Source organism: Pseudomonas sp. BS3782 TE3695 (genome assembly GCF_050435305.1).
GTDB lineage: Bacteria > Pseudomonadota > Gammaproteobacteria > Pseudomonadales > Pseudomonadaceae > Aquipseudomonas.
In genome coordinates, this window is the sequence record NZ_JBNDKB010000001.1 from 6,212,729 (window position 1) to 6,270,399 (window position 57,671).

General features: G+C 58.0%; 55 protein-coding genes and 3 tRNA genes (2 of these 58 running past the window's edge). 17 read left to right on the forward strand and 41 right to left on the reverse strand.

Annotation, left to right across the window (positions count from 1 at the left end):
• The 3 genes in view from ABH909_RS28170 to ptsP are tightly spaced (at most 11 nt apart) and all read right to left on the reverse strand, a layout consistent with a single transcriptional unit that may run on beyond the window.
• Positions 1-1,218: the 5' portion of a PTS fructose-like transporter subunit IIB gene (locus tag ABH909_RS28170; RefSeq protein WP_429439464.1), read on the reverse strand. Its footprint begins 522 nt before the window's first position; only the first 1,218 of its 1,740 coding nucleotides appear in the window; it begins with the start codon at positions 1,216-1,218; the stop codon falls past the left edge of the window.
• Between the two features lie 11 nt (positions 1,219-1,229).
• Positions 1,230-2,171, reverse strand: coding sequence for a 1-phosphofructokinase (pfkB, locus tag ABH909_RS28175; protein WP_429439467.1), 942 nt, complete (start codon positions 2,169-2,171; stop codon positions 1,230-1,232).
• The gene (gene ptsP, locus ABH909_RS28180; RefSeq protein WP_429439470.1) at positions 2,171-5,032 is read right to left on the reverse strand and encodes a phosphoenolpyruvate--protein phosphotransferase; all 2,862 of its coding nucleotides are present in this window, start codon (positions 5,030-5,032) and stop codon (positions 2,171-2,173) included. Before ptsP ends, pfkB begins: the two co-directional genes overlap by 1 nt.
• A 302-nt stretch (positions 5,033-5,334) precedes the next feature.
• Here ptsP and cra point away from each other — a divergent pair, with 302 nt between their 5' ends.
• A complete protein-coding gene (gene cra, locus ABH909_RS28185) occupies positions 5,335-6,330 on the forward strand; it encodes a catabolite repressor/activator (protein WP_429439472.1) in 996 nt (331 codons plus the stop codon).
• Positions 6,331-6,333: 3 nt separating this feature from the next.
• Positions 6,334-7,110, forward strand: a complete 777-nt coding sequence (locus ABH909_RS28190; protein ID WP_429439475.1) for a TatD family hydrolase — start codon at positions 6,334-6,336, stop codon at positions 7,108-7,110.
• Between the two features lie 187 nt (positions 7,111-7,297).
• Here ABH909_RS28190 and ABH909_RS28195 read toward each other — a convergent pair whose 3' ends face one another.
• The 4 genes from ABH909_RS28195 to ABH909_RS28210 all read right to left on the reverse strand — a co-directional run bounded on the left by ABH909_RS28195 (position 7,298) and on the right by ABH909_RS28210 (position 13,300).
• A complete protein-coding gene (locus tag ABH909_RS28195) occupies positions 7,298-9,328 on the reverse strand; it encodes a methyl-accepting chemotaxis protein (RefSeq protein WP_429439478.1) in 2,031 nt (676 codons plus the stop codon).
• A gap of 306 nt (positions 9,329-9,634) precedes the next feature.
• Positions 9,635-10,471, reverse strand: a complete 837-nt coding sequence (gene ampE / locus ABH909_RS28200) for a regulatory signaling modulator protein AmpE (protein WP_429439481.1) — start codon at positions 10,469-10,471, stop codon at positions 9,635-9,637.
• 2 nt (positions 10,472-10,473) lie between these two features.
• A complete protein-coding gene (ampD, locus tag ABH909_RS28205; protein ID WP_429439484.1) occupies positions 10,474-11,028 on the reverse strand; it encodes a 1,6-anhydro-N-acetylmuramyl-L-alanine amidase AmpD in 555 nt (184 codons plus the stop codon).
• A gap of 64 nt (positions 11,029-11,092) precedes the next feature.
• Positions 11,093-13,300 carry a DUF1631 domain-containing protein gene (locus tag ABH909_RS28210; RefSeq protein ID WP_429439487.1) on the reverse strand — a complete coding sequence of 736 codons (2,208 nt, stop codon included), beginning with the start codon at positions 13,298-13,300 and terminating at the stop codon, positions 11,093-11,095.
• Between the two features lie 353 nt (positions 13,301-13,653).
• Here ABH909_RS28210 and nadC point away from each other — a divergent pair, with 353 nt between their 5' ends.
• Positions 13,654-14,502 (forward strand): carboxylating nicotinate-nucleotide diphosphorylase, encoded by an 849-nt coding sequence (gene nadC / locus ABH909_RS28215; protein ID WP_429439490.1) that lies wholly within the window; start codon positions 13,654-13,656, stop codon positions 14,500-14,502.
• Positions 14,503-14,616: 114 nt separating this feature from the next.
• Here nadC and ABH909_RS28220 read toward each other — a convergent pair whose 3' ends face one another.
• Entirely contained in the window at positions 14,617-14,922 is a 306-nt protein-coding gene (locus ABH909_RS28220; protein ID WP_429439493.1) for a DUF6388 family protein, read from the reverse strand.
• Between the two features lie 565 nt (positions 14,923-15,487).
• On the opposite strand from ABH909_RS28220, the gene ABH909_RS28225 reads away from it, so the two are divergent.
• Positions 15,488-16,894: a hypothetical protein gene (locus ABH909_RS28225; protein ID WP_429439496.1), complete on the forward strand. Its 1,407-nt coding sequence runs from the start codon at positions 15,488-15,490 to the stop codon at positions 16,892-16,894.
• Positions 16,895-17,018: 124 nt separating this feature from the next.
• On the opposite strand, the gene ABH909_RS28230 is transcribed toward ABH909_RS28225, so the two are convergent.
• Positions 17,019-17,477 carry a YfbU family protein gene (locus tag ABH909_RS28230; RefSeq protein WP_429439499.1) on the reverse strand — a complete coding sequence of 153 codons (459 nt, stop codon included), beginning with the start codon at positions 17,475-17,477 and terminating at the stop codon, positions 17,019-17,021.
• Positions 17,478-17,599: 122 nt separating this feature from the next.
• Here ABH909_RS28230 and ABH909_RS28235 point away from each other — a divergent pair, with 122 nt between their 5' ends.
• Positions 17,600-18,751: a glycosyltransferase family 61 protein gene (locus ABH909_RS28235; RefSeq protein WP_429439502.1), complete on the forward strand. Its 1,152-nt coding sequence runs from the start codon at positions 17,600-17,602 to the stop codon at positions 18,749-18,751.
• Positions 18,752-18,791: 40 nt separating this feature from the next.
• Here ABH909_RS28235 and ABH909_RS28240 read toward each other — a convergent pair whose 3' ends face one another.
• From ABH909_RS28240 to ABH909_RS28250, 3 genes are all read right to left on the reverse strand, one after another.
• Positions 18,792-21,530: a tail fiber domain-containing protein gene (locus tag ABH909_RS28240; RefSeq protein ID WP_429439504.1), complete on the reverse strand. Its 2,739-nt coding sequence runs from the start codon at positions 21,528-21,530 to the stop codon at positions 18,792-18,794.
• Positions 21,531-21,599: 69 nt separating this feature from the next.
• Complete coding sequence (locus ABH909_RS28245) at positions 21,600-21,938, reverse strand: hypothetical protein (RefSeq protein WP_429439507.1); 339 nt, start codon at positions 21,936-21,938, stop codon at positions 21,600-21,602.
• Complete coding sequence (locus ABH909_RS28250) at positions 21,923-22,426, reverse strand: major capsid protein (protein ID WP_429439510.1); 504 nt, start codon at positions 22,424-22,426, stop codon at positions 21,923-21,925. Before ABH909_RS28250 ends, ABH909_RS28245 begins: the two co-directional genes overlap by 16 nt.
• 15 nt (positions 22,427-22,441) lie before the next feature.
• Here ABH909_RS28250 and ABH909_RS28255 point away from each other — a divergent pair, with 15 nt between their 5' ends.
• The 11 genes from ABH909_RS28255 to ABH909_RS28305 all read left to right on the forward strand — a co-directional run bounded on the left by ABH909_RS28255 (position 22,442) and on the right by ABH909_RS28305 (position 26,997).
• Positions 22,442-22,891 carry a 3'-5' exonuclease gene (locus ABH909_RS28255; protein WP_429439513.1) on the forward strand — a complete coding sequence of 150 codons (450 nt, stop codon included), beginning with the start codon at positions 22,442-22,444 and terminating at the stop codon, positions 22,889-22,891.
• A 258-nt stretch (positions 22,892-23,149) separates the two neighbouring features.
• Positions 23,150-23,872 (forward strand): HNH endonuclease signature motif containing protein, encoded by a 723-nt coding sequence (locus tag ABH909_RS28260; protein WP_429439516.1) that lies wholly within the window; start codon positions 23,150-23,152, stop codon positions 23,870-23,872.
• Positions 23,853-24,092 carry a hypothetical protein gene (locus tag ABH909_RS28265; RefSeq protein ID WP_429439518.1) on the forward strand — a complete coding sequence of 80 codons (240 nt, stop codon included), beginning with the start codon at positions 23,853-23,855 and terminating at the stop codon, positions 24,090-24,092. Before ABH909_RS28260 ends, ABH909_RS28265 begins: the two co-directional genes overlap by 20 nt.
• Entirely contained in the window at positions 24,089-24,397 is a 309-nt protein-coding gene (locus tag ABH909_RS28270; RefSeq protein WP_429439521.1) for a hypothetical protein, read from the forward strand. The genes ABH909_RS28265 and ABH909_RS28270 overlap by 4 nt, the downstream gene beginning before the upstream one ends.
• The gene (locus ABH909_RS28275) at positions 24,394-24,723 is read left to right on the forward strand and encodes a hypothetical protein (protein ID WP_429439524.1); all 330 of its coding nucleotides are present in this window, start codon (positions 24,394-24,396) and stop codon (positions 24,721-24,723) included. Before ABH909_RS28270 ends, ABH909_RS28275 begins: the two co-directional genes overlap by 4 nt.
• Entirely contained in the window at positions 24,720-25,100 is a 381-nt protein-coding gene (locus ABH909_RS28280) for a hypothetical protein (RefSeq protein ID WP_429439526.1), read from the forward strand. The genes ABH909_RS28275 and ABH909_RS28280 overlap by 4 nt, the downstream gene beginning before the upstream one ends.
• Positions 25,097-25,741 (forward strand): hypothetical protein, encoded by a 645-nt coding sequence (locus ABH909_RS28285; protein WP_429439529.1) that lies wholly within the window; start codon positions 25,097-25,099, stop codon positions 25,739-25,741. Before ABH909_RS28280 ends, ABH909_RS28285 begins: the two co-directional genes overlap by 4 nt.
• Positions 25,738-25,995, forward strand: a complete 258-nt coding sequence (locus ABH909_RS28290; protein ID WP_429439531.1) for a hypothetical protein — start codon at positions 25,738-25,740, stop codon at positions 25,993-25,995. The genes ABH909_RS28285 and ABH909_RS28290 overlap by 4 nt, the downstream gene beginning before the upstream one ends.
• Entirely contained in the window at positions 25,992-26,165 is a 174-nt protein-coding gene (locus tag ABH909_RS28295) for a hypothetical protein (protein WP_429439534.1), read from the forward strand. Before ABH909_RS28290 ends, ABH909_RS28295 begins: the two co-directional genes overlap by 4 nt.
• A complete protein-coding gene (locus ABH909_RS28300; RefSeq protein WP_429439537.1) occupies positions 26,162-26,755 on the forward strand; it encodes a hypothetical protein in 594 nt (197 codons plus the stop codon). The genes ABH909_RS28295 and ABH909_RS28300 overlap by 4 nt, the downstream gene beginning before the upstream one ends.
• Positions 26,752-26,997, forward strand: a complete 246-nt coding sequence (locus tag ABH909_RS28305) for a helix-turn-helix transcriptional regulator (RefSeq protein ID WP_429439540.1) — start codon at positions 26,752-26,754, stop codon at positions 26,995-26,997. Before ABH909_RS28300 ends, ABH909_RS28305 begins: the two co-directional genes overlap by 4 nt.
• On the opposite strand, the gene ABH909_RS28310 is transcribed toward ABH909_RS28305, so the two are convergent.
• The 21 genes from ABH909_RS28310 to rlmE form a co-directional block, all read right to left on the reverse strand.
• Positions 26,967-28,196, reverse strand: coding sequence for a tyrosine-type recombinase/integrase (locus tag ABH909_RS28310; protein ID WP_429439543.1), 1,230 nt, complete (start codon positions 28,194-28,196; stop codon positions 26,967-26,969). The two genes, ABH909_RS28305 and ABH909_RS28310, sit on opposite strands and share 31 nt — an antisense overlap.
• Before the next feature lie 162 nt (positions 28,197-28,358).
• Positions 28,359-28,434 (reverse strand) — tRNA-Thr (locus tag ABH909_RS28315).
• 158 nt (positions 28,435-28,592) lie between these two features.
• A complete protein-coding gene (locus ABH909_RS28320; RefSeq protein WP_238340702.1) occupies positions 28,593-29,168 on the reverse strand; it encodes a bifunctional diaminohydroxyphosphoribosylaminopyrimidine deaminase/5-amino-6-(5-phosphoribosylamino)uracil reductase RibD in 576 nt (191 codons plus the stop codon).
• A complete protein-coding gene (gene tnpC / locus ABH909_RS28325) occupies positions 29,153-30,679 on the reverse strand; it encodes an IS66 family transposase (protein ID WP_429439546.1) in 1,527 nt (508 codons plus the stop codon). Before tnpC ends, ABH909_RS28320 begins: the two co-directional genes overlap by 16 nt.
• Positions 30,680-30,728: 49 nt before the next feature.
• Positions 30,729-31,064, reverse strand: a complete 336-nt coding sequence (tnpB, locus tag ABH909_RS28330; protein WP_135290165.1) for an IS66 family insertion sequence element accessory protein TnpB — start codon at positions 31,062-31,064, stop codon at positions 30,729-30,731.
• Positions 31,061-31,378: an IS66-like element accessory protein TnpA gene (gene tnpA / locus ABH909_RS28335; protein WP_429439550.1), complete on the reverse strand. Its 318-nt coding sequence runs from the start codon at positions 31,376-31,378 to the stop codon at positions 31,061-31,063. Before tnpA ends, tnpB begins: the two co-directional genes overlap by 4 nt.
• 233 nt (positions 31,379-31,611) lie before the next feature.
• Complete coding sequence (gene pnp / locus ABH909_RS28340) at positions 31,612-33,717, reverse strand: polyribonucleotide nucleotidyltransferase (RefSeq protein WP_008005453.1); 2,106 nt, start codon at positions 33,715-33,717, stop codon at positions 31,612-31,614.
• A gap of 195 nt (positions 33,718-33,912) precedes the next feature.
• Entirely contained in the window at positions 33,913-34,182 is a 270-nt protein-coding gene (gene rpsO / locus ABH909_RS28345) for a 30S ribosomal protein S15 (protein ID WP_003176135.1), read from the reverse strand.
• A gap of 142 nt (positions 34,183-34,324) precedes the next feature.
• The gene (gene truB, locus ABH909_RS28350) at positions 34,325-35,242 is read right to left on the reverse strand and encodes a tRNA pseudouridine(55) synthase TruB (RefSeq protein ID WP_429439554.1); all 918 of its coding nucleotides are present in this window, start codon (positions 35,240-35,242) and stop codon (positions 34,325-34,327) included.
• A 3-nt stretch (positions 35,243-35,245) separates the two neighbouring features.
• The gene (rbfA, locus tag ABH909_RS28355) at positions 35,246-35,647 is read right to left on the reverse strand and encodes a 30S ribosome-binding factor RbfA (RefSeq protein ID WP_063341585.1); all 402 of its coding nucleotides are present in this window, start codon (positions 35,645-35,647) and stop codon (positions 35,246-35,248) included.
• A gap of 159 nt (positions 35,648-35,806) precedes the next feature.
• The gene (gene infB, locus ABH909_RS28360; RefSeq protein ID WP_429439558.1) at positions 35,807-38,332 is read right to left on the reverse strand and encodes a translation initiation factor IF-2; all 2,526 of its coding nucleotides are present in this window, start codon (positions 38,330-38,332) and stop codon (positions 35,807-35,809) included.
• A 27-nt stretch (positions 38,333-38,359) separates the two neighbouring features.
• Entirely contained in the window at positions 38,360-39,841 is a 1,482-nt protein-coding gene (gene nusA, locus ABH909_RS28365; RefSeq protein WP_007900474.1) for a transcription termination factor NusA, read from the reverse strand.
• 47 nt (positions 39,842-39,888) lie between these two features.
• Positions 39,889-40,347 carry a ribosome maturation factor RimP gene (rimP, locus tag ABH909_RS28370; RefSeq protein WP_010463487.1) on the reverse strand — a complete coding sequence of 153 codons (459 nt, stop codon included), beginning with the start codon at positions 40,345-40,347 and terminating at the stop codon, positions 39,889-39,891.
• 138 nt (positions 40,348-40,485) lie between these two features.
• A tRNA-Met gene (locus ABH909_RS28375) sits at positions 40,486-40,562 on the reverse strand.
• Between the two features lie 96 nt (positions 40,563-40,658).
• Positions 40,659-40,744: transfer RNA gene (locus tag ABH909_RS28380), tRNA-Leu, on the reverse strand.
• 21 nt (positions 40,745-40,765) lie between these two features.
• On the reverse strand, positions 40,766-41,149 hold the full coding sequence (gene secG, locus ABH909_RS28385; protein ID WP_030128079.1) for a preprotein translocase subunit SecG: 384 nt from the start codon (positions 41,147-41,149) through the stop codon (positions 40,766-40,768).
• Positions 41,150-41,153: 4 nt separating this feature from the next.
• Positions 41,154-41,909, reverse strand: coding sequence for a triose-phosphate isomerase (gene tpiA / locus ABH909_RS28390; protein WP_429439561.1), 756 nt, complete (start codon positions 41,907-41,909; stop codon positions 41,154-41,156).
• A 66-nt stretch (positions 41,910-41,975) separates the two neighbouring features.
• Positions 41,976-43,313, reverse strand: coding sequence for a phosphoglucosamine mutase (gene glmM / locus ABH909_RS28395; RefSeq protein WP_429439564.1), 1,338 nt, complete (start codon positions 43,311-43,313; stop codon positions 41,976-41,978).
• Positions 43,314-43,329: 16 nt separating this feature from the next.
• Entirely contained in the window at positions 43,330-44,181 is an 852-nt protein-coding gene (gene folP, locus ABH909_RS28400; protein WP_429439566.1) for a dihydropteroate synthase, read from the reverse strand.
• Between the two features lie 8 nt (positions 44,182-44,189).
• Entirely contained in the window at positions 44,190-46,100 is a 1,911-nt protein-coding gene (ftsH, locus tag ABH909_RS28405) for an ATP-dependent zinc metalloprotease FtsH (RefSeq protein WP_429439569.1), read from the reverse strand.
• Between the two features lie 202 nt (positions 46,101-46,302).
• A complete protein-coding gene (gene rlmE, locus ABH909_RS28410) occupies positions 46,303-46,932 on the reverse strand; it encodes a 23S rRNA (uridine(2552)-2'-O)-methyltransferase RlmE (RefSeq protein ID WP_007900501.1) in 630 nt (209 codons plus the stop codon).
• Positions 46,933-47,033: 101 nt separating this feature from the next.
• Here rlmE and ABH909_RS28415 point away from each other — a divergent pair, with 101 nt between their 5' ends.
• Positions 47,034-47,342 carry a YhbY family RNA-binding protein gene (locus ABH909_RS28415; RefSeq protein WP_429439572.1) on the forward strand — a complete coding sequence of 103 codons (309 nt, stop codon included), beginning with the start codon at positions 47,034-47,036 and terminating at the stop codon, positions 47,340-47,342.
• A 9-nt stretch (positions 47,343-47,351) separates the two neighbouring features.
• Here the strand turns inward: ABH909_RS28415 and ABH909_RS28420 are convergent, their stop codons facing one another.
• The 8 genes from ABH909_RS28420 to grpE all read right to left on the reverse strand — a co-directional run.
• On the reverse strand, positions 47,352-47,756 hold the full coding sequence (locus ABH909_RS28420) for an MFS transporter (protein WP_429439575.1): 405 nt from the start codon (positions 47,754-47,756) through the stop codon (positions 47,352-47,354).
• 28 nt (positions 47,757-47,784) lie between these two features.
• On the reverse strand, positions 47,785-48,261 hold the full coding sequence (gene greA, locus ABH909_RS28425; protein ID WP_007942892.1) for a transcription elongation factor GreA: 477 nt from the start codon (positions 48,259-48,261) through the stop codon (positions 47,785-47,787).
• Entirely contained in the window at positions 48,258-51,479 is a 3,222-nt protein-coding gene (gene carB / locus ABH909_RS28430; RefSeq protein ID WP_008067204.1) for a carbamoyl-phosphate synthase large subunit, read from the reverse strand. The genes greA and carB overlap by 4 nt, the downstream gene beginning before the upstream one ends.
• Positions 51,480-51,596: 117 nt before the next feature.
• Complete coding sequence (gene carA / locus ABH909_RS28435; protein WP_429439579.1) at positions 51,597-52,733, reverse strand: glutamine-hydrolyzing carbamoyl-phosphate synthase small subunit; 1,137 nt, start codon at positions 52,731-52,733, stop codon at positions 51,597-51,599.
• A gap of 259 nt (positions 52,734-52,992) precedes the next feature.
• Entirely contained in the window at positions 52,993-53,799 is an 807-nt protein-coding gene (gene dapB / locus ABH909_RS28440) for a 4-hydroxy-tetrahydrodipicolinate reductase (RefSeq protein WP_429439582.1), read from the reverse strand.
• A gap of 9 nt (positions 53,800-53,808) precedes the next feature.
• Positions 53,809-54,933 (reverse strand): molecular chaperone DnaJ, encoded by a 1,125-nt coding sequence (dnaJ, locus tag ABH909_RS28445; protein WP_429439585.1) that lies wholly within the window; start codon positions 54,931-54,933, stop codon positions 53,809-53,811.
• 298 nt (positions 54,934-55,231) lie between these two features.
• The gene (gene dnaK, locus ABH909_RS28450) at positions 55,232-57,148 is read right to left on the reverse strand and encodes a molecular chaperone DnaK (protein ID WP_429439588.1); all 1,917 of its coding nucleotides are present in this window, start codon (positions 57,146-57,148) and stop codon (positions 55,232-55,234) included.
• Positions 57,149-57,250: 102 nt separating this feature from the next.
• Positions 57,251-57,671, reverse strand: the 3' portion of a protein-coding gene (gene grpE / locus ABH909_RS28455; protein WP_429439590.1) for a nucleotide exchange factor GrpE. 146 nt of this gene lie beyond the right edge of the window; the window shows 421 of its 567 coding nt (coding positions 147-567); the start codon falls outside the window, past its right edge — the gene reads right to left on this strand; the stop codon is at positions 57,251-57,253.

Here is a 57,671-nt window from a genome sequence, read left to right on the forward strand (position 1 = left end):
CAGAATGGCGTTGGTGGTGCCCATGCTGTCGAGGAAGTGCGTGAGCCCCGCGAGCATCCCGGCCACCGGTTTACCGACCACATAGATCATCACCAGACCGGTGAACAGGCTCGCCAGCAACGGAATGATCAGGATCGGTTTCAGCGCCTCAAGACTTTGCGGCAAACGGGCATAGCGGTTGATCGCCTGGGCTGCATAACCGGCGATGAAACCGGCAATGATCCCGCCGATGAAACCGGCGCCCAGGGTGCTCGCCAGCAAACCACCGATCATCCCCGGCGCCAGGCCTGGGCGGTCGGCGATCGAGTAGGCGATGTAGCCCGCCAGCAACGGCACCATCAGTTTGAACGCGGTGTCGCCGCCGATCTGCATCAGCGCAGCCGCCAGCGTGCCTTCCTCCTTGAACGCGGTGATACCGAACACGAAGGACAAGGCGATCATCAGACCGCCCGCCACCACCATCGGTAACATGTACGAGACACCGGTCAGCAGGTGTTTGTAGATGCCGGTCTTCTCTTGCTTGGCCGGGCCTTTGGCGCCGGTCGAAGCGCTTTCCTGCTGGCCTTCGGCCAAGGCTTTGTTCAGCGTCGCTTCGGCCTGTTTCAGGGCGATGCCGGTGCCGCAACGGTAGATTTTCTTGCCAGCGAAACGCTCAGTGGCGACGTCAATGTCTGCCGCCAACAGCACCACGTCAGCATCGGCAATCGCCTCTGCGCTGAGTGGATTGCGCGCGCCGACCGAACCCTGGGTTTCCACTTGCAAGTCGTAGCCCAGACGCTTGGCCGCTTGCTGCAAGGCTTCGGCGGCCATGAAGGTGTGGGCGACGCCGGTCGGGCACGCGGTGACAGCCACCAGGCGTGGTGCATTTTTAACCACGGCAGCCGGCTCGGCGGCGGTTTCGGGGGCGACGTAAACCTGAGCCTCTTGCACCCCGCGACGCAGCACCGCTTCGACATCTTGCAGGGCCTGGGCCGGGGTGCTCTGGAATACCCGTTTGCCGACGAACCGCGACATATCCACCGGCGCGCTGGTGACCAGCAACACCCACTCAGCGGCCTCGATGGTCGCCGCCGACAGCTGGCGTTCCGGATGGGCCGCATCAACGACTTCGACACTGGTGCTCCAGCCCTGACGCTGGGCCGCTGCATCGAGCAGACGCGCGCACAGCACACTGGTGACCATACCGTTCGGGCAGGCCGTAACAATGGCTAACTTCATGACAAACCCTCTTATTGTTCGGTCAGGGGACGCACGCGTACGCCCTGTTCAAGGTGCGCCAATTGCGCCGCGTCGCCGATACCAAAACCGATCTGGGTGACGGCCATGGCGGCAATCGCAGTAGCGGTGCGCAAGGTTTGTTCGGGCGTATCGGCACTGAGCAAACCGTGCAGCATGCCCGCCAGCAAGGAATCCCCCGCACCGACAGTGCTGACCACGCTGACCTTGGGCGGTGTGGCGTGCATGGCCGAGCCGACACTGAACCAGTTCACCCCGTCGGCACCGTCGGAAATCACCACGTGCTCAATGCCATGGGCATGCAAACGGCTCGCGGCCTCGGCTTGGGCTCCCACGGAAAACACCTCGCAAGCCAGCGCGTCAGCCAATTCTTCGGTGTTGGGTTTGATCAGCCATGGACCGGCCGCCAGACCTGCGCGCAAGGCTTCACCGCTGGTGTCGAGCGCCACTTTCAAACCGCGCTTTTTCAAGCGCTGAATCATCTCGCGCAACCACTGAGGGCTCACGCCACGGGGCAAACTACCGGCGATGACGACCACGTCATGCCCGGGAGCAATCTGGTCGAGACGATCGAGCAAGGCCTGCTGCGCCGCTTCACTGACCCTCGGCCCCGGGCCGTTGATGTCGGTGATGCGCCCATCGCTTTCCGCCAGTTTGATATTGCTGCGGGTCTCGCCAGGGACACGGACAAACGCGTCGGTAAAACCGCGTTTGGCAAACAGGGTTTCGAACGCCTGAAGGTTGTCTTCGCCGAGAAAACCGCTGACGGTCAGTTGATGCCCGAGGTCGGCCAGCACCTGCGCCACGTTCACCCCTTTGCCGGCGGCGTGGGTGTGCATTTCGTCGCTGCGATTGACCTGACCGGGTGCAAGGAGCGGCAATTGAACGGTGAGGTCCAGCGCCGGGTTAAGGGTCAGGGTTAGGATCTTGGCCATTACAGGGCCTCCACTAATGCACGGACTTCGTTCGCGCTGCCCACGGCCAAGGCCTGTTGGGCAAGGGTTTGAGTCTGGGTCAGGCTGAGTTCACGAATGCGCGCCTTGACCTCGGCAATGCTGCGCCCCGACACGCTCAACTCATCCACACCCAGGCCCACCAGCACCGGTACCGCCAGCGGATCGGCCGCCAGTTCACCGCACACGCCGACCCATTTGCCATGAGCATGAGCTGCACGCACGGTGATGTCGATCAGTTGCAGCACCGCCGGATGCAAGCCGTCAGCCTGGGCCGACAAGGTCGGATGACCACGGTCGATGGCCAGGGTGTATTGCGTCAGGTCGTTGGTGCCAACGCTGAAGAAATCCACTTCCTTGGCCAGCACCGGTGCCAGCAAAGCAGCCGACGGCACTTCGATCATGATCCCCAGTTGCAGGTCCGCAACCGGGATCTCCAGGCGCAGACGTTCAGTCATGTCCCGTGCCTGACGCCACTCATCGACGCTGCCGACCATCGGGAACATGATCCGTAATGGACGGTTGTCCGCCGCACGCAGCAAGGCGCGCAATTGCGCTTCCATGACCTGCGGGCGTTGCAGAGTCAGGCGAATGCCACGCACGCCAAGAAACGGGTTTTCTTCTTTCGCGATCGGCCAGTACGGCAGCGGTTTGTCACCACCGACGTCAAGGGTGCGCACCACCAGCGGTCGACCGGCCAGGCCATCGAGCACACGACGGTATTCGACTTCCTGAGTCGCCTCGTCCGGCGCTTGCGAGTGGGCCATGAAAATCAGCTCGGTGCGCAGCAGGCCAATCCCTTCGGCGCCCTGCTCCACCGCACTGGTGACGCCAGCGCTTTCACCGATGTTGGCGAACACTTCCACCGCGTGGCCGTCGGTGGTCAGCGCCGGTTGATGGCGTTGTTCGGCGGCGGCTTTCAGGCGCAGTTCGCGGGTGTCGCGCTCTTGGGTGGCGCGCTGCAAGGTGGCGGCATCGGCGTCCACGTGCAGGCGGCCACGTTGACCATCGATCAACAGCGGCGTGCCCGGTTTCAGCAGCAACACTGCCGCACCAGCGCCCACCAGTGCCGGAATACCCAGGGCACGCGCGACGATGGCGCTGTGGGCCGTGGCACCACCGCGAGCGGTGAGAATGCCCGCGACGCGCGTCGGATCAAGCCGTGCCACATCGGATGGGCCGACTTCGTCCATCACCAGAATGTACGGCTGCTCCGGCTCGGCCGGCGTTTCGACGCCACTCAATTGCGCCAGCACTCGACGGCCAATGTCGCGCAAGTCGGCGGCACGTTCGGCGAGCAAGGCGTCCTGCAGCGATTCCTGTTGTTTGGCGGCCGCTTCAATCACCGTCATCCACGCCGCTTCGGCGCTTTCGCCTTGCTTGAGGCGGGTGTCGACTTCGTCGGTCAGTTCCGGGTCGTCGAGCATTTCCTGGTGGGTGATGAAAATCTCGCGAATCGCTTTGGCCTTGCTGCGCTCGATCAGGCCTTCGATGTCGCCACGCACATCAGCCAACGCTTGCTTGAGACGTTCACGCTCGATGGCGGCGGACTCACCACGCAGCGGGTAATCGATGACTTGCAGTACTTGAATATGCGCCGGGCCGATGGCGATACCCGGCGCGGCCGCAATCGCCTGAATCAAACTGCCGGAGGCCGGTGCAAGCAATACTTCGGCAACGTCGGCGATCACTTCACGCTGTTGGCTCACTGCCGGCAGCGGCTCGACTTCTTCACCGAGGCCTTCTTCAATGGCCGCCAGCAAGGCGGGCAAGGCGTCGGCAGCGATGGTCGGTTCGGCGATGAATTCCAGCACCTGACCGCGACGGGCACCGAGGCTGAGCAGTTTGCTCAAACTCTTCACCGACACCGCACTGTCGTGGCCATCGACGATGCGTACGCGGATTTCGCCTTCAAAACTTTTCGCCAGTTGCGCGAGAATCTTCGCCGGGCGCGCATGCAAACCGTGAGCGTTGGCCAGGGCAATGCGTGCGCTCGGCCAATCCGCCGGCACTTCACCGCCGAGGACTTCCAGCACCGCGCGGCTGCTGGTGGCACGGCCCAGCTCATGACCACGGCCTTCGATCAGCAACGCGCAAAGGCGTTCGAGCAATGCTTGATGGGCTTCACCGAGGCTGGCCAGGCAGAACAGACCGCTCAACGGCTGACCGAGGTAGCGCATGGGTTTGTCCGGGGTAACGAACGCCAGGCCCGGACGCTTCACCGTTTGTTCGCTGTGCAGCCACCACAGGCCATCGCCCAGCGGCAGCGCGTCGACCTGCTGCAAGACGCCGGCAAAACCGTTGCTCACACAATCGGCCTGACGCAGCAAGCGGGCACCGCGCCAGACCAGTTCTTCGAAGTCATCGGCGGAAACACCGAGGCCGATCATCTGTGCGTCCAGCGCCAATTCTTGCGGCGCGCCTTGCAGCAGTTTCAACAAGGCTTCGGCGGAACTGGCGCGACGCAGGGCCTGACCCAGATCGGTTTCACCGAGGGCGCGGGTCAGCAGTTGCAGCAGGCGCAAGTGTTCATCGGATTTGGCGGCGATACCAATCGCCAGATAAACGATCTGGCCATCACCCCAATCCACGCCGTCCGGGAACTGCATCAACCGCACGCCAGTAGCGAACACCTGATCACGTGTTTGTGGCGTGCCGTGGGGAATGGCAATCCCTTGGCCGAGAAAGGTCGAGCCCTGGGCTTCCCGGGCCTGCAAGCCTGCGAGGTAGCCGTCGGCCACTAGGCCATCGGTCACGAGTCGGTCAGCGAGTAATTGCAAGGCGGTGGCTTTATCCACAGCCGACTGGCCCATGGATATTTGCTCTATGGTGAGCTCGAGCATGCTTTCTCCTTTTTGGCACCGTGTGACGCCAGGTATTGTTTTGATTGATTCAGCTTAGGCCCTTTTGGGAGCGCCTTTTCAGGGGCAGTTTTGGCGGTTTCGCGGCAGAACCGACCAAAGCGACCTGGAACGTAGAAAATACGCCTGCTGAAACGTTTAATCTAGAATGTTAGGCACGTTACTCGATAATGTCTCATCCTTGAAGTCCAATTGTCGGATGTGCTGCCACAATGATCGCCTGCCGAATCGGGTAGGATTGGCGAAAATGCCGGGCACGCTCGAATAAACAAGGAAATACCGGGTTGAAACTCAGTGATATTGCACAGTTGGCCGGCGTCTCCGTGACCACCGCCAGTTATGTCATCAACGGCAAGGCCGAACAGCAACGTATCAGCAGCGCCACCGTCGAGCGCGTGCGAGCAGTTGTCGAACAACATGGCTTCACTCCCAACCCTCAGGCCGCCGGATTGCGCAGTCGGCACACCCGCACCTTGGGCTTCATTCTGCCGGACCTGGAAAACCCCAGTTACGCGCGAATCGCCAAATTGCTGGAACAAGGCGCCCGGGCTCGCGGCTACCAGCTGCTGATCGCCAGCTCCGACGATGCGCCAGACAGCGAACGGCAATTGCTGCAACTGTTCCGCGCTCGCCGCTGTGATGCACTGATCGTCGCCAGTTGCCTGCCGGCCGGTGACGACAGTTATCGCCAGTTGCAAGCCAAAGGCATTCCGATCATCGCCATCGACCGGGTGATGGAGCCCGAGCACTTCTGCTCGGTGATCAGTGACGATCGCGAAGCCAGTCTGCAGCTTACCCGCAGCTTGCTGGACCCGTTGCCCAAGCAGATCGCCTTGATTGGTGCTCGTCCCGAATTGAGTATCAGCCAGGAACGGGCAGCAGGTTTCAAGCAAGCGCTGAACGGTTTCAAAGGCGAGGCGTTGATCGAACACGGCGAGTCGTTCAGCCGTGAGTGCGGCAAGCAATTGATGGAAGAGTTGCTTCAACGCCTGGGCCATTTGCCGGATGCGTTGGTGACCACCTCCTACGTGCTGCTTCAGGGCGTGTTCGATGCCTTGCATGACTTCCCGCTGAAAACCCGCCCGCTACGCCTGGGCACTTTCGGTGATACGCAGTTGCTGGACTTCCTGCCGCTGCCGGTCAACGCCATGTCCCAGCAGCATCAACTGATCGCCGACAAGGCGCTGCAACTGGCGCTGGCGGCCATTGAACAAGCCGATTACCAGCCCGGCGTGCAGGCCATCGCGCGAACCTTCAAGCAGCGGATTCTTCAGGACTGAGCCGTGGAACTGATCGACACCCACACTCATCTGGATTTCCCGGATTTCGACGGGGATCGTCAGGCACTGTTGGCCGAGAGTCGCGCCCTCGGCGTGCGGCGGATGGTGGTGTTGGGGGTTTATCAGGCCAATTGGCAGCGGGTCTGGGACCTGGTGCAAAGCGATCCCGATCTGTATGCGGCGTTCGGTTTGCACCCGGTGTATCTGGATGACCATCGGCCTGAGGATTTGACCGAACTCGGTGACTGGCTGACGCGTCTGGCGGGCCATCGGCAGCTATGTGCGGTGGGCGAGATCGGTCTGGATTACTTCATCGAAACCCTGGATCGCGAACGCCAGCAAGTGCTGTTCGACGCCCAACTGCAATTGGCGGCGGACTTCAATCTGCCGGCGCTGATTCATGTGCGACGCAGCCATGCGGCAGTGATTGCCACGCTCAAACGGTTTCGCTTGAAGCGCGCAGGGATCATTCATGCCTTCGCCGGTAGTCAGGAAGAGGCGCGCGAGTACATCAAGCTGGGTTTCAAACTCGGCCTGGGTGGTGCCGCGACCTGGCCGCAGGCCCTGCGCATGCACCGCGTGCTCGCCGGTTTGCCGGTTGAATCGGTGGTACTGGAAACCGACTCACCGGATATGGCGCCTGCCATGTTTCCCGGCCAACGTAATAGCCCGGCTCATTTGCCGGCGATCTGCGCGGCACTGGCTGCCATCATGGTGATCAGCCCCGAACGACTGGCTGCCGCCAGCACGGCTAACGCGTGTGAATTGTTAAACTGGTAATCCGTTGATTCACGCACTACCTGTGGGCTTTTGTGGCGAGGGGGCTTGCCCCCGTTCGGCTGCGAAGCAGTCGCAAATCCGGACAACTTGGTCTGTCTGGATGGACGCCGGGGCCGCTTCGCGACCCAACGGGGGCAAGCCCCCTCGCCACATAGACTCGCTCACACAGTAAATCAACTCTGTAGCATCAAACCCGGAACGCGCTGATCAATTGCTTGAGTTCCACCACCTGTGCCGACAACGCCCGGCTGGCATTTTCAGTCTGGTGCGCGCCGTCGGCGGTGCGCTCGCCGGCGCGGTTGATCTCGACGATGTTCTGGTCGATGTCATGAGCCACAGCGGTCTGCTGCTCAACCGCGGCGGCAATCTGCTGGTTCTGGTCGACGATCATGCCGACGGCGCCGAGGATGTTTTCCAGCGCCTGCTGGACCTTTTCCGACTGCCCCACCGTGCCGTTGGCCATCTGATGGCTGGTGCCCATCGCCTTGACCGCCGCACCGACACCGCTGTGCAGTTTGGCGATCATCTGCTCGATTTCTTCGGTCGATTGCTGGGTGCGTTTGGCCAGGGTCCGGACCTCGTCCGCCACCACCGCAAAACCCCGGCCCTGCTCGCCTGCGCGCGCGGCTTCGATGGCCGCGTTGAGCGCCAATAAGTTGGTCTGTTCGGCGATGCTTTTGATCACTTCCAGCACACGACTGATGGACTGGCTGTCGCTGGCCAGTTGATTGATCACCCGCACCGACTGATCGATCTCACTGGCCAGTGCAGCGATGCTGCCCTGCTGGGACTCCACCAGCCCGCGCCCGCTGATGGTCTCGTCGTTGACGCTGTGGGCGCTGCTGACGGCCGCCGCGGCACTGCGCGCCACCTCCAGAGACGTGGCTGACATCTGGTTCATCGCTGTGGCGACCTGCTCGATCTGCGTGCGTTGCCCCGCTACCGCCTGATTGCTCTGGGCGGACACGTTCTCGACCTGGCTGGCCTGACGCTCGACCTCACTGACGGTCTGACCAACCCGCTCGATCAGGTCATGGATTTTCTTCACGGTGGCGGTGAACACCTCGCCCAACTCGCCCAATTCATCGCGGCTGTTGGCGCTGAAGGTCACGGTCATGTCGCCGGCCGCCACTTTATCCATCACCGCGCCAAGCCGCTTGAGGGTGGTGCGGGTCGAGGCGTAGAAACCGCCATAGAGGTAAAAAATCAACACAAACACCACCGTCAGCGCCACTGCCTGCAGGATCATGTGGGTGCGGTGCTGTTCCAGCCGCTGTTGCAACTGGGTACCGAGAAACTTCAGGGTGGCTTCATTGAGTTGGTAGGTCTGGTCGATCAGGCCCGTGACCTGATCGTAAAAAGCCTGCCACGGCGCATCGAGGGTATCGGCCATCACCACCTGCTCTTCGAACAGTTCACTGGCCTTTTTCAGGGAGGCCTTGCTGCTTTCGGCCTGAGCAGCCAGGGTTTCGTGCGCCGCTTTACTGGAGCCCAGCGCGTCCTGCAATTTCAGACCGTATTCAGCCTGAAGCTTTTCGACCTGCGCCAGTAACTCATCGAAACGGGTGCTCGACGCCGAATTGAGAAAGCCCTGCCCCAACGAGTAAGAGCCCATCGCCCGGCCTTCACCGAGCGTCTGGGTGACAGCTGGCGTGACGTTGGTGATGAGTTCGCTCAGCTGGCGCATGTCGCTCTGGCTGTCGCGGCTCAGTCCGGCCTGACTGGCAATGATCTGGCTGAAAATCTGCGCGTTGCCGAGCAACTTGCCGATCAGCGCACTTTTGCTTTGCAGGGAAGTTTCCGTTTGCTGGGCTTTGAACGCGGCGATCATTTCATCGCGCTTGCCATCGAAAAAGCTGATTTGTTCCGGGTCAGTGGTCATCGCCGCCAGCCCTTGCAATCGACTCAGAACGCTTTGCTCCAGCGCACTGATAGTCGATTCGACATGACCGGCCTTGCCGGACTGGCCAAGGGTAACGTTGATCTGCACCAGGTTGTTCAGGGTTTCCAGATCCCGGCGCAGGCTCAGGCCGCTGCCCAGCAGGTCGAGGCTCTGCAGCTCGACCCGAGTGCCCTGGAATTCGCGATAGGAATCGCGCACCAGATAGAAGTTGGTCACCAGCATCGGCACGAGGAACAGCACGCTGATCAGGCTGAACTTCATGCCGAAGCTCAGGCGGTTCATCAGCGCGACGGCGGGATAGAGCAAGCTCTTCACTGTGAAGTCTCCCTTTTGAATTCTTATTTTTATGGCAGGCGCGCAGAGACAGCAGATAGCCACTATCGGCGCTATCTCTGTATAGCCTAAATCAGCGGAGGGTTTTGTAACTTAAGGTTAACGGCGGGGTGCCGCTGTTGGAGCGAATGAGCCCCCCTGTGGCGAGGGAGCTTGCTCCCGCTCGGCTGCGAAGCAGTCGTAAATCCGGACAACTCGATCTGTCTGAACGGGTGCTGGGGGCCGCTTCGCGCCCCAGCGGGAGCAAGCTCCCTCGCCACAATGACATTCACTTCAGATGTGTCGTGGTTAGGACAAAACAGTCCACAACGCAAAACCGGCATACCAAAGCACCGCTGCGCGCAACAGCAGTTCCCAGATCCGGTCGAGGCTGTTGATGCCGTCCGGCCCGACCACCGGCGCCGGAATTTCACCGGCCACCAAGCCGATTTTCTCAATCAGTTGAGCTGCGCTGATGTTCCAGTTCAGCAGCTCGTTCAACATCACCCGGCCGACCGCGACAAAGTTGCCGACCAACGCGAAGCTGGCCGCTAGCAGGCGCACCGGTACCCAATCGAACGCATGACGCAGCTGTGCCGCTCGCTCGATCACGGCCGGGTTCTGCCCGTGTTCCTCGGCCAGCGCCAGCAGTCGATAGCTCAACGCGGCAACCGGGCCCAGCAGGAAGTACCAGAAGATCACCGCGAAAAAGCTCTGATAGGCTTGCCACAGCAGATGCCCCTCAACTTGCTCCAACAGTTGCTCGCCGCTGTCGGCGCAAATATTCAGGTCACGTTTGGCCACGTGAGCGGCAGCTTGCAGGTCTTCCCGGCGCCAGGCATCACGAAACGGCCCGAGGTCGGCCAGCAAATCACCACGGCCCAGACTGTAGATCACCACCAGCAGGTGCACCGGCAACGCCAGCAAACCGTAGGCTACCGGTTCCAGCACCACCAGCAGCAAACCCAGCAGCGCCACCGGCAACAACACCAGCACCACCAGTATCAGCCACGGCCGGTTTGTCATGCGCGGGTTGGCTTCAAGCTTGTTCAGCTCGCGCACCCAACCGCCATCACGTTGAACCCGATGACGCAGGGCCGAGAATTTCTCGATCCACACCGCCAACAGCAGCACCAGAAAACTCATTGTCACTCCTTTTTTTCCAAAGCCGCGCGATAGCGTGCCCAGTCAAACGCCGGCCCCGGATCGGTCTTGCGCCCGGGTGCGATGTCGCTATGCCCGCAAATACGTTGTGCGGTAATGCACTTGAAGGCGCTTTGCAGCTGTCGGGTCAGGGCCGTCAACGCTTGATATTGGGCGTCGGTGAACGGCAGATCATCCGTGCCTTCGAGCTCGATGCCCACGGAAAAATCGTTACAGGTTTCCCGACCCTCGAAACACGAGACGCCAGCGTGCCAGGCGCGCTCCAGACAAGAGACAAACTGAGTGACAGTGCCGTCACGTTCAATCAGAAAGTGCGCAGACACCCGCAGGTCGGCGATTCCTGCAAAGTAGGGATGTTCCGTGACATCCAGACGATTCTGGAAAAATTCCTGCACCTTGCCAGTCAGAAACTGCGCTGGCGGCAGACTGATGTTGTGGATCACCAGCAGGGAAATTTCGCCTTCGGGGCGCGCATTGAAGTTGGGCGAGGGGCATATGCGCACGCCCTGACACCAACCACTCGCGGGGTCCAACTGCATACAGGTTCCTTCAACGACGACTGTGTTGGTGCCCAGTATGCCGCGATAGACCCTCGGCGCGCGATCACTTGCCGCGATTGAGACGCCGCAGGTTGCCCAGCACCGATTCCAGCGCCCGGTCGAACAACAAGGTGTCGTCCAGCGCTCGCACCGCACCACGTCGGAACTCCAGGGCCAGACCGGTGCGACTGTGCTCCAGCACTTTCATCCCGGTACGGTTGACGAAGATGTACTTGCCGGTGGCTTGAATGATCGCCGCCAGCTTGCAGCGCAGGGTGTTTTCCTCATCTTCCTGAAACTCGACCCAGCAGCCCAGGCGCAACTGATCGACTTGAAGCAAAGCGACATCGTCCTTGGGCAAACACATCGATGCGGTCTCGACCGGGCCTTCGTCAGCGTTGCGAAGCACGATTTGCTGCTGCACTTGGACCATCACCGGTGCGTCAACAGCCATGCTTTTCTGGCCCGGACGTTCGAACAGCTGCACATGCAAAGCTTCCAGCTTGCTGAAAAACTCGCCGGTGGCGAATGGATCGAATGCCGAGCTGTTCAAGCCATCGCGCAAGGACTTGAGCAACCCCGGTACCAGCGCCAACAGGCGCAGACTCGCGTCGGGCTCGTCATGGCGCTGCACGCTCCAGATCAGTTGCGCCATGGTCTGCACATCGGCATGCCATTCGGCGGACTGATCGCCGTGCTTGAGGCAGGTCAGCAACAGCACTTTGCTCCAGGCCTCCTGGACAAACGCCACCACACTATGCGGCAGCACCTTGCCCATCAACGCCTGGTTCAGTGCCTGCTCGACGCGTTGACGCGCCAGTTCGGTCCTGGCGCGGCCTTCTTCGGCGTCACGGGTGCGTTGTTCGAGTAATTCGCTGCGACGACGCTCGTCACTGGTGAAGGCGAGAAAATCCGCCAGCAATTCGGAAAAGATTGCCGGGTCATCAACAAAGTCATTCAGCAAACGCTGCACCACTTGCTCGATGCGCAGGTACAGGCTGTCACGTTCATGGTCATCGCACTCGCCCCAGCCCATGGCTGCAGCGGCAATTTCGTTGAGCAAACGCCGGGCTGGATGGCTGCTGCGGCTGAAGAAGCTCTTGTCGAGCACCGCGACTTTCAGCATCGGAATCTGCAAACGGCCGATCAGTGCCTTGAGCGAGTCAGGCAGATTGCGGTCATCGAGGATACATTCGAAGAGCATGGCGATCAGGTTGATCACGTCTTCGTCGGCCACCCCCACCACGCGCGACTTGCCACTTTTGACACTGCCCCGGGTTAGCAGTTGTTCGAGCTGGTTACGCAGGTCGAAGTCGTCTGGAGCCGCCAGTGCCGGTACGTATTGCTGCAAATGCGAGAGCAGGCGCAACAGGTCGCGGGTTGAAATGGGTTGGGTCTGGGCACTGATTTCCAGGGTCGGCGCAACGCTGCCACGTACGTGGAACAGCAATTCCTGCAAGGCGGCGAAGACTTCCTGCACGCCTTCGTCAATCTGCGTATTACCGATCCGCAGGTCTGTCTCGGCGAGGTCAGCACGAACACTCGCAGCCGCCCGATCGGTGGCACGCCGCGCCGGGGCGGGCTTGAGGTCCGGCAGCACGCCGGTGGCGATCAGCAATTGATTGGCTTCAGCGTAGAGCTGATCAGCATTGCTGAGCACATAGCGTTCGAACAGCTTGAGGATGATCAGCTTGACCTTGATCTCCATCCCCAGGTTGCGCCCGGCCTGCAAGAAATACTCGCAGAGCAGCGTCGGCCCCAGGGGGTTGTGCTGTTCGACCAGCGTCTTGCCCAGCAATGTGCTGAGTCGGGCGGTAAGCTGGTCGAGGGCGAAACCGTCGCGGTTCAGCACTTTGCCGACCATGGCCTCCACTGCCACGTTACGTTCCATGTCGTCATGGGGCATCGCTGCCCAGGCATCGAAAACCAACGCCCGGGGCAAGGCCGCTTGAGAAATTTCGTATTGCGCAAGGCTGACGAAGGCCTCGAAGAATTGTTCGAGAAAACCGCGCTCGATGCTTTTGCGCTTGAGACGCAAATCACGCATGGCCTCGAAGAAGATGTTTTGCTCGACGTTGTTTCGGGCCCGGTCGGCCATTTCGAACAAGGTGTCGTCGGCGTTATCGAACAACGCTTGCAAACCCTGCTTGAGCTGTTGAGCGGCCTTGTCGCGAACCTGAAGCAGAATCACAGGCAGGCGGGCGAGCGGCGAGTGAATCGCCTGGTCGGTAGCGGCCTTGTGCAAAGGCACTACATTCCCGTCGTTGAGCATCCAAGCCTCCTGAAACGGTGATTCTTCGGTTTGGTAAGAAGATCGAGCACGCAGACCACACAGCCGACGGCTCAATAGAGACAGTCATTCCCCGCTGTCATTCAATAATCGCGGAATCCAGTCAAAGCTATGACGTCAAATACAAGGCGGATTATCTGCAAAAGACCTTCCTTGTGCCAGCAGACTCTGCGCCTCCCAAGAGATAGACGTTAGAGAGAACCCCTTGCTTAGCACTGATTGCTCGCGGCCAATCGACCAAATGCAACTTGGGGAACGATGGAATGGCTGTTGATGCCTTGGGTTGGCTCGCACCATGGCCCTATAATCGGGCGACTTTGTTTGTGGAGCCCGTTATGCCGAATCTACGTCTCGCCGATTTGACTGCCGAAATCGAAGCCAACGTGCGCCGTGCGTTGCTCGAGGACATCGGCAGCGGCGACATCACCGCCCAACTGATCCCGGCCGAACGCCTGGCCAAAGCCACCATCATCACCCGCGATGCCGCCGTCATCAGCGGCACGGCGTGGGTCGATGCCGTGTTTCGGCAGCTGGATCCGCGGGTTGCGGTGCACTGGCAGGTAGCCGACGGCGAACGGGTGAAACCCAATCAGGTGCTATTCCATCTCGAAGGGCCGGCGCGCTCGCTGCTGACGGGTGAACGCAGTGCTCTTAATTTCCTGCAGTTGCTGTCCGGCGTGGCCACTCGTGCGCAGTACCTGGCCGATTTTGTCGCCGATACTCAAGTGAAGTTGCTCGACACCCGCAAAACCTTGCCAGGGCTGCGCCTGGCCCAGAAATATGCCGTGACCTGCGGCGGTTGCCATAACCACCGCATCGGCCTGTATGACGCCTTCCTGATCAAGGAAAACCATATCGCCGCCTGCGGTGGCATTCCTGAGGCTATCGCGGCCGCGCACAAGATCGCCCCGGGCAAACCGGTGGAGATCGAAGTGGAAAGCCTGGAGGAGCTGAAGGAAGCACTGGCGGCGGGTGCCGACATCATCATGCTCGATGAACTGAGCCTGGATGACATGCGCGAAGCCGTACGCCTGAACGCCGGCAAGGCAAAACTGGAGGCCAGCGGTGGTATCAACGAAAACACGTTGCTGCCAATTGCCGAAACCGGGGTGGATTATATTTCGATTGGTGCGATGACCAAGGATGTGAAGGCTGTGGACCTGTCGATGCGTTTAAGCCTCTGATTGATAAAACGCACAATTCAAATGTGGGAGCGGGCTTGCTCGCGAAGAGGGCGTGTCAGTCGACGCAATTGTCGCCTGACTCACCGCTTTCGCGAGCAAGCCCGCTCCCACAGGTCAGACCACCAGATTATTCATCTCGCAGTACTCTTCCCAGTCGACGCCCAAAACCTCGGCCGCCTCCTTGTGCAGCGCCAGACGCGCAGCCTCGAACTCTTCCGGGGTTGTGGTGTATTTGAGCGTCAACTCCCACGGCTGCAAGCCCTGAGCTTCCGCCTCATCCTCGAACGCCCACTGAATCTGGTCTTTCTGATCATCGGCGGGCAAGTCCTTGATCTCTTCCAGCAACTGGGGCGCGTCCAGCACGTATTTTTTCAGGGCTTCTTCGTGTCTGGCTTCTTGGGTCAATTCTTTAACGGTCATGGCGTTCTCGCTGATCTGGGGAATGGAAGATGGATCTGGATCATCAAGGATCTCTCTGACGCAGAAAAACCGTTTGAAGCCCGGTTTGTCTGGCCTTCAGAACCATTCGGGATCATCTGAAAACTGCTGGGCGATGCTCATGCAGACAACGAATATAGGACGTTTTCTCGATGAATTACACGGGTCTTTTACATCTATTGCGCGAGAAGTGGTGCCCGAGACAGGAATCGTATCAGACCTTAAAAGCGCCATATCTATTGGCGATCAATGACAGCGGTCTTTAGCGATGTACTAACCAATGTACTTTTTCCGTCTTGCTGGGATGCCTGAAGCACCTCCAGCCAGCACCACCATCAGATCATAGTCCAAGGTAGTCAGCGTCGAACAGGGCTGCTTACATTTCACCCAAAAACGAAACGCTCAATGCTCTCCAGCTTGAAAAATTCTCATCGCCCACCGAGGGGGGGTGGACGACCAAACAACCCCAAGCATGCTTAAGCGCAGCATTGATCTTCCCCTGACCGTAAAATAGACTCGCTGCCTCAACTACGGACAAACATACTTCATGCAGCAGATAAGAACGCCAACTTCTACAGCAGTCCAAGAAAACGAAAGCATTGCTGAGTCACATACCAGCGTTCTGTATGAAGATGATGAAATAAAAGTTTTGTGGCATCCAGGAAACTCTGACTTCCTGATGGTCACATTCGGCGATCTGGTCACCATGGTGAACGGGAACAGGTTTTACGCCGACACTCCAATCAGAAAACTTGATTTAAATTGCATTGGCTTTATGAGCAAAAGGCCAAATTGGTTCCCCTCAAAAAACGTCAAAGCATCCATTCCCGTTATTGAACCAACAATAAAAAGATTCATCGACCGAGTTATCTACGGCGGATCTATGGGCGGGCATGCTGCCATAAAATACTCTAAGGCGCTTAAAGCCACATCGGTTTTAGCTTTTTGTCCACAGTGGTCGTTGGATCCTGTTGAATGTGAAGGCAACACAAGTGGCTACGCTCAGTACTTCAATAACTCCATGGCAGGCATGGGTATAAAAAAAGACGACGTTAGTGGTCTGATCTGTGTGATCTATGATCCGAACCACAAGATCGACTCTTTCCATTACTCAAAAATAAAGGGGCTGGCCGGTAGCGTATTTTCTATCCGTGCCTTCTCCGCAGGACATGACGTCACCAAAATACTCGCTGGAACCCAACAAATAGACCAAATGGTCAAAGCATTGCGACTGCGAAAGTTTGACCAATTGGTTGCACTCGCAAGTGGGTTTCGCAAGGCTAGTCCGATTCGGCTTTCCAGATTGCTTCACAAGTCAGCCGCCAGGCATCCACAGATTTTGAACAAGCTCATGGAGCTCTCTCCCAGGCTGCAACGGATTCACCCTGAGGAAAAGCGCAGGCTCAACAATGCGTTGATTTCCGGATTTGACGCTGGTGGTTTTACGACAGAATCGCTTCAAACAGTGAAACGAATTTCAGAGAGAAATCCTTGCACCGTCCGTGCTTCAATTTTGGCAGAGTACCAATCTCGGCTAGCTGACAAAGAAACGACTTTAAATAATGGTGTATTCAACACACACCATAAAACCTTTCTCGTTTACAGCTCAATCACCGGCACGCTCCGGCATTTGGCTATAGGAGAAATAGACAGCCGTTGCCTTTCTCACTTCTATATTTCTCGCGGAAAGATTTTTGATCGAGAGGTCGCCTCGATTCAAATTGGCGGAAAGTCTTTTTATTGCAAAGTTATCGCCAACAATGAAATCGCACTTATTTCAGCCGACATCCTTCCAGTAGACCTCTCTAATTTGATAGATATTCTTCAAGCCGGAGAGAAATTCACTCTTATGCTAAACGGAAAATACCTATCCACCGAAAGAAACGGAAATGTCTCTTACAGCCGGGATCAGGTTAAAGACTGGGAAATATTCTCTATTTCCAAGAAGCCATGACACTAAGCGTAACCCTCGTTCAGCCCATAAAATCAGCTGAACGAGAGAATCGCTCAAGGAGCCTTCGTTCAGAAAGCCCCCGTCATACATTAGATTCGCCTACGTAAAGCCAGTCAGGGGCTGCTTACAAACGAGCGTTCAACACAACGATCAGGTCATCAACATCGAGCGGGTCATATCCGCCTGTCGGGGTGTACACAGAGTCGAATGCGGTAAGCATTCGCTCATAGCTTCGAATACTCGGAGCGTCTGCCAAAACGACCCGACCTTTGAAGGTTGGCCATTGGCCAAGGGCATCGACCAGAAACTGAGCGATTTGCAACGACTCGAGTTCGCCCCCGCCATCGAAACTCGGGAACCGCACCGAATAGCCGCGCGGCGATATCGAGTCGGTCAGCAAACGCTGGTCACTTGGGCAAAGGCCTCGGGCGGACGCCTCCAGCAGCTCCCACATATCTAGCACTCTGACAACGAATTGGGCGGCCTTAGGGCTGCAACCCTTTTCCGTGACTGCCGCGTCTACACATTGCTCTCTGGTTGAAATCACTTTCTGCCCTGGCTGTTCTGATTCGTCGGCGTGCATTCTAAATGAAGCACCGGCGCGGAGCGAACGTAGGGTGGCGGCTCCAGCCCTTGGCGGTATATGCCTCGGATAGTAGACTCGCCCCCGCCAACCCCCTGACCAGACCAAAACCGGAGCAATCAGTGTCAATACTCAAGAAGATAATTCTTCGTCATAGCGATGTTCCGGCCGGTGCTTGGAGCGAAATTGCACCAGGCATCAAGCTTTTAGTGAAGCTGGATAAAGCCATCAGGGAGTTCGACTCAAACATCGTTACTTTTGCAGAAGAAACCGACCACGGAGACCTTCTACACAAAAGACTCGGCGCTACGCCGAATAAGTACACCGCACCAGGTGTGTATTTCTGCGAAATAGAAAACGGATTCATATCTCCGCGCCTGAACAAGCTGCCTCGCTACTGGCTGATCGGGAACGGCAGTCATTACATCGATGACTTCCTAAATTCCACCTGGAAGGAACACATTCCAGCAGGCATGAGCGTTAAAGAAACAAACGACCCTGAAACCGCCGATGTGTCTTTCAGCCGGACAACGCACTTTAATCAGCCGGTCGTTTTCCTGAATTTCTTCAGCAACACAAACCATCTGCTGCACGAGTCGCTGCCTGCTCTCCTTTATATAAAAGAGATCATGCAGGACAACCCTGATTACCTGGTGTACTCGAGCCCCGTAAAGCCGTTCATCAAACGCTTCCTTTATGACATCGGCTTCCCGGTGCACAAGATGATCGAGGGTCACGACACGGCGATAACCGCACCGAAGATCATTGTCACTTGCTTCGCTGGTGGCGGGCACCTGAACAACCCAACAGCCGCACTTGATCAAACGTGCGACCTGCTGTCTGAGGTGCTGCCGAAAATGTATCGCCCTGGGGAAACCCCATACCGAATTTTTGTATCCCGATCCGACGCCGCACAGCGCACGCTGCTGGACGAAAAGTCGATCACCGACTACCTGACAAAGACTCACGGTTTCAAAGTGGTGATACCTGGGCACATGTCGGTTGCGCAGCAGGTCGAGTACTTTTCGAATGCATCGATCGTTGTTGGTCCTCACGGCATGGGCATTAATAACTTCGCCTTTGCGCGCTCGCCAAAACTGCTGATGGAGCTGTTCCAGCCGAACTGGGTAAGAGAGGCCTATTGCAGACAGGCCCAAATCAAAGGCGCTACATACGCGGCTTACATAGGCAAGACTGTCGACGGGAACCTCTCAATCGATAAAGCACAGTTCGTCGATTTCTTTGAAAAGTGTCTTTCTGAAATTGACGCCTAACCGTAAGCACCCCCGCCAGCCCTAGCCGGCGGGGGTATTACTATTCCTTCTCCAGCACTTCAATCCGCTGCTCAAGCCTGGCAAATAGCGTCTTCAAATACACGGCATCAAAGATTGCACACTCTGAATAGCGCAAGCCCATGCGAGTGCCGTTGCTTTCAAAGTCTTCGTACTCTTCTACAAATTCCTCCATCACCGGAACCTGATGCGTCAACTGCTGCCCTTGACCATCGAACACCGGATCGCCGTTGATATCGACAACCAGGAGATCCAAGAACGCTGGTGTGCTCTCAACTTCAACCACCTTGTTCATCACCGCAACACCATCGACCACATCAATTACCGGGCGCGTCACTTCCTTGATGACTTGTTTCTGCCGAGTAGCCGGCCGGGTTTTGATCACCGGCACGCGGATGTCGTCTTCACACCACAGCGCATAAGTGCTCGGATCAAGCCCGGCAGCAATAAAGGCCTGCTGAACTTCCTGAGCCAGGTACCCAGCGTGCAGCCGCGCATCGGGCTCGCCCTTGGCGTCGATACGATCGTTGTACTTGAACATGACGTGGCGGACGTTCGACCAGGCTTCCATTTCCTGCTCAGTCAGCTCGCCGCGTACGGTCTTGAGTCGCGCATCGGAAGTGTTGATCGTGCCGGTGGCGGCGTAGACCTGGGAGAATCTGAAGCTGCCACTACCAAGAGAGTAGGTGTTGTCGGCACCTGGGCGAAAGATACCGTCCGCCTGCCAGTCGGCCACTTTAGTACCGGCGACAGAGACGGCGATGTTGTTGGCGGCCGGGCGGTAGAAACCTGTCGAGGCATCGCTACCGGACAATCGAACGGACGGATCAGCCGCGGAGCTGCTGCCAGTCAGAACCCCAACAAGGCGGTTGGCCGTCAGTGTTCCTGCTGTTGTCGCGCTGAACATCACAGCGTTTTCATATCGCACCTCAAAGCGGTTCGAACTGGAAAGGTTCTCCAAGATCGTCAGACCTTTGGTGCTGCCATTGATATCGGTGGTCAGCTGAATTGCAGGGTTGCCGCCGTTGGACCGAAGGAAGGCACCGACGCCCGCATAGGAAAGCCCCATGTTCCCGTGACGCGGGTCTGAGTGGATGAAAGCGCCGCCGATGCTGTTGGCGAATTGATAGATGCCGTCAACACCCACCGGGCTCAGGTGACGGCAGTTTTCGAACACAACCCCATAGGTATTTGCCGAGCCCACCGGGAGCGCCTTGGTTGCACCTGTCGAGCCAGCCATGTTCGGCCACTCGAATACGCATCCATCGAACACAACCGAGTTCGCGTGATCGAGGACAAAGGGGTTGTTGCAGTAAGTACGGATAGCGCCAGTGAAGTAGTGACCACCGATAGAGTTTTGCGGAGCGGATGCGGCGGGAATGTTCCCATCGATGTACAGCGCGCAAGTGCCCCACTGGTTATCAACGATCGATCGGCTGTGGTGGTCGTTGGCATAGAGCTCACCGTCGTAGCGCGTACCTGAAAGACCATTGGCACCGTTGCCGCAGATGGCCATGCCCATGTCGCCCGACGTACTGCAATTTTCATCGAAGGTGTTGTAGTCGATATCGGCGCCGTAAATGAACGTGCCCGCCTTCTGGAAATAGCCGAACACCACGAAGTCTTTGTGATTTGTCCAGCCGGTGGTTCCGTAGTACCCAACATCACAATGCGAGCGGTTATCCGCGGCTACCGTGGTCAGGTTCCCTGCCGCATCGAACACGTCCATGTTGAGAATGATCGCAACACCCTCGATGTGCGGCGTGCCGGACGTGGGGTCATCCATCAGGCCATAAGTGAACGATGCAAACCGATCAGCCCTTGCCGTGGCTTGCGTCCCGACAAAAGTGCCGTCGAGCCAGACCGAGCAGCCGGGCATCTTATTTTTATAGCCGGGACGCATGTAGATCTTGTCGTCGGCCGTCAGCGGAAAGGGGCCAAGCGTCGGCGCAAAATTACCTTTCCAGCGTGCGCGACGGACAAAGCTACTGGTGATCCGATACTGGCCATCGCCAAGGTCCAGCGTCTTCCCGGTTGAGAAGCAATAGTCGTCGGCCTTTTTCAGATTTATGGTGGCGTCGTCCTCAAAAACGCCAGTGCATCCAAAATCCCTAGGGCTAACCGTATCGCGCATTTTCCCCTGAAACGTCCGAACAACCGCATCGGCGCCGGCCTGAATAAACGAGCCGTAACCACCCACGACCCCAGCGACAAGCGCCTCAGCGTAAGCGATGGATTTCAGATACAGGGAATACGCATAAGCGTTCGCCTGTGCATAAAGTGCTGTGGTCCAGCGCTTGTTGGCGACGTCCTGGTCGCCCACAGGATCAGCCACGTTCGAGATTAAGCGCTGCTCTGCGTCGTAATAGTTTTTCCCGACTGGCCGTACTAAGGCGCGCCGAAGCCACGCCGTCCCCTGCTGAATGAGCATGGTCAGCCGGTCGAACACATCCTCATGCGTTTCCGCCAGAAACTTGCCCTGGTTGCGTAATGACGTTTGCTGATACGCGTCCATTTCGCGGGAAATAATGAGCTGGCCGGTAGCGCGCGGGATCGTGGTGGTGATGCTGCCGCCGTCCTCATCGCCGGCGCCGCTCACCGAGTAGTCAGTTCCAAGCGCCAGCACGGTGCTGACGCCCGCTGCATTAATGTAGGTGACGACCAGGTCGCCGTTCGCCAGGAACTTGAAGAAGAACGGGAAAGTGATGGTGGCCCCATTCGTCACAAACTCTGCAGTGCTGTTGATCGTGTTGACGGTCACTGTTGTGACTCCTTTTTCTATGGACGAAAAAAAGCCCGCACATGGCGGGCCTCAGTGGGGTCTGCTGGATTAGCGGGCGATGCCCAGGGGGTCGGCGTAACTCTGGGAAGGTCGGACCAGGAACTGCTGGCCGTTCTCTTTTTGAATGCGCTGCTCAGTTCGGCGTAGCGATCCGGGGTTCATGGCTTCCTGGACCGAATAGAGGAACAGGTGATCCATGGCAATGCGTGTGTAGAACAGATTCAGGAATGGCGTGTTGTTCTGGGCCAGGCGCATTGCCGACGCTGCAGCGTCATCGCCCGAGCGAACTTTACTCCAGAGGTCGACGGCGCTGGCAGCGGTACCGAGTGTAGGGCCGGCCAATGTTTCCAGCGGCTTGTTACCGAAGCGGCTCACCTCGCCGAACATGAAGTCGCCGAATATCCCGAAGCCACCACCCTGCACCATGGCCGCCACCCATGTTTTCGGGTCGAGGTGTTGTCGGAGCCAGCACCGCCCATCTTGATGATGTTCTGACCGTTCTTCGCAGTGCTGTCGCTGTAGCGCGGCGCCATGCCCAAGAACTGGGCCGGGGCCAGAGCGTCGTTGTTGTAGAACAGGCCGGTGGCCATGTCCTGGTTCATGCCTTCAATGAACGCCGAGTTTTCCGAAAGACGGAAAGCTGCAGTGTTGCCGTTCAATTCAGCCAGCGCCACGTCGACCACGCCGAGGTTTTCCAGCATTGCGCAGGTTTCATCAATCTGGGCAGTGGTGGATTTACCAGTGGCGATACCGCCGTTCAGTGCACGCCAGGTACCAGTCGGCAGGCCGGTACGTGCGGTGGTGCGGTGACCGGTCGGCAGGTTGCCTTCCAGCCAAAGCATGTCGGTCAGAATCTCATTGGTCTGATCCAACATTTCAACGATTCGGGCTTGCTTGTTGTCAGGGTCCTGACGCTTTGCCCAATCCACGGCATCACCACTGAAATGGCGATGGACGAGGGTATCCCCGAAGCCGAAGCGCTGGACGGTTTCATGGCCATTCACGAACGCGCCGGCCTGCGTATCGCCCACAACATCCAGTTCGATGACCGCATCATGCGAATCGCGCTGTCCCGGTACCGGGGCAAGGAAGCAGCGGACGCTTTCAAGGCCACCGCCGGTTACTGCACCTGCCAGAACAGCAAGAACATCGTTAAGTGCCCGCCCACCGCCAAGATGATCGCCGCCGGCTTCGGTCGCCAGTTCAAGGTCCCGACCGTGGCTGAAGCCCTGCTGCACTTCACCGGTGAAGAACTGGTCGGTGGCCACCGCGCCCGGCCCGACACCGAGGCCTGCGCCCGCATCTACTTCGCCATGAACCCGCCTGCTCAGGTGGCTTGACCCATCCCCTAAAGCGGGCCGCTTTCACGGGCGGCCGCATGGAGCATCCATGACCATCAAAATTACTGTGCGCTTGTGCTGCGGCTCGTACTTGGCGCGGGCTATGGGGTTGGGAGTCACGGCCAGCAGCTCCGAGGGGCCTCAAGCTGCGGCGCGAGCTGTTTGCCGCAAGCTGGGCGTAGAGCCGCAACTGCTCGAGCAAGTCCCGGCAGACGCACCCGTCACCAGGTTCCAGCACCCAAGTGGGGTGGCGCCTTCATGAACCCTATCGCCGAACAGGCTCTTGCGAGGGCCAGAGAGTTTTATTCACCTGGTGCAGGCCCCAACAAAGCACCGACCCGAAAATTCTGGACGACAGGCGACGAACAGCGCCTCGCCGAACTGTACGGCGATACCCCAATGCCAGAGTTGATCAAGCTATTCAGCCGTCCGGACTACGCCATCTACGGCAAGGCCGCAAGCATGGGCCTCAAGCGGAGCGATGCGTACCTAGCCAGCGAACACGCCTGCCGGTTGCGCCGAGAGAACAATCCCGGGGAGGCCTCCCGCTTCAAGAAGGGGCAGCAACCTTGGAATAAGGGAATCAGCTTCGACTGTGGCGGAAGGTCGGTTGAGACCCGTTTTGCCCCTGGCACGATGCCTCACAACAACGTGCCTGTCGGCACCGAGCGCGTGACCGATGACGGCATCCGCCAGCGCAAGGTCCGTGATGACGGCCCTGCCCATAGGCGCTGGAAATCAGTCCACGCACTGATTTGGGAAGAAGCCAACGGCGAGATTCCCCCAGGCCACATCGTGGTTTTCCGCGATCGGAACACTGCGCACCTGGTGCTCGAAAACTTGGAGCTGGTGAGCCGCGCAGAAAACATGCGCCGCAACACCTTCCACCGCTACCCGCCCGAACTGAAAGACACCATTCGCCAACTCAACAAGCTCAAGCGAGCGATCAGCGAGGCATCCGATGAAAAACAAGATGACTGATTTGCGTAACCACCTGTTCGCAACGCTTGAGGCGCTGCAAGACCCCGAAAAGCCGATGGATATTGATAGGGCAAAAGCAATCGCCGAGGTCGGGAAGGTTCTGGTTGATTCCGCAAAGGTGGAGGTGATGTTCATCAATGCCATGGACGGCGATGTGAAAAGCACCGGATTCATTGAGTCGGAGCGGGATGCGTTACCTCAACGGGTGGGCATGCAATGAACTCACTCGCACAACAGGCGCTTGACCGTGCCCGTCACGCAGCGCCCGTATCAAAGCTTCTGCCGCCGGTTCTGGCCAACGATCCGCTGCCCGAACTGATCATCACCGGCCCAATCAACCTGGTGATGGAATTGGAGGGCAAGCGTTACGCCCTTGAGCACGTTCGCGGCTTGGGCGCTGCCATCCGACGCGAGCCGGTCAGAACCAAGGCCATTGCCGACCTCACCCGGTACGCCGCACAGCGGCCCGCCAGCGTGGCCAGCGGCGTGAAGATCGTCATTGATTTGTTGAAGGGGGCGTCATGAATACATCAGTAATTATTCAGCCACAAGAAGTCCAGCGCGACGAAAACGGCTGGTGGTCACACCCCGACTACCTGTCGGAGTTCGATGACGAAATCACTGAAGCGCAGTTCAACGATTGGTGCGCGCGCCACCAGGTGGAAACCAAAGTCACCCACATGGAAAGCGACGTCCCCGTCGATGTTTTCGATGCCTACATGGATGACGGCCAGTGCGATTGTTCGACTTGGGTGATTCAGCATCCCACCGAACCGGGCTGGTTCATCTTGTCGATACATGACGCCGAGGACGGTCCTGTCTGCATCTGGGGCCGGCGGGTGACGCCATGAAGAAGACACCCGTACAGAAAATGGAAGAACTGGCCATCGCCTATGCCCAGCACCGCAAAGCCCTGCGCGACAACAAGTCGGCCATCAAGCGTGTGCAGGACGATGCTGACGGCTCCTACTTCGACTTGAGCAAGATCCGCGACAAATATTATTCCGGTGAATGCCATGACCTGATGATGGGTGAGGTGATCGTCTGGCATGGCTGGCTGCATGCCGTTGAGCAGTGCGATCCGGATAACGAGGCCGGCGATGATTGCGGTTACCGTGCAACCGCGATCCTGCTGGATCAGCGCCGCGACATCCTGCGCGAAGGCGCTCGTATCCGTGCGGCATTCACCAAGATCGGCGCCACGTTGCTCAAAGAGATAATCCAATGAAAGAGCGCCCGATTCTATTCAGCGCGCCGATGGTGCGCGCCATTCTGGATGGTCGGAAGACGGTCACTCGGCGGGCGGTGAAGAATCAGCCGACGCTTGAATCAGACGAATGGGTGTTAGATGCCGGCGGCACAGGAAAGTGGATGGCATCTGGTCCATCGCCAGCAACCGGCGGCACTCGGCAGACTTGGGGTTGGGCGCCTTGCCCGTACGGACAGCCCGGCGACCGGCTGTGGGTGCGTGAGACGTTTGCTGTCTACGGCGACCAAAAGATGTGCGCCATCCATTACCGAGCAGACCGACCGCATCACGTCGGGATGAAGGGCATGGGGTATAAGCCGTCTATCCACATGCCGCGCTGGGTGAGCCGCATCTTGCTGGAAATCACTGACGTTCACGTCGAGCGCCTGCACGACATTAGCGAAGAACAGGCCCTGGCCGAAGGCATTGTCGGCGTCGCTTTCCGACCCGATGACGGTTGGCCAATTTGCACCGGCTATATGGTCGGGCCTGACGATGGAAAGACTGGTTTGCAGACGACGGCTGCCAAGGCTTTTGCGGGCCTTTGGGATTCTGTCGGCGGCGATTGGGACGGCAATCCATGGGTCTGGGTCGTCGAGTTCAAGCGGGTGACGCCATGACCATGTTCCCCTACGAAGCCTGGGTGATCGGCCCAGATGGCGTGCCCATGCTGGTCAAGTTCGTTCGTTCTGACCGGTGGGGAGAGAGCCATATCACGCTGCCATTCAACAAATACAACACTAAGTTCATCTACTTCACGCGGGACGCGGCCTTCAAGGCAGCTTTCGAGTACATCAACAGGTCTGCGCTGAGCCACCACGATGCAATTGCTGCTCTTGCCGAGCGGCGGGCCAGATTGGAGGCTGCGCAATGACCGCCCTCCGCCGCAAGACCACCATTCGCGGGCGGCCGATGAAGCCGCTTGACCTCAACGTCATGTGCGATCAGTGCAATCACTCACGCGCCCATGGCAACCACGAAAGTTGCAGCAAGAAGCGCCAGGCCGAAGCGGCCGAGCAGCGCGCACGGGAGACACAGTCATGAGTGAAGTGAAGCGGTACCACGTGAGCGATACGGGACTTTCTGAAGGTGTATCACTGGGGCGGATCACTGTTGTGCTGGCTGCCGACTTCGACCGGGTGACCGCCGAACCTGACGCCCTGCAACTGCGCCTGAACGCAGCGGATCAGCGGGTTGATGATCTAACTGAGCTGCTACGCAAATCCTTGATGGCCATCAAGCGAACGCTTCAGGCAGGTCGTGACCGGATCGTTGACCTGGGCGGTGACTGCGACGGCGTTGAATACATGATGAACAGCGATCTGACGGTTCAGGAGATTCGAACTGCGCTCAAGCCAGCCACCGAAGCCTGCCAGTTCCCCCAGTCGTGCACCACCCGCTGCGACTGTGACATTCCAGACTTCAGCCCTGGCAACGGTAACAAAGCACGGCGCCGGGCTGCAGCAATAGAGGCGATGCGACCGGAGAATCAGCAGGTCATGCCGCCGGCGATCGATGATCCGCTCACCATTTGCCTGGGCTGCTTCGGATCTGGAACGGTCAGCACTGGAATTACCGAAGCATCATCGACAATCTGCAATGGGTGCAACGGCACTGGGAGAGAGCAACCATGAACACCGCACGCAACGACAAACACGAAGAGCCGGTGGAGTTCATCCGGCTGCCCGAGGTCAAAAAGCTGGTAGGCCTGGGCACCACCAAGATTTACACCATGGCAAGCGAAGGCCTGTTCCCGAAACAGGTGCCACTGGGTGGCCGGGCCGTCGCCTGGGTCAAGTCCGAGGTTCTGCAATGGAACAACGCCCAGCTCGCCGCCGCACGTGGTCAGCCTGCCGACTCGAGCGCGTCCAAGTAATCCGCCCAGTCCTGCATCATCCCCCGTCGCTGTTCCACGTATTCCGCGTGGTTGTAGGTCTTCCTGACCTTGCTTGAACCCGCATGCGAAAGCTGCGCCTCGATCCAATCCTCGTTGTAACCCATCTCGTTCAAGGCCGTTGAAATCGTGGCACGGATCCCGTGCCCGGTCAGTTTGCCTTCATATCCCATGCGCTTTAATGCAGCGTTGACCGTGTTGTCACTGATTGGCTTGCTCGGGTCGTTGCGGCCCGCGATCAGCAATTTGTAACCGCCGGTCAACTGATGCACCCTGCGCACCTCTTCAACCGCCTGCCGCGACAGTGGCACCAAATAAGGCGGAACCTCACTCCCCTCCTTTGTCCGAATCAACTTCCTTAATTGCTTCACGCCTTCGGGCGGTACCGTCCACAACGCGGCGTCCAGGTCAAACTGGATTGCCGTGGCGTGGCGCAACTCACCTGTTCGAACGCCGGTCAGCAGCAGTATGCGAATCGCGCTCTTCGTGAAGCCAGCACAGTCGAAGTTCTTGAGCGTGTGCAGAAAGGCTTTCAACTCCCTCTGCCTGAGCATTGGGTTGTGTTTTACCGGCGGCTCCTTGGCCGCGACGATATCGAGGTCAGAGGCCGGATTCAGGTCCAGGTAATCCGAGGCAATGGCGAAACGGAATATTTCGTTGAGCCACGCCCGGCACTTGCGGGCCGAGTTCAGTGCCGCACGTTTTTCGACCCTGCGCACCGCTTCCAGTACATCGGCCCGCTTCACGTCGGCCACCGGAATTTTGCCCAGCACCGGAATCAAGTCCCTATCCAAGTAGAACCGAGACTGATAGGCACCGCCCCGCTTTGCCTTGGACATTCGTGGGACTTTGAACGCATGCCACTCGTTGGCCACAACCTCAAACGTCTTGACCGCTTCCGATGCTGCGGCGCGCTTCTCTTCACGGCGCTGTGATCGTGGATCGATGCCCTTGGCGACGAGCGCCCGCGCTTGATCTCTTAGCTCGCGGGCTTCCTTGAGGGTGATTTCCGGATAAGTGCCCAGTGACATGCGCGGCTGTTTGCCGTGCCAGGAATACCGGAAGTGCCACGACTTCGTCCCGTTGGGTGCGATGAACAACGAGAGGCCGCTGGTGTCAGTGAGGGTGAAACTCTTGTCGACCGGCTTGGCCTGTCGAACAGCGGTATCCGTGAGGGGCATTAGTACATCACCTAGTCACTCGAATTAAGAGGTGCTGAATGATGTACTAAAAATGCGCGGGACGCAGCGAAAGTCTGCGAAAGACCACGCAATAAAAAACCGCCAAGGCTCGTGGCTCTTGGCGGTCTTGAGGAAGTCTGCGAAACAGCGTGAAAATGAATGTGGTGCCCGAGACAGGAATCGAACCTGCGACCTTCGCGTTACGAGTGCGCTGCTCTACCGGCTGAGCTACACGGGCTGTGGGCTAAACCTAGCACTGGCTTCGGGGTCCGGCAACTTCACGCACCGCAAAAAGATCGCAGCCTGCGGCAGCTCCTACAGATTCGATGTACGCCGCCATATCGTGGTTGAACGTAACCGTCCGGGCATCCCACCTTGCGCTGAGGTGCTAACGATTTACTGATCGTCGCGATCCGACGATTCACCGGTATCGCTTACCAAAAAACCAGCTAAGTCTTCAGCAGCTTCCTCCGCCAGCAAGCCGACAACAACTGTAATGCCTGCATCTCGTAGCATTCTTATGCCCGCTCCCGAGTTTCTCGGATCGGGATCAAGCAACCCAACAAAAACTTTATCAACCCCGCTGTGTATCAGTGCCCGAGCGCATGACGGAGTTCGGCCATGAAAAGAGCATGGCTCAAGCGTGACAAATGCAGTCACCCCGGAGCAGTCATTCGCTAATCGGCTTAACGCCATCGCTTCCGCGTGATAGAGCCCAGGTGCCTGTGTATGACCTTGGCTGATCACCACGTTGTCTTTTACCAGCACGCAACCTACTGGCGGGTTTGGAAGGCAGTCAGGTAAGGCCAAGCGCCCTTGGGCAAGAGCAAGCTGCATGAAATCGGCATCGGAGGTAAGACTAGGCATATTCGATTGGTACTCATCCTTGGTGGCCGAATCTTGGCACATTGAATTACGTATCGCTGTACCCCTGAAACTATCTACTTGCAGCGATACTACATGGGCACCCATTTATGCGGCAGTAGCTCCGAAATTGCACTTGCTCTTTGCCTCGGCAGACGCACGAGAACATCTTTCATGTAGGCGTACGAATCATGCCCATTGAGTCTTGCAGACTGGATCAGGCTCATGATCGCCGCCGCCCGTTTGCCGCTTCGCAGCGACCCAGCAAACAACCAGTTCGACCTCCCAAGCGCCCATGGCCGGATCAGGTTCTCGATTTGATTGTTGTCGATGGGCACAGCGCCATCTTCCAAGTAGCGCGTCAGCGCTACCCAGCGTTTGAGGCTGTAATCCAGAGCCTTGGCCGTGGCCGAACCTTCGGGCACAAGTTCACGCTGAGCCAACATCCACTCATGCAGTTTTTCAGCGATGGGCACCGCCGTTTCTTGGCGTAATCGCCAACGGCCTTCGTCGCTCATTTCCTTGGCATGTCGCTCGACTTCGTACAGCCCGCCAATCGAGTGAAGCGCCTGCTCCGCCAACTGGCTTTTATTGGCGATATGCAAGTCGAAGAACTTGCGGCGCGCATGGGCCATGCAGCCGATTTCTGTGATGCCTTGTTCGAAGCTGGCCTTGTAGCCGGCGAAGTCGTCACAGACCAGCTTGCCGTTCCAGGTGCCCAGGAAGTTACGCGCATGTTCGCCGGCACGGCTGGGGCTGAAGTCGTAGACCACAGCTTTGAGTGCCGAAAACGGCGTAGAGCTGTAGGCCCAGACGTAAGCACGGTGGGTTTTCTTCTCGCCGGGCGCCAGCATTTGTACCGGCGTTTCATCGGCGTGAACCACGCGCTGGGCCAGCACCACTTCGCGCAGCGCATCGACCAGGGGCTGAAGCTGCACGCCGGTTTGACCCACCCATTGCGCCAGTGTCGAACGCGGGATGGCCAGGCCGGCACGGCCGAAGATCTTTTCCTGTCGATACAGCGGCAGGTGATCGGCGAACTTGGCCACCATCACGTGGGCAAGCAGGCCCGCCGTGGGGATGCCCTTGTCGATTACCTGAGGGGGCACCGGCGCCTGGATCAGTGTTTCGCAGTGCCGGCAGGCCCATTTCCCACGCACGTGCTGTTCGACGGTGAATACGCCCGGCGTGTAGTCCAGCTTCTCGCTGACGTCTTCACCGATACGCTGAAGCTGGCAGCCGCAAGTACACTGAGTGTTGTCCGGCTCGTGATGGATCACGGTACGAGGGAACTGCGGCGGCAATAGCGCACGCCTGGGTTGCTGACGTGGTTGTGCCTGTGAGGGAGCGGGATGAAGTGCTTTTAACTCGGCCTCGATGGCTTCGAGGTCGGTATTGAGCAGGTCATCGAGCAAGCTGCCTTGCGCCGGGCTGATCTGCTCGCTGCGCTTGGCAAACTTGTGGCGTTTGAGAATGGCGATTTCGTGAGTGAGTTGCTCGATGATCGTCTCATCACGATGAATCTTTCTGTCCTGGGTGTCGATCTTGGACATCAACTGCGCAGCCAGTGCGCGCAGTTGTTCAGGAGTCATTTGGTCGAGATCGGGCAAGGAAGTCATGCCGTGGATTTTACCAAAGCAGCCCGAGTGCTACAGCTGAAAGGAGCGTTTAAAGCAATGTAATTGCGCCGCCCGCACCGACTCGTTGCCAGGGTAATCCAAGTACCAACGCCTGGAGTTGTTCGGGGTCGAGTTTGATCTCCAACCCACGATGGATGCCCGGCCAATGAAATTTTCCTTGGTTCAAACGCCGTGCCGCCAGCCAGATACCGACGCCGTCGTGCACCAGGACTTTCATGCGGTTGGCCCGGCGATTGGCAAAGAGGTAAGCGCAGTGCGGCTTCGCCGCACCGAACACCGCGACCACTCTGGCCAATGCAGTCTCAGTGCCGGCGCGCATGTCCATGGGCTCGGTGGCGAGCCAGATGGCATCGACGCGAATCATTGGGCCAAGCCACGAATGAAACACGCGCAGCCGTCCGGATCCGAGGCTGGCCACTTTACGGTGATGGATTTATCGCCCAGAGGCAGCGAGATGGTCACCATCTCTTCTGATGCTCGCCTTGGTGCCGTTTTTACCGGAACGAAAGCCGGCAAGGTTGCAGGCGATTGATCCCGGTAAGGCGGTAGCCACTTGCGGATCACGTTGGCGTTGATGCCGTGATGGATGGCTACGCTGGAAATCGTCGCTCCGGGTTGCAGGCATTCCTGGACGACTTGGGCTTTGAATGGTTTGGGGTAAGAGCTTCGTTGGCGCATGGATATCCTGGCGATAAGGGTGATCGCGTCCGCTTAAAAATACGCGGACACCATCGCCCTTAATACTGGGATTCTGAAGGTGTGTTCGCCGGGCGCTTACGGTTGAACACAATCTCGGGTAGGAGCTGCCGCAGGCTGCGATCTTTTGATTTTCCTGCCCACAAAAAAATGCCCCGCCGTTTTCACGGCGGGGCATTTTTTATAACGTTGAAGCGGTCAGGCGAAGAGGATGATTAAACGCCCGAAGCCTTGGCTGCTGCGACGTCTTTGATGGACAGCTTGATACGGCCGCGATTGTCCACGTCCAGTACCAGTACTTCCACTTCCTGGCCTTCTTTCAGGATGTCGGTCACTTTCTCAACGCGAGCATCGCTCAGCATCGAGATGTGAACCAGACCGTCCTTGCCCGGCAGGATGTTGACGAATGCGCCGAAGTCGACGATGCGTTCAACCTTACCGACGTAGATTTTGCCGATCTCGGCTTCCGCGGTGATGCCCAGGACGCGCTGACGCGCAGCTTCAGCCGCTTCCTTGGTTTCGCCGAAGATCTTGATCGAACCGTCGTCTTCGATATCGATCGAAGCCTTGGTTTCCTCACAGATCGCACGAATGGTCGCGCCGCCTTTACCGATGACATCACGGATTTTGTCGGTGTCGATTTTCATCGCGATCATGGTCGGAGCGTTTTCCGACAGCTCGGTACGCGACTGACCAATGATCTGGTTCATCTGACCGAGAATGTTCAGGCGCGCTTCCAGGGCTTGGCCCAGAGCGATTTCCATGATTTCTTCGGTGATGCCCTTGATCTTGATGTCCATCTGCAGCGCGGTAACACCTTTGGCGGTACCCGCTACTTTGAAGTCCATGTCGCCGAGGTGATCTTCGTCGCCCAGGATGTCGGTCAGGACGGCGAACTTCTCGCCTTCTTTAACCAGACCCATGGCGATACCGGCAACCGGTGCCTTCATCGGAACGCCGGCATCCATCAGAGCCAGGGAAGCGCCACAGACCGAAGCCATGGAGCTCGAACCGTTGGACTCGGTGATTTCCGACACCACACGAATGGTGTACGGGAACACGTCGGCAGCAGGCAGCATGGCCTGAACCGAACGACGGGCCAGACGGCCGTGACCGATTTCGCGACGACCAGCGCCACCCATGCGACCACACTCACCGACCGAGAACGGAGGGAAGTTGTAGTGCAGCATGAACGGGTCTTTTTTCTCGCCTTCCAGGGTGTCCAGCAGCTGTGCGTCACGGGCGGTACCCAGCGTCGCGACTACCAGGGCCTGGGTTTCGCCACGGGTGAACAGTGCCGAACCATGGGTCTTCGGCAGAACGCCGACTTCGATGTTCAGCGGACGTACGGTCTTGGTGTCGCGACCGTCGATACGTGGCTTGCCGTTAACGATGTTTTCGCGAACGGTGCGGTATTCGATTTCACCGAAAGCCGCTTTGACTTCAGCGGAAGTCGGCTGGCCTTCTTCACCGGACAGCTTGGCAACCACCTGGTCTTTCAATTCGCCCAGGCGAGCGTAACGGTCGGCCTTGATGGTGATGGTGTAAGCCTGGGAGATCGCGTCGCCGAACTCGGCACGGATAGCGCCCAGCAGTGCGGTAGCTTCTGGCTGTGGAGCCCAGGTCCAGGTTGGCTTGGCGGCTTCAGCGGCCAGTTCCTTGACGGCGTTGATTACCACCTGGAACTCGTCGTGAGCAAACAGTACTGCGCCCAGCATCTGGTCTTCGGTCAGCTCTTTGGCTTCCGATTCAACCATCAGAACGGCTTCCGAAGTACCGGCAACGACCATGTCCAGGCTCGAAGCTTTCAGTTGTTCGTAAGTCGGGTTCAGCAGGTAGCCGGTGCTTTCGTGGAACGCAACGCGGGCAGCGCCGATCGGGCCATCGAAAGGAATACCGGAGATGGCCAGCGCAGCCGAGGTACCGATCATCGCAGCGATGTCCGGATCGGTTTTCTTGCTGGTGGAAACGACGGTGCAGACAACCTGCACTTCGTTCATGAAGCCTTCCGGGAACAGTGGACGGATCGGACGGTCGATCAGTCGGGAAGTCAGGGTTTCTTTCTCGGAAGGACGGCCTTCACGCTTGAAGAAACCGCCAGGGATCTTACCGGCAGCGTAAGTCTTTTCCTGGTAGTGAACGGACAGAGGGAAGAAGCCCTTGCCTGGATCGGCTTGTTTGGCACCAACTACAGTCACCAATACGCTGACGTCATCGTCAACGGTGACCAATACTGCGCCGGAGGCCTGACGGGCGATACGGCCAGTCTCGAGGGTAACGGTCGACTGACCGAACTGGAATTTTTTGATTACCGGGTTCACGGTGTCTTACCTTCTTTTGTGGCTCTTGGGGAACTTGTCTTCTTGCGAAATTCTTGGGCAATGTCGGGAATCGGCCCAACGCCTGTCCAGGGTAAAACGTATATCCAGATAAAACTTGAGGCTGGGAGCCTGCCATGTACCGACGGGAAACCCGCTGGCACACAGCAAACAACCAACCTCTAGCGCAATCGCTGATTAGCGACGCAGACCCAGGCGACCGATCAGAGCCTGGTAACGGCCCAGATCCTTGCCTTTCAGGTAGTCCAGCAGCTTACGGCGCTGGTTTACCATGCGGATCAGACCACGACGGGAGTGGTGATCTTTACCGTTGGCCTTGAAGTGACCTTGCAGCTTGTTGATGTTGTGGGTCAGCAGTGCAACTTGCACTTCTGGCGAACCAGTGTCACCAACAGCTTGCTGGTAGTCAGCTACGATTTGAGCTTTTTCTTGAACGTCGAGAGCCATGAGGCAATCCTTTTATCAGGAAACTGTTTCAAAGAAACAGCTTCAACAGGCCAGGGACAAATCCCTGTATCTATAAATGAGTAGTGACCATGCCTGTTAACAGCCACACTCGCCGACCCGCTGTTACACAGGCCGGTTCCGGTCATTCTGACCGAATCAGTCGACGTGGCGCGATGCGCCCGTCTTCGCTCACTTCACCGATACCGATGAAACGACCGTTGTGATCCTGTACCCGTACCATGCCGAACTTCGGTGCATCCGGGGCACGTACCGGTTGGCCGTTAAGCCAATAGAACGCGCTGTGCTCCGAGAAATGCAACAGTGGCCAGTCCAGCAGACCGCTGTCCGATGGCATCAGGAAGCGGTCGACCGCTTCGTTGCCGCCTTCGGCATGTACCGCTTCAAGCTCTTCCAGAGTGACGGTCTGTGCAAGCGTGAAAGGCCCGGCCTGGGTACGTCGCAATTCAGCCACGTAAGCGCCACAACCGAGTTGCTCACCGATATCCTCCACCAGGGTGCGGATATAGGTGCCTTTGCTGCAATACACCGCAAGCCGCGCAGTATCACCCTCAAAGGCCAGTAATTCCAAGCGCGCAATAGTAACAGAACGCGGTTCGCGCTCCACTACTTCGCCTGCACGGGCCAGCTTGTACAGCGGCTGCCCATCACGCTTGAGCGCCGAGTACATCGGCGGTATCTGACTGATTTGCCCACGAAATTTCGGCAGCACAGCTTCGATATCGGCGCGACCAACGGTCACCGGGCGTTCCAGCAAAACTTCACCTTCGGCATCGGCCGTGGTAGTGGTCTTGCCCAGTTGAGCCAGAGTTTCATAAGCCTTGTCGGAATCGAGCAAGTATTGCGAGAACTTGGTGGCCTCGCCAAAGCACAACGGCAGCACGCCGGTGGCCAGCGGATCGAGACTGCCGGTGTGCCCGGCCTTCTCGGCATTGAGCAACCAGCGAACCTTCTGCAATGCCGCATTGGAGGTGAACCCCAGCGGCTTGTCGAGCAGGATGATGCCGCTGACGTTACGACGGATACGTTTGACCTGAGCCACCGATTACTCCTTGGCGTCTTCGGGTTCAGCCGCTACCGGGTGCTGATTGTCTTCAGCCACAGCACGCTCGATCAGGGCCGAAAGGTGCGCGCCACGCACGACGCTTTCGTCGTAATGGAAGTGCAACTGCGGAACGCTGCGCAACTTCATTTCGCGCGCCAACTGCATACGCAGGAAACCGGCGGCTGCGTTGAGCACCTTGATGCTTTGCGCGATGTCGTCGCGGCTGTCCTGGCCCATCACAGTGATGAAGATCTTGGCGTGACCAACGTCACGGCTGACTTCAACAGCGGTAATGGTGACCAGACCGACGCGCGGGTCTTTGACTTCACGACGGATCAGCTGTGCCAGCTCACGCTGCATCTGATCGCCGATACGTTGGGTACGGCTGTATTCTTTTGCCATGTCTTGTTACCTGTTACTGCCCCACGGTGAAACCCGAGGGGTCTGAAAGCGGCAAACGCCCGGCCTGACAAAAGCCAGACCGGGCGTTGCGTTTAGAGTCCGGACGTTGCGCCGCGCATCTGCATGCGGCGGCTCATCGTGGCCCTTGAAGTGCGCGAGTCAGAGGCTGCGAGCAACCTGAACCTTCTCGAAAACTTCGATCTTGTCGCCGACTTTAACGTCGTTGTAGCTCTTCACGCCGATACCGCATTCCATGCCGGCACGCACTTCGGAAGCGTCATCCTTGAAGCGGCGCAGGGATTCCAGCTCGCCTTCGAAGATAACGATGTCTTCACGCAGTACACGGATTGGACGGTTACGGTGAACAACACCTTCGATAACCATGCAACCGGCGATCGCACCAAACTTCGGCGAACGGAACACGTCACGCACTTCAGCGATACCCAGGATGTTCTCGCGAACATCGCTGCCCAGCATACCGGTGAGGGCTTTCTTGACGTCTTCGATGATGTCGTAGATCACGTTGTAGTAACGCATATCCAGACCTTCCTGCTCGACGATCTTGCGAGCGCCAGCATCGGCACGCACGTTGAAGCCGAACAGTACAGCGTTGGAGGCCAGCGCCAGGTTGGCGTCGGATTCGGTGATACCACCGACACCGCCACCGACCACACGCACTTGCACTTCGTCGTTACCCAGGCCGTTCAACGCACCGTTCAACGCTTCCAGCGAACCACGGACGTCGGATTTGAGGACGATATTGAGCGTCTTCTTCTCTTCCTGCCCCATGTTCTCGAAGATGTTTTCAAGCTTGCCGGCGTGAGCACGGGCCAGTTTGACTTCGCGGAACTTGCCTTGACGGAACAGAGCCACTTCACGGGCCTTCTTCTCGTCGGCAACAACGCTCATTTCGTCGCCAGCATCCGGGGTACCATCCAGGCCGAGAATCTCGACAGGGATGGAAGGACCGGCTTCCTTGATTGGTTTGCCGTTCTCGTCGAGCATGGCGCGAACGCGACCATAGTTCGAACCGACTAGCACCATGTCGCCTTGGCGCAAGGTACCGTCTTGAACCAGAACGGTTGCAACCGGGCCACGACCTTTGTCGAGACGCGATTCAACCACGACACCACGGCCAGGAGCCGAAGGGGTCGCTTTCAGTTCGAGAACTTCAGCTTGCAGCAGGACCGCTTCGAGCAACTCGTCCACACCAGTACCGACTTTCGCCGAAACCGATACGAACGGGGTGTCGCCGCCCCACTCTTCCGAAGTCACGCCGTGAACCGACAGTTCGCTACGGATGCGATCGAGATCGGCGCCCGGCTTGTCGATTTTGTTCACGGCAACAACCAGCGGAACGCCGGCAGCCTTGGCGTGCTGAACGGCTTCAACGGTCTGCGGCATTACACCGTCGTCCGCTGCAACCACCAGAATCACGATGTCGGTCGCTTTGGCACCACGGGCACGCATGGCGGTAAACGCGGCGTGACCAGGGGTGTCGAGGAAGGTGACCATGCCGCGTTCGGTTTCAACGTGGTACGCACCGATGTGCTGGGTGATACCACCGGCTTCGCCAGCAGCTACCTTGGCACGACGGATGTAGTCGAGCAGCGAGGTCTTACCGTGGTCAACGTGGCCCATTACGGTCACAACCGGTGCACGGGAGAACGCTTCACCTTCAAACTTCAGGGACTCGGCCAGGGAATCTTCCAGGGCGGTGTCGCTGACCAGGGTCACTTTGTGGCCCAGCTCTTCGGCAACCAGTTGGGCAGTTTCCTGATCCAATACCTGGTTGATGGTCGCTGGAGTACCCAGTTTGAACATGAACTTGATGATTTCAGCAGCCTTGACCGACATCTGTTGGGCGAGATCGCCAACAGTGATGGTCTCGCCGATCTTCACTTCGCGCACAACAGGGCCGGTTGGGCTCTGGAAACCGTGGGCGTTGCGTTTCTTCAGCTTGGCCTTGCCGCGACCACCACGACGGAAGCCATCGCTTTCTTCGTCGGTAGTACGTGGCGCAACACGTGGAGCAGGCGCTTTTTCCTTGACCGAAGCACGATGCGGAGCGTTTTTGCGCTCGCCATCGCCACTGCCACGACGATTGGCATCGTCGGCACGTGGTTTGTCCGGACGACGCTGTTCGTCGCGTTTGCGAGTATCAGCCGCAGGCGCTGGTGCAGCTGCAACAACCGGCGCGCTTTCACGCACTGGTTCGGCAACTGCAGCAGGCGCTGCAACGGCGTCGTTAGTAGCGGTTTGCGCAGCAGCAGGCTGGCGACGCGCTTCTTCTTCGGCGCGACGCTTGGCTTCTTCTTCAGCCTTCTGGCGTGCAGCATTTTCTACTGCGCGGCGTTCTTCCAGTTCGCGTTTGCGCTCGGCTTCGATTTCTTCCGGGCTGCGTTGTACGAAGACTTTCTTCTTGCGTACTTCAACGCTGATGCTCTTGCTACCAGCAACACGCAGGGTGCTGGTGGTTTTGCGCTGCAATGTAATCTTGCGCGGTTCTTCCACTTTCGCCTTGTGGCTGCTCTTCAAGTGAGTCAGCAAAGACTGCTTCTCACTATCGCTCACACCTTCATCGGCGGCGGTGTGCGGCAGACCTGCCTCACGCATCTGCTGCAACAGGCGCTCTACCGGTGTTTTGACCTCATCGGCCAGTTGTTTCACCGTGACTTGCGTCATGCACTTCTCTCCTCAGGCCGCGCCTAATTACTCGAACCAATGGGCTCGGGCGGCCATGATCAACTTGCCGGCACGATCATCGTCAATGCCGTCGATGTCGAGCAGGTCGTCAATAGACTGCTCGGCCAGGTCTTCGCGGGTAATTACGCCGCGCACCGCCAGTTCCATCGCCAAATCCTTGTCCATACCCTCAAGCGAGAGCAGGTCTTCGGCCGGATGGGCGTCTGCCAGCTTTTCCTCAGTAGCGATGGCTTTAGTCAACAAACGATCCTTGGCGCGAGCGCGAAGCTCGTTGACGGTTTCTTCGTCAAAGCCGTCGATGTTGAGCATTTCTTCCAACGGTACGTAGGCAATCTCTTCCAGGCTGGTGAAGCCTTCATCTACCAGCACCTGTGCCAGGTCTTCGTCGACTTCCAGCTCGTCGATGAAGTTGCGCAGGATATCGCCGGTTTCTGCTTGCTGCTTAGCCTGGATGTCCGATTCGGTCATCACGTTCAGGGTCCAGCCAGTCAACTGGCTAGCCAGACGCACGTTCTGACCACCGCGACCGATGGCCTGAGCCAGATTGTCTGCGCCAACGGCGATGTCCATTGCATGGGCATCTTCGTCAACGATAATTGCCGCCACTTCAGCCGGCGACATTGCATTGATCACGAACTGCGCCGGGTTATCGTCCCACAGGACGATGTCCACACGCTCGCCGCCCAATTCGCCCGACACTGCCTGGACGCGCGAACCGCGCATACCGATGCAAGCGCCTTGCGGATCAATGCGTTTGTCCTTGGAGCGGACCGCGATCTTGGCGCGCGAACCCGGGTCGCGGGACGCAGCCATTACTTCGATCAGGCCTTCAGCGATTTCCGGCACTTCGATGCGGAACAACTCGATCAGCATTTCCGGCGCGGTACGCGACAGGATCAACTGAGGGCCGCGGTTCTCGGTGCGGATTTCCTTGAGCAGCGCACGCAGACGCACGCCAACCCGGAAGGTTTCGCGAGAAATGATGTCTTCACGGGCCAGCAACGCTTCAGCGTTATTGCCCAGGTCGACGATCACGTTGTCGCGGGTGACTTTCTTCACGGTGCCGGAGATGATTTCCCCCAGGCGCTCGCGGTAGGCGTCGACGACTTGAGCACGCTCGGCTTCGCGAACCTTCTGCACGATGACTTGTTTGGCAGTCTGTGCAGCAATGCGGCCGAACTCGATGGACTCGATCTTTTCTTCGACCACGTCACCGACCTTGGCACCAGGATGCGTTTCGGCAACCTTGCTCGGCCAGGTTTCGATGGCCGGATCGTCAAGGTCTGCTTCTTCGACGACCGTCCAGCGACGGAATGTCTCGTAAGCACCGGTGTGGCGATTGATTTCCACACGCAGATCGACTTCGTCCTCGAAACGCTTTTTGGTAGCAGTGGCCAGAGCCAGCTCCAGCGCTTCAAAAATCACGTTTGCCGGTACGCCCTTTTCATTGGATACCGACTCAACAACCAGCAGTACTTCTTTGCTCATCGTACGCCTCGCCTTTCGCAAGCCATTGGATCCGCGGGATCCGCGTCTCAGTCAAAACTGGGAATAATGTTGGCCTTGTCGATCATATCGATCGGCAACAGGAACTCATGGTCTTCAACCTGCACCACGACGTCCTGCTCTTCTACACCGCGCAGAAGGCCCTGAAAGTTGCGCCGACCTTCAAAAGGCGAGCGCAGCTTGATCTTCACTTGTTCACCGGCAAATTTTGCAAACTGCTCAATAGTGAACAGTGGGCGTTCCATGCCAGGCGAGGAAACTTCAAGGGTGTATTCAACGGCGATCGGATCTTCAACATCCAGTACACCGCTGATCTGACGGCTGACGATGGCACAATCGTCCACCAGCACGCCGCCCTCTTTATCAATATAAACGCGCAACATTGAGTGGCGACCTTGAGCCGAAAACTCAATACCCCAGCATTCATAGCCTAGGGCCACGACCACCGGGGCCAGCAAGGCCTGCAACTCTTCTAGCTTGCTCGACACCTGAACCCCCTCGTGCATGTATGTGCATGCTGTGCAAAATAAAAAAATGGGCGAAACGCCCATCCTTGAAACGCCGTTGAACAGCGGCGTTGAAAGTGTCCAGCTAACAAAAAGCCCCTTAAAAGGGGCTCCTTAAACTGGTTGCGGGGGCCGGATTTGAACCGACGACCTTCGGGTTATGAGCCCGACGAGCTACCAGACTGCTCCACCCCGCGACAAAGCTGGGGCGGAAGTATACGACCGATCCCTGACAGGGTCAATGTAACCTTCCACCTACAAGAAAGCCCGCAACAGCGGGCTCTCCTGATAATTGGTACCGAGAAGGGGACTCGAACCCCTACACCCTATGGGCACAACCACCTCAAGGTTGCGTGTCTACCAATTCCACCACCTCGGCAATACTACGTTTTAAACCTTCTTACTTCTGCTCTTGAGCTGGAGGCACGTCAGTCGCTGGAGTAGCCGACTTTTGCTCTTGAAGCACCGGGACATCATCAGAAGCCGGTTGTTGCTTTGGAACTTCCAACACTGCCGGGTTTGGCAAACCTACTTGAGTCAGCTCATGAGCCTTCTCTTTAGCAAAGTAACCTAACCCCAAGCTGGTTATGAAGAAACCGGCGGCAAGTATAGCAGTAAACTTACTAAGAAAGGTAGAGGAACCTTGGCTTCCGAACACAGTATTTGAAGCACCTGCTCCGAAAGACGCGCCAGCATCCGCACCTTTACCCTGCTGCAGCAAAACCAGAGCAACTACGCCCAATGCACCCAGCAGATGAAAAACGACTACGACTGTTTCCAGCATTTTTTCAGTTTCCCGCGGCGCGACAAATCGCACCGAACTCATCTGCATTCAGGGAAGCTCCACCAATGAGCCCCCCATCGATATCCGGCATGCCGAACAGTTCGACCGCATTGGCCGCCTTCACGCTGCCGCCGTATAGAAGCCGCACACCTTGCGCGACTTCAGAATTATTTGCCGCCAACTGAGCGCGAATGGCTGCGTGCACATCCTGCGCTTGTTGCGGCGAAGCAGTCAGCCCGGTGCCAATGGCCCAGACCGGCTCGTAAGCGATTACTGCCTTTGCAAAGACACCTACACCCAGCTCCTCAATGATACTGCCAAGCTGACGCCCGACAACCTCAAGAGTTTTTCCAGCTTCGCGCTCTTCCAGGGTCTCCCCTACGCACAACACCGGAATCAAGCCACATGCCTGTGCCGCTGCGAACTTGCGAATCAGCATTCCATCCTGCTCGCCCATTACCTGGCGGCGTTCGGAGTGCCCGACAAGCACCAGGGAACAACCTGCATCCACCAACTGACTCGGCGCAACTTCACCGGTCAATGCACCTTGCTTGGATTCCACTGCAGAATTCTGCGCGCCGACCGAAATCGACTTTCCTTTCAAGCCATCAATCACTTGACTGATATGCAAGCAAGGCGGGAATACCGCGACATCAACATCGCTCGGCAAGGCCAGATGACTAAGGCCATCGATCAGCTCAGCGACGCTGGCGCGGGTACCGTGCATCTTCCAGTTACCAGCTACCATAGGGCGACGCATGCTGTACCTCGTCGGTCAAAGTGGGCGCAGATGTTACCCAACACAATCATGGCTGGCAAGCCGAAATCAGGCAGAAACTTCAGTTACCAGTTTTGCGAGCTCTTCGGCATAACCGCGAACCTGCGTTTCGTCCTCACCCTCGACCATGACCCTCACCAGCGGCTCTGTCCCGGACTTGCGTAACAGTACTCGCCCACGACCGGCCATCGCCTGAGTAACACGGTCGCTGGCCTCCTTGACGGTCGGATGTTCGAGCGGATTCGCACCACCGCCAAAACGGACATTGATCAGCACCTGAGGACACTTGCGCAACGCCTGACGAGACTGAGCCAGGCCTTCAACGCGCCTTTTCAGGGCCATCAGCACCTGCAACGCGGCAATAATTGCGTCACCAGTCGTGGTGTGACTGAAGCAGACAATGTGCCCCGAGTTCTCCCCACCCACCTGCCAATCGCGCTCCAGCAACTCGGAGATCACGTAACGGTCGCCAACGTTGGCGCGCACAAAAGGAATCGCCAGATCCGCCAGGGCCAACTCCAGCCCCAGGTTACTCATCAGCGTACCGACCACACCACCCTGCAACTTGCCGCGTTCTTGCAGATCGCGAGCAATGATAAACAACAACTCGTCACCGTCGACGACAGTGCCGGTGTGATCGACCATCTGAACCCGGTCACCATCACCGTCAAAGGCAATACCCAAATCGGCGTGCTCGGCCAACACGGCAGCTTGCAGCGGCTCCATATGGGTTGAACCGCAATTCTCATTGATGTTCAGGCCATTAGGATGGGCAGAAAGCACAACAACGTCGGCCCCCAGCTCACGGAACACACTAGGCGCCACTTTATAGGTCGCACCATGGGCACAGTCGATCACGATCTTCAGCCCGGCAAAACTGGTACCGGTCGGAACGCTGCTCTTGCAGAACTCGATATAACGGCCCGAAGCATCGTTGATTCGAGATACCTTGCCGATTTTGCTCGATTCAACCACGGTCATCGGGGTGTCGAGCAACTCTTCAATCATCAATTCGACTTCATCGGGAAGCTTGGTGCCTTTCCCGGAGAAAAATTTGATGCCGTTGTCATCATGAGGGTTGTGCGAAGCGCTGATCACGATGCCGGCTTCAGCATGAAAGGTACGTGTCAGATAGGCGATGGCCGGCGTCGGCATCGGCCCCAGGAGCATCACATCAGCACCTGCCGAGGTCAGCCCGGCCTCAAGCGCCGACTCGAACATGTACCCGGAGATCCGGGTATCTTTGCCCACGAGCACCTTGCAGGCACCCATGCTGCGAAAAGCCATGCCTGCCGCCCAGCCAAGCTTGAGCATGAAATCAGGAGTAATCGGGTATTCACCGACCCGACCACGAATGCCGTCAGTGCCAAAATATTTCTTGCTCATAAGTACTCCATCATTCTTATTCGGCTGATTCTACGGCGGCGATCATCCGCACCACATCAACGGTTTCGGCGACATCATGGACGCGCAATATACGCGCGCCCTTGATCGAAGCCAGTGCCGCGAGCGCCAAACCGCCATGCAGGCGCTCCCCCACCGGCCGATTCAAGGCTTGCCCGATCATGCTCTTTCGCGAAACCCCGACCAACAGGGGCCGCCCCAAGGCATGCAAGGCTTCCAAATGCTTAAACAGGCTCAGATTGTGCTGCAAGGTTTTCGCGAAGCCGAAGCCCGGATCGAGAATGATCCGTTCAGCGGGAATGCCCACCGACGCGCACTGGACCATGCGTTCAGCGAGAAACTCGCCGACCTCTTTCGTCACATCCTGGTACTGCGGATTGTCCTGCATGTCGCCCGGCTCACCGAGCATATGCATCAGACATACCGGCAAGCCGGTGGCCGCTGCCGCATCCAGAGCTCCGTCCCGGCGCAACGAACGCACATCATTGATCAAACCCGCCCCCAGCCTTGCGGTTTCACGCATAACTGCCGGTGTGGAGGTATCGACCGAGATGATCACATCGAGTTCACGACTGATGCGCTCAACGATAGGCGCTACACGCTCAAGCTCTTCAAGCGGTGAAACTGCCCTGGCACCGGGTCGGGTCGATTCACCACCAACGTCGATCAGCGTCGCGCCAGCCGCCACCATCGCTTCGGCGTGGCGCAGAGCCGCATCCAGCTGACTGTATCGGCCGCCATCGGAAAAGGAGTCGGGAGTGACATTGAGAATGCCCATGACATGCGTCTGGGCCAAATCAAGAACCCGGTTGCCGCAAGGCAACCGGGTCGAGGACTGAACAGAAGTCATTTCAAACCTTATACGTCAGCAGCCGGGCCACCGATGGGTGTTTCCGGACGCCCGTCCTGTACCGCCGGAGGCGTACCGGAAGTATCGCTGCTGCCAGACCAGTCGCGAGGTTCGCGAGGCGTACGACCCGCCATGATGTCATCGATCTGATCGGCATCGATCGTCTCGTACTTCATCAAGGCATCCGCCATGGCATCGAGCTTGTCACGGTTATCCGTAAGGATCTGCTTGGCCGTGCCGTAGCACTGGTCAATGATGCTGCGCACTTCGGAGTCGATCAGCTTGGCTGTCTCGCCGGAGAAGCTGGCATGCTGACCACCGCCGCCACGACCGAGGAACACTTCACCCTCTTCTTCGGCGTACATCAACGGACCGAGTTTTTCCGACAAGCCCCACTTGGTCACCATATTCCGTGCGATCTGGCTGGCACGCATGATGTCGTTGGATGCACCGGTGGTGACACCGTCGAAGCCCAGGGTCATCTCTTCAGCGATACGACCACCGTACAGCGAGCAGATCTGGCTGATCAGCGCACGCTTGGACAGGCTGTAGCGATCTTCTTCCGGCAGGAACATGGTCACACCCAGCGCACGACCGCGCGGGATGATCGACACTTTGTAGACCGGATCATGCTCAGGTACGACACGACCGACGATAGCGTGGCCGGCTTCGTGATAAGCAGTGTTCTGCTTTTCTTTCTCGGACATGACCATGGATTTGCGCTCGGCGCCCATCATGATCTTGTCTTTGGCCAGTTCGAACTCTTTCATCTCGACGATGCGCTTGCCGGCACGGGCTGCGAACAACGACGCCTCGTTCACCAGGTTGGCCAGGTCGGCACCGGAGAAGCCAGGAGTACCACGTGCAATCACGGCCGGAGCGACGTCGTCACCCATTGGCACTTTGCGCATGTGGACTTTGAGAATCTGCTCGCGACCGCGGATATCCGGCAGACCGACCACGACCTGACGGTCGAAACGGCCCGGACGCAGCAATGCAGGGTCCAGTACATCGGGACGGTTGGTCGCTGCGATGACGATGATGCCGTCATTCATTTCGAAACCGTCCATCTCTACCAGCAACTGGTTGAGTGTCTGTTCGCGCTCGTCGTGACCGCCGCCCATGCCGGCACCACGATGGCGACCGACAGCGTCGATTTCATCGATGAAGATGATGCATGGCGCGTGTTTCTTCGCCTGCTCGAACATGTCACGCACACGACTGGCACCGACACCGACGAACATTTCGACGAAATCGGAACCGGAAATAGTAAAGAACGGCACTTTGGCTTCGCCGGCAATCGCCTTGGCGATCAAGGTTTTACCGGTACCAGGAGGACCGACCATCAGCACGCCACGAGGAATGCGACCGCCCAAACGCTGGAACTTGCCCGGATCACGCAGGAACTCGACCAGCTCGCCAACTTCTTCCTTGGCTTCGTCGCAACCGGCAACGTCAGCCAAGGTGGTTTTCACCTGATCTTCCGAGAGCAGACGCGCCTTGCTTTTGCCGAAGCTCATAGGCCCGCCCTTGCCGCCAGCACCGCCCTGCATCTGCCGCATGAAAAACATGAAGACAGCGATAATCACCAGGATCGGGAAGCTTGCGACCAGGAGTTGAGTCCAGATGCTTTGCTGCTCAGGCTGTTTGCCTTCGACTACCACACGGTTATCCACGAGATCGCCGATCAGGCCATTGTCCTGGATTGCCGGACGGATGGTCTTGAAGCTGTCGCCATCAGTGCGCTTGCCGGTAATCACGTAGCCATCAACCGCCACGCGCTCGACCTTGCCATCCTTGACCTGCTGGATGAAGTCGGAATAGTTGAGGGTCTGCGGCTCGTTAGGGCTGGAGAAGTTGTTCATCACCGTCACCAGGACAGCCGCGATGATCAACCACAGGATCAGATTCTTTGCCATATCGTTCAATTAACTACCCTCTGAAGCAAGCTCCGCTGATGGCGCGTGCTTCGCATGATATTCACCGGCCTAACTTACTACATTACCTACGGCTCTGGCAGGCGCCGTCTGTAACCCTTTGTGAAACACTTTCTACACAATATTCGCTAATGCTCACGGGACGAAATACGAAAAACCTATCGACCCGCAAAAAAACCTCGATTTACTCACTACGGCCGCGGTAGCCCCAAGCCAGCATGTATTGCTCGCGGGAACTGCCACGGGAGGAGTCCGGTTTGATCATCTGGACCTTGTCGAATTTCTGACGAGCGTCCTTCACGTAAGCATCAAACCCTTCACCCTGAAACACCTTGATAACGAAATTACCACCCGGCTTGAGTATCCGAGCCGCCAGATCAAGAGCCAGCTCACATAGAAACATGGCTTTTGGCATGTCCACCTCAGGCGTACCACTCATATTGGGGGCCATATCGGAAATCACAAGGTCCACCTGCGAATTACCCACGGCTTCAAGGATCTGAGCGAGCACTTCGTCCTGGGTGAAGTCACCCTGAATGAAAGTCACGTCCGGAATGCTGTCCATTTCCAGGATGTCCGAGGCGATCAGACGCCCCTGACCACCGATCAGCCGACTAGTGACCTGCGACCAGCCGCCGGGCGCCGCACCCAGGTCGACAACGCTCATACCAGGACGGATCAGCTTGTATTTCTCCTGGACCTCCAGAAGCTTGTAACTCGCACGCGAGCGGTAACCATCCTTCTGCGCCTGCTTCACATAGGGATCATTGACATGTCTTTTCAGCCAACCAAGGCTTGTCTTGGAACGCGCCATTGGGCACCTCGATGATAAGGGTCGTGATTAATTGGGCGGATCCACGAACCCTCGGGTAAAATGGCCGCCATTTTACAGAATCCAGACTAAAGGGTCAGATTATGCCGCTCACTCAAGAGCAGAAGAAACAGTACAAATCCATTGGCCACCATCTGAAACCAGTTTTGATTGTGGCTGACAACGGTTTGACTAAAGGTGTGTTAGCCGAACTTGAACGCGCTTTGGCGGATCACGAGCTGATCAAAATCAAGCTCAACATCCTCGATCGCGAATCGCGCCTGGCAGCCATTGCAGAACTCTGCAAGGCCGGCAAAGCAGATCTGGTTCAAGTCATCGGCAAGATGGCACTGATTTACCGCAAGAACTTCAGCGTCAACAAGCAGCTGTCGAACGTCCATCGCTTCAAGTGATGACAAGGGTCAAGGGTGTGCTTCGCGCACCCTCACACTCCATCCCGGCACCGGTTGCATCACCAGCACCAGCCCGGAAAATCCCAGAACAAGATAGCTGAACAGCTGCCAATGCGCCGCCTGCGGCCAGCCGACGTGGACCGCGAAATACATCGCGCCCCCATACAGCGCCATCATCAGCAGTTGCCCACGAATATCGCGCCATAGACTGGCAAGGCCCTCGGCCTGAACCAGCACCAAAACCTGAAAAATCACACACGCCGTGGCAAATCCCACCATCAGCGTATTCAGCATGCCTGCGATTTCGTCGATCAGCAGCGGTGCCAGGCCTACTCGCCCCAGCACCGGCAGCAGACCGATGTGCAACAGCCACAGGCCGCCAACCCACAACATTTGGGTCAGCTGCCAAAGCATGGCGCCCGCACGTAGCGGGCGCCTTCTTTCAGAGGTGGCGAACTTCGACAATCTCGTACTCGATAACGCCACCCGGCGTTTTCACGGCAACCACATCACCCTCTTCCTTGGCGATCAAGGCGCGAGCCAGTGGCGAACCCACGGAAATCTTGCCGAGTTTGAAGTCAGCCTCATCCTCACCCACGATGTGGTAAGTAACGCGCTCATCCGTCTCGACGTTGGCGATTTCAACGGTAGTGCCGAAAATCACTTTGCCAGTATGAGGAATGGTCGTGACATCGATGATGACCTGATTCTGAATCCGGCCTTCGATGTCGCGAATCCGCGCCTCGACCATACCCTGCTGCTCGCGAGCAGCGTGGTATTCGGCGTTTTCCTTCAAGTCACCCAACTCGCGGGCCGTACCGATGTCCTGGCTGAGCTTCGGACGGACGACCTTGGTCAGGTGAGCGTGTTCTTCTTCCAGGGCTTTCGCGCCCTGGACGGTCATTGGGTATTTGATCATGCCTTCAATCCTGCGTGTAAATCCTGCAAGCGGCGTACGGTCTTCTCGGGACCGAACTTCAGCGCTTCACAGATAGCTTCGCCAGCAGCAATGGTCGTGGTGCAGTAGATCTTGTGCTGCAAGGCGTTGCGACGAATGGAGTAGGAATCGGCGATCGACTGGCGACCTTCGGTGGTGTTGATGATAAGAGTGACTTCGTCATTCTTGATCATGTCGACCACGTGCGGACGTCCCTCGGTCACCTTGTTCACACGACGCACTTTCAGGCCTGCGGCTTCAATCAGCTTGGCAGTACCGGCAGTGGCGACCACTTCAAAGCCCAAGTTGATCAGATCACGGGCCACGCCTGCAACCAGCGGCTTGTCATCATCACGCACACTGATGAACGCGGTACCGCCAGTCGGCAGCACTTCGCTGGCGCCCATCTGGGCTTTGGCAAAGGCTTCGCCGAAGGTGTCACCCACGCCCATCACTTCACCGGTGGACTTCATCTCCGGGCCCAGGATCGGGTCCACGCCAGGGAACTTGGCGAATGGGAACACCGCCTCTTTCACACTGTAGAAGTTCGGAATGATTTCTTTGGTGAAGCCGATTTCTTTCAGGGTTTTACCGGCCATCACGCGAGCCGCGATCATTGCCAGGGAAACACCGATGCACTTGGACACGAACGGTACGGTACGGGAAGCGCGCGGGTTGACTTCGATGACGTAGATGTCTTCGCCTTGCAGCGCCAACTGAACGTTCATCAGGCCGACAACGCCCAGTTCCAGGGCCATTTTCTTGACCTGTTCGCGCATCTCGTCCTGGATGTGTGCAGGCAGCGAATACGGCGGCAGGGAGCACGCAGAGTCACCAGAGTGAACGCCGGCCTGCTCGATGTGCTGCATGATCGCGCCGATCACCACGTCAGTGCCGTCACAGACCGCATCCACGTCCATTTCGATCGCGCAGTTGAGGAAGTGATCGAGCAGCACCGGGCTGTCGTTGGACACTTTCACCGCATCACGCAGGTAGCGCTTGAGCTCTTCTTCTTCGTAGACGATTTCCATCGCGCGGCCGCCCAGTACGTAGGACGGACGAACCACCAGCGGATAACCGATCTTGGCCGCGGCACGAATCGCTTCGTCTTCGCTGCGCACGGTGGCGTTTGGTGGCTGACGCAGGTTCAGACGCTCAACCATTTGCTGGAAGCGCTCACGGTCTTCGGCACGGTCGATGGCGTCAGGGCTGGTGCCGATGATTGGCACGCCAGCTTCTTCCAGGGCACGCGCCAGTTTCAGCGGGGTTTGGCCGCCGTACTGGACGATCACGCCTTTCGGCTTCTCGACCCGGACGATTTCCAGTACGTCTTCCAGGGTCACTGGCTCGAAGTACAGGCGATCGGAGGTGTCGTAGTCGGTGGACACGGTTTCCGGGTTGCAGTTGACCATGATGGTCTCGTAACCATCTTCGCGCAGGGCCAGTGCCGCGTGTACGCAGCAATAGTCGAACTCGATGCCCTGGCCGATACGGTTTGGACCGCCGCCAAGGATCATGATCTTGTCGCGGCCCGACGGCGCGGCTTCGCACTCTTCCTCGTACGTCGAATAGAGGTAAGCGGTGTCGGTGGCGAACTCGGCTGCGCAGGTGTCAACGCGCTTGTAGACCGGGAAGATTTCCAGCTTGTGACGGTGGCGACGCAGAGCTTTCTCGGTTACGCCCAGCAGCTTGGCCAGACGCATGTCGGAGAAGCCTTTGCGCTTGAGGCGGAACATCACGTCGTGGTCGATGCTAGCCAGACCCAGGGTCTTGACCTTCTCTTCTTCCTTGATCAGATCTTCGATCTGCACCAGGAACCACGGATCGATCATGTTCATGCCGAAAATATCTTCGACCGACAGACCGGCGCGGAACGCGTCAGCGACGTACCAGATACGCTCGGCGCCCGGCACGGTCAGTTCGCGCTTGAGGATGCTCATGCTTTCCGGGTTGCTCAGGTCGAGCTTCTCGTCCAGGCCGCAAACGCCCACTTCCAGACCGCGCAGGGCTTTCTGCAGGGATTCCTGGAAGGTCCGGCCGATGGCCATGACTTCACCGACCGACTTCATTTGAGTGGTCAGGCGCGCGTCGGCTTTCGGGAATTTCTCGAAGGCGAAGCGTGGCAGCTTGGTGACGACGTAGTCGATGGACGGTTCGAAGGACGCCGGGGTCTTGCCACCGGTGATGTCGTTCGACAGCTCGTCGAGGGTGTAACCGACGGCCAGTTTTGCCGCGACCTTGGCGATCGGAAAACCGGTGGCTTTCGAGGCCAGGGCCGAGGAACGGGATACCCGCGGGTTCATCTCGATCACAACCATGCGGCCGGTGTTCGGGCAGATGCCGAACTGGACGTTGGAACCGCCAGTCTCGACGCCGATCTCGCGCAGCACCGCCAGGGAGGCGTTACGCAGAATCTGGTATTCCTTGTCGGTCAGGGTCTGTGCTGGCGCAACAGTGATCGAGTCACCGGTGTGCACGCCCATCGGGTCGAAGTTTTCGATGGAGCAGACGATGATGCAGTTGTCCTTCTTATCGCGGACAACCTCCATCTCATATTCTTTCCAGCCGATCAGCGATTCATCGATCAGCAACTCTTTGGTCGGCGACAGGTCCAGACCTCGGGCGCAGATTTCTTCGAACTCTTCACGGTTGTAAGCGATACCGCCACCGGTGCCGCCCATGGTGAAAGACGGACGAATGATGCACGGGAAGCCCAGGCGCTCAAGAACCGCGTTGGCCTCTTCCATGCTGTGGGCGATACCCGAACGCGGGCAGTCCAGACCGATGGATTTCATCGCCTTGTCGAAGCGCGAACGGTCTTCGGCCTTGTCGATGGTGTCAGCGTTGGCGCCGATCATTTCTACGCCGAACTTCTCCAGAACGCCTTCGCGCTCCAGGTCCAAGGCGCAGTTCAGGGCAGTCTGGCCACCCATGGTTGGCAGCAGCGCGTCCGGACGTTCTTTCTCGATGATCTTGGCAACGGTCTGCCACTTGATCGGTTCGATGTAGGTGGCGTCGGCCATGGCCGGGTCGGTCATGATGGTGGCCGGGTTGGAGTTCACCAGGATGACGCGGTAACCCTCCTCGCGCAGGGCTTTACAGGCCTGGGCGCCGGAGTAGTCGAATTCGCAGGCCTGGCCGATCACGATCGGGCCAGCGCCGAGAATCAGGATGCTTTTAATGTCTGTACGTTTTGGCATGGGTTGTCACTCAAATCCGCAGGTCAGTCGGCAAGCCGTCTTGTTCAATCTCTGAAGCCTTGAGGGGGCCACCGGTTTCGGGACCGCCCTCAGGCTTCGCTACATCAGGGCGAGCGATTAGCGTCGCTTGGCCATTTCGTTGATGAAGCGATCAAACAGTGGCGCTACGTCGTTCGGGCCAGGGCTGGCTTCAGGGTGACCCTGGAAGCTGAAGGCGCTCTTGTCGGTACGCTCGATGCCTTGCAGGGTGCCGTCGAACAGCGATTTGTGAATCGCCCGAACGTTGCCTGGCAGGGTCGCTTCGTCTACGGCAAAACCATGGTTCTGGCTGGTGATCATCACCACACCGCTGTCCAGATCCTGGACCGGGTGGTTGGCACCGTGGTGGCCATGACCCATTTTCAGGGTCTTGGCGCCGGAGGCCAGAGCCAGCAGTTGGTGACCGAGGCAGATACCGAATACCGGGATCTCGGTTTCCAGCACATCCTTGATTGCCTGGATCGCGTAGTCGCATGGCTCAGGGTCGCCCGGGCCGTTGGACAGGAACACGCCGTCCGGTTTCAGTGCCAGCGCTTCGGCGGCCGAAGTCTGCGCAGGTACTACAGTCACGCGGCAACCGCGCTCGACCAGCATGCGCAGGATGTTGACCTTGACGCCGTAGTCGTAGGCAACCACGTGGTACGGCAGATCGGAAGCGTCGATGGCCGCGTGGCTGTCGGTCTTCAAGTCCCAGACAGTCGAGCGCCACTCGTACTTCTCTTTGGTGCTGACGACTTTGGCCAAGTCCATGCCTTTGAGGCCAGGGAAGCCCTGGGCGGCGGCGATGGCGGCTTCTTCGGAAATGTTGTCACCGGCCATGATGCAGCCGTTCTGTGCGCCTTTCTCACGCAGGATGCGTGTCAGGCGACGGGTGTCGATACCGGCGATTGCCACCACATTGTTGGCTTTCAGGTAGTCGGACAGGGACATCGTGTTGCGCCAGTTGCTCGCAACCAGTGGCAGGTCACGAATGACCAGGCCAGCGGACCAGACACGGTCGGACTCGGCGTCTTCCGGCGTGGTGCCGGTATTGCCGATGTGCGGATAAGTCAAGGTAACGATCTGTTGGGCGTAGGAAGGATCGGTAAGGATTTCCTGATAGCCGGTCATTGCGGTGTTGAACACCACCTCACCAACGGTTTGACCGTCGGCTCCAATGGCTTCGCCGCGAAAAATGCTGCCATCAGCAAGGGCGAGTATGGCTGGCTTAGTCAAGAAGACCTCCCGTAAATAAAGCCTGAAAGGGCGATCGCAGGTTGTAAAAAAGCGGAGTGACGTATGGACACGTCACCCCGCTTTTTCATCGAATTATTCTGCGCGCTTTTAGTGGACACACTAAAGCTGTAGCTTACAGAAAAAGGCATTTTTGGTCTACCGCCAATGAGCCCTAAAGGCCGGAGAATGCGACAGGACGTCGCTTGGCAGTTTAAAACCGGGCCCAAACACTGAGTTTGAACCCGATTTCGGGCACATCTTACCGCAGGTCGAGCACGTCTTGCATGTCGTAAAGGCCTGGTTCACGACCGTCCAGCCACAAAGCTGCACGCACCGCACCCTTGGCGAAGGTCATACGGCTGGATGCCTTATGCGTGATTTCCAGTCGCTCACCCTCGCAGGCGAACAGCACCGTATGATCACCAACCACATCACCACCGCGAACAGTCGCGAAACCGATCGTTTCACGCTCACGCACACCGGTGTGACCTTCACGACCATAAACCGCCACCTTCTGCAGATCACGATCCAGCGCATTGGCGATCACCTCACCCATGCGCAGAGCCGTACCTGAAGGGGCGTCGATCTTGTGCCGGTGATGAGCCTCGATGATTTCGATATCAGCGTCATCACCCAGCACACGAGCCGCCATATCGAGCAACTTCAGCGACAGGTTTACACCGACACTGAAATTGGCCGCGAACACAATCGCAATATCCTTGCTCGCCTCGGCCAGCAACTGCTTCTGCGCCGCGTCCAGCCCCGTGGTACCGATCACCATGGATTTGCCCGCCTTGCGGCAGAACTCCAGGTTTTTCAGCATCACTTCCGGGAGTGTGAAATCGATCAACACATCGAACTCATCGGCCACCGCATCCAGCTTGCCGGACAGCGGCACACCGATTCGCCCCAGCGATGCCAGCTCACCGGCATCCACGCCAATCAGTGTGCTGCCGGGGCGCACGATGGCGGCTGTCAGGCCAGTCAGCGGCGCGCGCTGCTGCACCGCCTCGATCAGAATCTTGCCCATGCGCCCGGCAGCGCCCATCACAGCTATACGTCGCATGTCGACTCCTTACAAATCGCCGAAGAAGCGCTTCACACCTTCGAACCAACCGGTGGTTTTTGGCGAATGACTGTTGTCACCCGCCATAGAGCTGCGCAACTCTTCCAGCAGTTCGCGCTGACGGCGACCCAGATTGACCGGGGTTTCGACCACCACGCGACACATCAGGTCGCCAGCACCGCCACCACGAACGGGCGCGACGCCTTTGCCGCGAACACGGAACTGCTTACCGGTCTGAGTCCCTTCCGGAATTCTCAGCTTGACCCGACCATCGAGGGTCGGAATCTCCAGTTCGCCGCCCAGCGCTGCATCGACGAAGCTGATTGGCACTTCGCAGAACAAGTGCTTGCCGTCACGCTGGAAAATCGCGTGCTCGCGCACATTGATCACCACGTACAGGTCGCCGGTCGGCCCACCCTGCGCACCCGCCTCGCCTTCGCCAGACAGACGAATGCGATCACCAGTATCAACACCGGCCGGCACTTTCACCGACAGGGTCTTGTACTCTTCGACACGCCCTTCGCCACGGCAGGATTCGCACGGATCGGAAATGATCTTGCCTTGGCCATGGCAGCGCGGGCAGGTCTGCTGCACCGAGAAGAAACCCTGCTGCATGCGTACTTGACCAATACCGCCGCACGTCGGGCACGTGACTGGCGAGGAACCTTTCTTGGCACCCGAACCATCGCACGGCTTGCAATTGACCAGCGTTGGAACGCGGATATTCACGGTCGTGCCGCGCACCGCTTCTTCCAGATTCAGCTCCAGTGTGTAACGCAGATCGCTGCCACGCTGAGCGCCGCCACGCGCACCGCCGCGACCGCCACCGAAGAAGTCACTGAAGACATCGCCAAAGATGTCGGAAAAGTTCTGACCGCCAAAACCGGCACCGCCGCCACCCATGCTCGGATCGACACCGGCATGACCGTATTGATCATAGGCCGCGCGCTTGCTGGAATCGGACAGCACTTCGTAGGCCTCGTTGGCCTCCTTGAACATATCTTCCGACGCTTTGTCATCGGGATTACGGTCCGGGTGATGCTTCATCGCCAGGCGCCGGTAGGCCTTTTTCAGGTCCGCTTCGCTTGAACCACGCTCAACACCCAATACTTCGTAATAATCACGCTTTGCCATAAGTCTTTGCACTCTTAAGGACGTTCGGCAAACCTCTCCTGAGCCTCGCCAAACTCGTTGAGCCCCAATACAGGCCCGGACCCAACTCACGTCAATTCAACGATCCTGGTCTTTGATTCAATACGGTACTTCTGACTCGAAAAGCAGGAGCATTTCCGGCCATACCATCAGCACCCGAACGGTTGTCGCATGCTGTAAAAATTCACTAACTCCAGACATGCCAACGCGGGAGCAAGCTCCCGCGCGGCGACATCCTACCAGTCACCGCCTGAAGGCAGTCAACCGGGCGACCAACAACTTACTTGTGGTCTTTAACCTCTTCGAACTCGGCATCTACGACGTCATCGGCTTTTTCGGCCTTTTCGTCGTGCGGTGCCGCGCCTTCAGCTGGCTGAGCCTGTTCGGCGTACATTTTCTGAGCCACTGGTGCAGAGACCTTGGACAGCTCTTCAACCTTGGCTTCGATAGCAGCCTTGTCGTCGCCTTTGATGGCGGTTTCCAGGGCAACTACAGCGGCTTCGATTGCAGCCTTCTCTTCAGCGCTCACTTTATCACCAGCATCAGCGACCATTTTGCGCGTCGAGTGAACCAGGGCATCGCCTTGGTTGCGGGCACTGGCCAGCTCTTCGAACTTGCGGTCTTCTTCAGCGTTCACTTCAGCATCGCGAACCATCTGCTGAATTTCTTCCTCAGACAGACCGGAGTTGGCCTTGATCACGATCGACTGGGTCTTGCCGGTCGCCTTGTCTTTCGCGCCGACGTGCAGGATGCCGTTGGCGTCGATGTCGAAGGTCACTTCGATTTGTGGCACGCCACGTGGTGCCGGTGGAATCTCGGCCAGGTCGAACTTGCCCAGGGACTTGTTCTGTGCGGCTTGCTTACGCTCACCTTGCAGGACGTGAATGGTCACTGCGCCCTGGTTGTCGTCGGCAGTCGAGAACACTTGCGATTTCTTGGTAGGAATCGTGGTGTTTTTCTCGATCAGCGCGGTCATCACGCCACCCATGGTTTCGATACCCAGGGTCAGCGGGCTGACGTCGAGCAGCAGAACGTCTTTCACGTCACCGGCCAATACTGCGCCCTGGATTGCAGCACCCATGGCAACCGCTTCGTCCGGGTTAACGTCTTTACGAGCTTCTTTACCAAAGAAGTCGGAAACCGCTTTCTGCACCATTGGCATACGGGTCTGACCGCCGACCAGAATCACGTCGTCGATCTTGCTGACATCGATACCGGCGTCTTTCATGGCGATGCGGCAAGGTTCGACGGTGCGCTGAACCAGGTCTTCAACCAGCGCTTCGAGCTTGGCGCGGGAGATTTTCACGTTCAAGTGCTTAGGACCGGTAGCGTCTGCAGTGATGTACGGCAGGTTCACGTCGGTCGACTGGCTCGAGGACAGTTCGATCTTGGCTTTCTCAGCGGCTTCTTTCAGACGCTGCATGGCCAGCGGGTCACCCTTGAGGTTCATGCCGCTTTCTTTCTTGAACTCGTCAACGAGGTAGTCGATCAGACGAATGTCAAAGTCCTCACCACCCAGGAATGTGTCACCGTTGGTGGCCAACACTTCGAACTGGTGCTCGCCATCGACTTCAGCGATTTCGATCACGGAAACGTCGAAAGTACCGCCGCCCAAGTCGTAAACGATCACGGTGTGATCGCCTTTGGCTTTGTCCATACCGTAGGCCAGGGCGGCTGCGGTTGGTTCATTGATGATACGTTTAACGTCCAGACCCGCGATGCGGCCGGCGTCTTTGGTGGCTTGACGCTGGCTGTCGTTGAAGTAGGCCGGAACGGTGATCACCGCTTCGGTCACTGGCTCACCGAGGTAGTCTTCGGCGGTCTTCTTCATCTTCTTCAGAATTTCAGCCGAAATCTGTGGCGGCGCCATTTTCTGGCCGTTCACTTCAACCCAGGCGTCGTTGTTGTCAGCCTTGACGATCTTGTAAGGGACCATCTGGATGTCTTTCTGTACGACTTCTTCGTCGAAACGACGACCGATCAGACGCTTCACCGCGTACAGGGTGTTATGCGGATTGGTCACTGCCTGACGCTTGGCCGACTGGCCAACCAGGATTTCACCGTCGTTGGCATAAGCGATGATCGACGGCGTGGTACGCGCGCCTTCAGCGTTTTCAATAACTTTGGCTTTGCCGTTTTCCAGCACGGAGACGCAGGAGTTGGTAGTCCCCAGGTCGATACCGATAATTTTGCCCATGTTCACTCTCCCGAAACTTTGGATTTGGATGCCGCAGTAGTGGTGGCTGACTGCGGTAGCACTTAAACGCTTGACTTCTAAATGGGGGCCTTGCGGCTAATTTCAAGCCTGCTCGTCAATCGAAGGCGAAACCGGCGCAGGGGCCTTGCTGACCACGACCATGGCCGGGCGCAGCAGGCGACCGTGAAGCTGATAGCCCTTCTGAAACACCTTGAGCACGCTGTTTGGCTCGACGTCGGCGCTTTCCTGCATGGCCATTGCCTGATGATGCAGAGCATTGAAGGGCTCGCCTTCAGGATCGATTGCTTCCAGGTGATAACGCTTCAGGGTGTCCTGGAACATTTTCAGGGTCAGCTCGATCCCTTCGCGCATCGGACGAATGTTCTCGTCGTCAGGGTTGGACAGCTCCAGGCCGCGCTCCAGGCTGTCAATGATCGGCAGCAGGTCGCCAGCGAACTTTTCCAGGGCGAATTTATGAGCCTTTTCAACGTCCTGCTCGGCACGGCGGCGGACGTTCTGCAGA

Excerpts from the sequence above, each read along its gene's own strand:
- pfkB (WP_429439467.1), bottom strand. The coding sequence starts at position 2,171 with ATGGCCAAGATCCTAACCCTGACCCTTAACCCGGCGCTGGACCTCACC.
- ptsP (WP_429439470.1), bottom strand. The coding sequence starts at position 5,032 with ATGCTCGAGCTCACCATAGAGCAAATATCCATGGGCCAGTCGGCTGTG.
- ampE (WP_429439481.1), bottom strand. The coding sequence starts at position 10,471 with ATGAGTTTTCTGGTGCTGCTGTTGGCGGTGTGGATCGAGAAATTCTCG.
- ampD (WP_429439484.1), bottom strand. The coding sequence starts at position 11,028 with ATGCAGTTGGACCCCGCGAGTGGTTGGTGTCAGGGCGTGCGCATATGC.
- ABH909_RS28210 (WP_429439487.1), bottom strand. The coding sequence starts at position 13,300 with ATGCTCAACGACGGGAATGTAGTGCCTTTGCACAAGGCCGCTACCGAC.
- nadC (WP_429439490.1), top strand. The coding sequence starts at position 13,654 with ATGCCGAATCTACGTCTCGCCGATTTGACTGCCGAAATCGAAGCCAAC.
- ABH909_RS28220 (WP_429439493.1), bottom strand. The coding sequence starts at position 14,922 with ATGACCGTTAAAGAATTGACCCAAGAAGCCAGACACGAAGAAGCCCTG.
- ABH909_RS28225 (WP_429439496.1), top strand. The coding sequence starts at position 15,488 with ATGCAGCAGATAAGAACGCCAACTTCTACAGCAGTCCAAGAAAACGAA.
- ABH909_RS28230 (WP_429439499.1), bottom strand. The coding sequence starts at position 17,477 with ATGCACGCCGACGAATCAGAACAGCCAGGGCAGAAAGTGATTTCAACC.
- ABH909_RS28245 (WP_429439507.1), bottom strand. The coding sequence starts at position 21,938 with ATGTTCGGCGAGGTGAGCCGCTTCGGTAACAAGCCGCTGGAAACATTG.
- ABH909_RS28250 (WP_429439510.1), bottom strand. The coding sequence starts at position 22,426 with ATGTTGGATCAGACCAATGAGATTCTGACCGACATGCTTTGGCTGGAA.
- ABH909_RS28260 (WP_429439516.1), top strand. The coding sequence starts at position 23,150 with ATGAACCCTATCGCCGAACAGGCTCTTGCGAGGGCCAGAGAGTTTTAT.
- ABH909_RS28265 (WP_429439518.1), top strand. The coding sequence starts at position 23,853 with ATGAAAAACAAGATGACTGATTTGCGTAACCACCTGTTCGCAACGCTT.
- ABH909_RS28270 (WP_429439521.1), top strand. The coding sequence starts at position 24,089 with ATGAACTCACTCGCACAACAGGCGCTTGACCGTGCCCGTCACGCAGCG.
- ABH909_RS28275 (WP_429439524.1), top strand. The coding sequence starts at position 24,394 with ATGAATACATCAGTAATTATTCAGCCACAAGAAGTCCAGCGCGACGAA.
- ABH909_RS28280 (WP_429439526.1), top strand. The coding sequence starts at position 24,720 with ATGAAGAAGACACCCGTACAGAAAATGGAAGAACTGGCCATCGCCTAT.
- ABH909_RS28285 (WP_429439529.1), top strand. The coding sequence starts at position 25,097 with ATGAAAGAGCGCCCGATTCTATTCAGCGCGCCGATGGTGCGCGCCATT.
- ABH909_RS28290 (WP_429439531.1), top strand. The coding sequence starts at position 25,738 with ATGACCATGTTCCCCTACGAAGCCTGGGTGATCGGCCCAGATGGCGTG.
- ABH909_RS28295 (WP_429439534.1), top strand. The coding sequence starts at position 25,992 with ATGACCGCCCTCCGCCGCAAGACCACCATTCGCGGGCGGCCGATGAAG.
- ABH909_RS28300 (WP_429439537.1), top strand. The coding sequence starts at position 26,162 with ATGAGTGAAGTGAAGCGGTACCACGTGAGCGATACGGGACTTTCTGAA.
- ABH909_RS28305 (WP_429439540.1), top strand. The coding sequence starts at position 26,752 with ATGAACACCGCACGCAACGACAAACACGAAGAGCCGGTGGAGTTCATC.
- ABH909_RS28310 (WP_429439543.1), bottom strand. The coding sequence starts at position 28,196 with ATGCCCCTCACGGATACCGCTGTTCGACAGGCCAAGCCGGTCGACAAG.
- ABH909_RS28320 (WP_238340702.1), bottom strand. The coding sequence starts at position 29,168 with ATGGGTGCCCATGTAGTATCGCTGCAAGTAGATAGTTTCAGGGGTACA.
- tnpC (WP_429439546.1), bottom strand. The coding sequence starts at position 30,679 with ATGACTTCCTTGCCCGATCTCGACCAAATGACTCCTGAACAACTGCGC.
- tnpB (WP_135290165.1), bottom strand. The coding sequence starts at position 31,064 with ATGATTCGCGTCGATGCCATCTGGCTCGCCACCGAGCCCATGGACATG.
- tnpA (WP_429439550.1), bottom strand. The coding sequence starts at position 31,378 with ATGCGCCAACGAAGCTCTTACCCCAAACCATTCAAAGCCCAAGTCGTC.
- rpsO (WP_003176135.1), bottom strand. The coding sequence starts at position 34,182 with ATGGCTCTCGACGTTCAAGAAAAAGCTCAAATCGTAGCTGACTACCAG.
- rbfA (WP_063341585.1), bottom strand. The coding sequence starts at position 35,647 with ATGGCAAAAGAATACAGCCGTACCCAACGTATCGGCGATCAGATGCAG.
- infB (WP_429439558.1), bottom strand. The coding sequence starts at position 38,332 with ATGACGCAAGTCACGGTGAAACAACTGGCCGATGAGGTCAAAACACCG.
- nusA (WP_007900474.1), bottom strand. The coding sequence starts at position 39,841 with ATGAGCAAAGAAGTACTGCTGGTTGTTGAGTCGGTATCCAATGAAAAG.
- secG (WP_030128079.1), bottom strand. The coding sequence starts at position 41,149 with ATGCTGGAAACAGTCGTAGTCGTTTTTCATCTGCTGGGTGCATTGGGC.
- tpiA (WP_429439561.1), bottom strand. The coding sequence starts at position 41,909 with ATGCGTCGCCCTATGGTAGCTGGTAACTGGAAGATGCACGGTACCCGC.
- glmM (WP_429439564.1), bottom strand. The coding sequence starts at position 43,313 with ATGAGCAAGAAATATTTTGGCACTGACGGCATTCGTGGTCGGGTCGGT.
- folP (WP_429439566.1), bottom strand. The coding sequence starts at position 44,181 with ATGACTTCTGTTCAGTCCTCGACCCGGTTGCCTTGCGGCAACCGGGTT.
- ftsH (WP_429439569.1), bottom strand. The coding sequence starts at position 46,100 with ATGGCAAAGAATCTGATCCTGTGGTTGATCATCGCGGCTGTCCTGGTG.
- rlmE (WP_007900501.1), bottom strand. The coding sequence starts at position 46,932 with ATGGCGCGTTCCAAGACAAGCCTTGGTTGGCTGAAAAGACATGTCAAT.
- ABH909_RS28415 (WP_429439572.1), top strand. The coding sequence starts at position 47,034 with ATGCCGCTCACTCAAGAGCAGAAGAAACAGTACAAATCCATTGGCCAC.
- ABH909_RS28420 (WP_429439575.1), bottom strand. The coding sequence starts at position 47,756 with ATGCTTTGGCAGCTGACCCAAATGTTGTGGGTTGGCGGCCTGTGGCTG.
- greA (WP_007942892.1), bottom strand. The coding sequence starts at position 48,261 with ATGATCAAATACCCAATGACCGTCCAGGGCGCGAAAGCCCTGGAAGAA.
- carB (WP_008067204.1), bottom strand. The coding sequence starts at position 51,479 with ATGCCAAAACGTACAGACATTAAAAGCATCCTGATTCTCGGCGCTGGC.
- dapB (WP_429439582.1), bottom strand. The coding sequence starts at position 53,799 with ATGCGACGTATAGCTGTGATGGGCGCTGCCGGGCGCATGGGCAAGATT.
- dnaJ (WP_429439585.1), bottom strand. The coding sequence starts at position 54,933 with ATGGCAAAGCGTGATTATTACGAAGTATTGGGTGTTGAGCGTGGTTCA.
- dnaK (WP_429439588.1), bottom strand. The coding sequence starts at position 57,148 with ATGGGCAAAATTATCGGTATCGACCTGGGGACTACCAACTCCTGCGTC.